Origin of the sequence: Vibrio metschnikovii CIP 69.14 (genome assembly GCF_000176155.1) — a bacterium.
GTDB lineage: Bacteria > Pseudomonadota > Gammaproteobacteria > Enterobacterales > Vibrionaceae > Vibrio > Vibrio metschnikovii.
On record NZ_ACZO01000005.1, the window covers coordinates 57,672 to 115,342 of the forward strand.

Annotated in this window: 50 protein-coding genes and 1 pseudogene (2 of these 51 cut by a window edge); 22 read left to right on the forward strand and 29 right to left on the reverse strand. The window is 45.9% G+C overall.

Translation table 11 applies throughout. The features are described from left to right. Nucleotides 1–272, forward strand: partial view of a potassium/proton antiporter gene (locus tag VIB_RS02465; RefSeq protein WP_004394412.1) — the final stretch only. 1,468 nt of this gene lie to the left of the window's left edge; the window shows 272 of its 1,740 coding nt (coding positions 1,469–1,740); its start codon lies off the left edge, out of view; its stop codon occupies nucleotides 270–272. A 62-nt stretch (nucleotides 273–334) separates the two neighbouring features. On the opposite strand, the gene VIB_RS02470 is transcribed toward VIB_RS02465, so the two are convergent. The 10 genes and pseudogenes from VIB_RS02470 to aspA form a co-directional block, all read right to left on the reverse strand. Next, nucleotides 335–964 (reverse strand): response regulator transcription factor, encoded by a 630-nt coding sequence (locus VIB_RS02470; RefSeq protein WP_004394413.1) that lies wholly within the window; start codon nucleotides 962–964, stop codon nucleotides 335–337. A 186-nt stretch (nucleotides 965–1,150) separates the two neighbouring features. Beyond that, complete coding sequence (pulA, locus tag VIB_RS02475) at nucleotides 1,151–4,711, reverse strand: pullulanase-type alpha-1,6-glucosidase (RefSeq protein WP_004394414.1); 3,561 nt, start codon at nucleotides 4,709–4,711, stop codon at nucleotides 1,151–1,153. A 414-nt stretch (nucleotides 4,712–5,125) separates the two neighbouring features. Continuing rightward, nucleotides 5,126–6,889, reverse strand: a complete 1,764-nt coding sequence (locus VIB_RS02480) for a protein-disulfide reductase DsbD (protein WP_374058332.1) — start codon at nucleotides 6,887–6,889, stop codon at nucleotides 5,126–5,128. Between the two features lie 76 nt (nucleotides 6,890–6,965). Beyond that, entirely contained in the window at nucleotides 6,966–7,445 is a 480-nt protein-coding gene (locus VIB_RS02485) for an arginine repressor (protein WP_004394416.1), read from the reverse strand. A gap of 210 nt (nucleotides 7,446–7,655) precedes the next feature. Then, complete coding sequence (locus VIB_RS02490; RefSeq protein WP_004394417.1) at nucleotides 7,656–8,666, reverse strand: ornithine carbamoyltransferase; 1,011 nt, start codon at nucleotides 8,664–8,666, stop codon at nucleotides 7,656–7,658. Between the two features lie 117 nt (nucleotides 8,667–8,783). Further along, nucleotides 8,784–9,698: a carbamate kinase gene (arcC, locus tag VIB_RS02495; protein ID WP_004394418.1), complete on the reverse strand. Its 915-nt coding sequence runs from the start codon at nucleotides 9,696–9,698 to the stop codon at nucleotides 8,784–8,786. 59 nt (nucleotides 9,699–9,757) lie between these two features. Further along, on the reverse strand, nucleotides 9,758–10,978 hold the full coding sequence (arcA, locus tag VIB_RS02500; RefSeq protein ID WP_004394419.1) for an arginine deiminase: 1,221 nt from the start codon (nucleotides 10,976–10,978) through the stop codon (nucleotides 9,758–9,760). 830 nt (nucleotides 10,979–11,808) lie between these two features. Beyond that, entirely contained in the window at nucleotides 11,809–13,254 is a 1,446-nt protein-coding gene (locus VIB_RS02505; protein ID WP_004394420.1) for a YfcC family protein, read from the reverse strand. 496 nt (nucleotides 13,255–13,750) lie between these two features. Beyond that, nucleotides 13,751–15,042, reverse strand: a pseudogene (locus tag VIB_RS02510) (anaerobic C4-dicarboxylate transporter family protein). A 219-nt stretch (nucleotides 15,043–15,261) separates the two neighbouring features. Further along, entirely contained in the window at nucleotides 15,262–16,710 is a 1,449-nt protein-coding gene (gene aspA, locus VIB_RS02515; RefSeq protein WP_004394423.1) for an aspartate ammonia-lyase, read from the reverse strand. 517 nt (nucleotides 16,711–17,227) lie between these two features. Here aspA and VIB_RS02520 point away from each other — a divergent pair. Next, entirely contained in the window at nucleotides 17,228–17,719 is a 492-nt protein-coding gene (locus VIB_RS02520; RefSeq protein WP_040903914.1) for an FxsA family protein, read from the forward strand. Between the two features lie 263 nt (nucleotides 17,720–17,982). After that, nucleotides 17,983–18,195 (forward strand): cold-shock protein, encoded by a 213-nt coding sequence (locus tag VIB_RS02525; protein WP_004394424.1) that lies wholly within the window; start codon nucleotides 17,983–17,985, stop codon nucleotides 18,193–18,195. A gap of 342 nt (nucleotides 18,196–18,537) precedes the next feature. Here the strand turns inward: VIB_RS02525 and VIB_RS02530 are convergent, their stop codons facing one another. From VIB_RS02530 to VIB_RS02540, 3 genes are all read right to left on the reverse strand, one after another. Then, entirely contained in the window at nucleotides 18,538–19,011 is a 474-nt protein-coding gene (locus VIB_RS02530; RefSeq protein WP_040903916.1) for a tRNA (cytidine(34)-2'-O)-methyltransferase, read from the reverse strand. 89 nt (nucleotides 19,012–19,100) lie between these two features. Then, complete coding sequence (cpxA, locus tag VIB_RS02535; RefSeq protein ID WP_004394426.1) at nucleotides 19,101–20,480, reverse strand: envelope stress sensor histidine kinase CpxA; 1,380 nt, start codon at nucleotides 20,478–20,480, stop codon at nucleotides 19,101–19,103. Continuing rightward, a complete protein-coding gene (locus VIB_RS02540) occupies nucleotides 20,480–21,166 on the reverse strand; it encodes a response regulator (RefSeq protein ID WP_004394427.1) in 687 nt (228 codons plus the stop codon). Before VIB_RS02540 ends, cpxA begins: the two co-directional genes overlap by 1 nt. Nucleotides 21,167–21,396: 230 nt before the next feature. On the opposite strand from VIB_RS02540, the gene VIB_RS02545 reads away from it, so the two are divergent. From VIB_RS02545 to pfkA, 3 genes are all read left to right on the forward strand, one after another. After that, the gene (locus VIB_RS02545; protein ID WP_004394428.1) at nucleotides 21,397–21,918 is read left to right on the forward strand and encodes a CpxP family protein; all 522 of its coding nucleotides are present in this window, start codon (nucleotides 21,397–21,399) and stop codon (nucleotides 21,916–21,918) included. Between the two features lie 172 nt (nucleotides 21,919–22,090). After that, the gene (gene fieF, locus VIB_RS02550) at nucleotides 22,091–22,999 is read left to right on the forward strand and encodes a CDF family cation-efflux transporter FieF (RefSeq protein WP_004394429.1); all 909 of its coding nucleotides are present in this window, start codon (nucleotides 22,091–22,093) and stop codon (nucleotides 22,997–22,999) included. 251 nt (nucleotides 23,000–23,250) lie between these two features. Beyond that, the gene (gene pfkA, locus VIB_RS02555; protein ID WP_004394430.1) at nucleotides 23,251–24,213 is read left to right on the forward strand and encodes a 6-phosphofructokinase; all 963 of its coding nucleotides are present in this window, start codon (nucleotides 23,251–23,253) and stop codon (nucleotides 24,211–24,213) included. A 100-nt stretch (nucleotides 24,214–24,313) separates the two neighbouring features. Here the strand turns inward: pfkA and glpX are convergent, their stop codons facing one another. Further along, nucleotides 24,314–25,321: a class II fructose-bisphosphatase gene (gene glpX / locus VIB_RS02560; protein ID WP_004394431.1), complete on the reverse strand. Its 1,008-nt coding sequence runs from the start codon at nucleotides 25,319–25,321 to the stop codon at nucleotides 24,314–24,316. A gap of 286 nt (nucleotides 25,322–25,607) precedes the next feature. Here glpX and zapB point away from each other — a divergent pair, with 286 nt between their 5' ends. Beyond that, a complete protein-coding gene (zapB, locus tag VIB_RS02565; protein ID WP_004394432.1) occupies nucleotides 25,608–25,850 on the forward strand; it encodes a cell division protein ZapB in 243 nt (80 codons plus the stop codon). A gap of 67 nt (nucleotides 25,851–25,917) precedes the next feature. Here the strand turns inward: zapB and metF are convergent, their stop codons facing one another. The 3 genes from metF to VIB_RS02580 all read right to left on the reverse strand — a co-directional run bounded on the left by metF (nucleotide 25,918) and on the right by VIB_RS02580 (nucleotide 30,641). Continuing rightward, a complete protein-coding gene (gene metF / locus VIB_RS02570; protein WP_004394433.1) occupies nucleotides 25,918–26,811 on the reverse strand; it encodes a methylenetetrahydrofolate reductase in 894 nt (297 codons plus the stop codon). Between the two features lie 258 nt (nucleotides 26,812–27,069). Beyond that, entirely contained in the window at nucleotides 27,070–29,475 is a 2,406-nt protein-coding gene (locus tag VIB_RS02575; protein WP_004394434.1) for a bifunctional aspartate kinase/homoserine dehydrogenase II, read from the reverse strand. Next, nucleotides 29,475–30,641 carry an O-succinylhomoserine (thiol)-lyase gene (locus tag VIB_RS02580; RefSeq protein ID WP_004394436.1) on the reverse strand — a complete coding sequence of 389 codons (1,167 nt, stop codon included), beginning with the start codon at nucleotides 30,639–30,641 and terminating at the stop codon, nucleotides 29,475–29,477. The genes VIB_RS02575 and VIB_RS02580 overlap by 1 nt, the downstream gene beginning before the upstream one ends. A 198-nt stretch (nucleotides 30,642–30,839) precedes the next feature. Here VIB_RS02580 and metJ point away from each other — a divergent pair, with 198 nt between their 5' ends. After that, entirely contained in the window at nucleotides 30,840–31,157 is a 318-nt protein-coding gene (metJ, locus tag VIB_RS02585) for a met regulon transcriptional regulator MetJ (protein ID WP_040903918.1), read from the forward strand. 67 nt (nucleotides 31,158–31,224) lie between these two features. On the opposite strand, the gene VIB_RS02590 is transcribed toward metJ, so the two are convergent. Both VIB_RS02590 and rpmE read right to left on the reverse strand, forming a co-directional pair. Then, the gene (locus VIB_RS02590) at nucleotides 31,225–32,511 is read right to left on the reverse strand and encodes a malic enzyme-like NAD(P)-binding protein (RefSeq protein WP_004394440.1); all 1,287 of its coding nucleotides are present in this window, start codon (nucleotides 32,509–32,511) and stop codon (nucleotides 31,225–31,227) included. A gap of 223 nt (nucleotides 32,512–32,734) precedes the next feature. Then, nucleotides 32,735–32,953: a 50S ribosomal protein L31 gene (rpmE, locus tag VIB_RS17225; RefSeq protein WP_004394441.1), complete on the reverse strand. Its 219-nt coding sequence runs from the start codon at nucleotides 32,951–32,953 to the stop codon at nucleotides 32,735–32,737. A 245-nt stretch (nucleotides 32,954–33,198) separates the two neighbouring features. On the opposite strand from rpmE, the gene priA reads away from it, so the two are divergent. From priA to rraA, 7 genes are all read left to right on the forward strand, one after another. Beyond that, on the forward strand, nucleotides 33,199–35,400 hold the full coding sequence (gene priA, locus VIB_RS02595; RefSeq protein ID WP_004394442.1) for a primosomal protein N': 2,202 nt from the start codon (nucleotides 33,199–33,201) through the stop codon (nucleotides 35,398–35,400). 312 nt (nucleotides 35,401–35,712) lie between these two features. After that, a complete protein-coding gene (gene cytR, locus VIB_RS02600; protein WP_004394443.1) occupies nucleotides 35,713–36,714 on the forward strand; it encodes a DNA-binding transcriptional regulator CytR in 1,002 nt (333 codons plus the stop codon). A gap of 120 nt (nucleotides 36,715–36,834) precedes the next feature. Then, the gene (locus tag VIB_RS02605) at nucleotides 36,835–37,377 is read left to right on the forward strand and encodes an SPOR domain-containing protein (RefSeq protein ID WP_040903920.1); all 543 of its coding nucleotides are present in this window, start codon (nucleotides 36,835–36,837) and stop codon (nucleotides 37,375–37,377) included. A gap of 188 nt (nucleotides 37,378–37,565) precedes the next feature. Then, on the forward strand, nucleotides 37,566–38,120 hold the full coding sequence (hslV, locus tag VIB_RS02610; RefSeq protein WP_004394445.1) for an ATP-dependent protease subunit HslV: 555 nt from the start codon (nucleotides 37,566–37,568) through the stop codon (nucleotides 38,118–38,120). A 38-nt stretch (nucleotides 38,121–38,158) separates the two neighbouring features. Beyond that, entirely contained in the window at nucleotides 38,159–39,490 is a 1,332-nt protein-coding gene (gene hslU, locus VIB_RS02615; protein ID WP_004394446.1) for an HslU--HslV peptidase ATPase subunit, read from the forward strand. A gap of 86 nt (nucleotides 39,491–39,576) precedes the next feature. Then, entirely contained in the window at nucleotides 39,577–40,494 is a 918-nt protein-coding gene (locus VIB_RS02620) for a 1,4-dihydroxy-2-naphthoate polyprenyltransferase (protein ID WP_040903922.1), read from the forward strand. A 75-nt stretch (nucleotides 40,495–40,569) separates the two neighbouring features. Then, a complete protein-coding gene (rraA, locus tag VIB_RS02625; protein ID WP_004394448.1) occupies nucleotides 40,570–41,088 on the forward strand; it encodes a ribonuclease E activity regulator RraA in 519 nt (172 codons plus the stop codon). 84 nt (nucleotides 41,089–41,172) lie between these two features. Here rraA and VIB_RS02630 read toward each other — a convergent pair whose 3' ends face one another. Next, nucleotides 41,173–42,516 carry an MATE family efflux transporter gene (locus tag VIB_RS02630; RefSeq protein WP_004394449.1) on the reverse strand — a complete coding sequence of 448 codons (1,344 nt, stop codon included), beginning with the start codon at nucleotides 42,514–42,516 and terminating at the stop codon, nucleotides 41,173–41,175. Between the two features lie 128 nt (nucleotides 42,517–42,644). Continuing rightward, nucleotides 42,645–43,418, reverse strand: a complete 774-nt coding sequence (gene tpiA, locus VIB_RS02635; RefSeq protein WP_004394450.1) for a triose-phosphate isomerase — start codon at nucleotides 43,416–43,418, stop codon at nucleotides 42,645–42,647. 213 nt (nucleotides 43,419–43,631) lie between these two features. Here tpiA and VIB_RS02640 point away from each other — a divergent pair, with 213 nt between their 5' ends. Both VIB_RS02640 and VIB_RS02645 read left to right on the forward strand, forming a co-directional pair. Further along, complete coding sequence (locus VIB_RS02640) at nucleotides 43,632–43,979, forward strand: 5-carboxymethyl-2-hydroxymuconate Delta-isomerase (protein ID WP_004394451.1); 348 nt, start codon at nucleotides 43,632–43,634, stop codon at nucleotides 43,977–43,979. Nucleotides 43,980–43,990: 11 nt separating this feature from the next. Beyond that, nucleotides 43,991–44,428 (forward strand): DUF805 domain-containing protein, encoded by a 438-nt coding sequence (locus VIB_RS02645; protein WP_040903926.1) that lies wholly within the window; start codon nucleotides 43,991–43,993, stop codon nucleotides 44,426–44,428. Here the strand turns inward: VIB_RS02645 and VIB_RS02650 are convergent. Next, complete coding sequence (locus tag VIB_RS02650; RefSeq protein WP_040903928.1) at nucleotides 44,425–44,766, reverse strand: DUF3135 domain-containing protein; 342 nt, start codon at nucleotides 44,764–44,766, stop codon at nucleotides 44,425–44,427. The two genes, VIB_RS02645 and VIB_RS02650, sit on opposite strands and share 4 nt — an antisense overlap. Before the next feature lie 237 nt (nucleotides 44,767–45,003). Beyond that, a complete protein-coding gene (locus VIB_RS02655) occupies nucleotides 45,004–45,633 on the reverse strand; it encodes a helix-turn-helix transcriptional regulator (protein ID WP_004394453.1) in 630 nt (209 codons plus the stop codon). 321 nt (nucleotides 45,634–45,954) lie between these two features. On the opposite strand from VIB_RS02655, the gene VIB_RS02660 reads away from it, so the two are divergent. From VIB_RS02660 to ltrA, 3 genes are all read left to right on the forward strand, one after another. Continuing rightward, entirely contained in the window at nucleotides 45,955–46,245 is a 291-nt protein-coding gene (locus VIB_RS02660; RefSeq protein ID WP_004394454.1) for a co-chaperone GroES, read from the forward strand. A 75-nt stretch (nucleotides 46,246–46,320) separates the two neighbouring features. After that, on the forward strand, nucleotides 46,321–47,958 hold the full coding sequence (gene groL, locus VIB_RS02665) for a chaperonin GroEL (RefSeq protein ID WP_004394455.1): 1,638 nt from the start codon (nucleotides 46,321–46,323) through the stop codon (nucleotides 47,956–47,958). 1,089 nt (nucleotides 47,959–49,047) lie between these two features. Further along, a complete protein-coding gene (gene ltrA, locus VIB_RS02670) occupies nucleotides 49,048–50,721 on the forward strand; it encodes a group II intron reverse transcriptase/maturase (RefSeq protein WP_004394456.1) in 1,674 nt (557 codons plus the stop codon). Nucleotides 50,722–50,937: 216 nt separating this feature from the next. Here the strand turns inward: ltrA and VIB_RS02675 are convergent, their stop codons facing one another. Then, the gene (locus VIB_RS02675; RefSeq protein ID WP_040903931.1) at nucleotides 50,938–51,408 is read right to left on the reverse strand and encodes an MgtC/SapB family protein; all 471 of its coding nucleotides are present in this window, start codon (nucleotides 51,406–51,408) and stop codon (nucleotides 50,938–50,940) included. A gap of 180 nt (nucleotides 51,409–51,588) precedes the next feature. After that, nucleotides 51,589–52,611 (reverse strand): EF-P beta-lysylation protein EpmB, encoded by a 1,023-nt coding sequence (gene epmB / locus VIB_RS02680; protein ID WP_004394458.1) that lies wholly within the window; start codon nucleotides 52,609–52,611, stop codon nucleotides 51,589–51,591. Nucleotides 52,612–52,643: 32 nt separating this feature from the next. Here epmB and efp point away from each other — a divergent pair, with 32 nt between their 5' ends. Next, a complete protein-coding gene (efp, locus tag VIB_RS02685; protein ID WP_004394459.1) occupies nucleotides 52,644–53,210 on the forward strand; it encodes an elongation factor P in 567 nt (188 codons plus the stop codon). Between the two features lie 247 nt (nucleotides 53,211–53,457). Here efp and frdD read toward each other — a convergent pair whose 3' ends face one another. The 4 genes from frdD to frdA are packed head-to-tail and all read right to left on the reverse strand — an operon-like array spanning nucleotide 53,458 to nucleotide 56,785. After that, complete coding sequence (gene frdD, locus VIB_RS02690; protein WP_004394460.1) at nucleotides 53,458–53,820, reverse strand: fumarate reductase subunit FrdD; 363 nt, start codon at nucleotides 53,818–53,820, stop codon at nucleotides 53,458–53,460. A gap of 10 nt (nucleotides 53,821–53,830) precedes the next feature. Next, nucleotides 53,831–54,214: a fumarate reductase subunit FrdC gene (gene frdC, locus VIB_RS02695; RefSeq protein ID WP_004394461.1), complete on the reverse strand. Its 384-nt coding sequence runs from the start codon at nucleotides 54,212–54,214 to the stop codon at nucleotides 53,831–53,833. A 1-nt stretch (nucleotide 54,215) separates the two neighbouring features. After that, nucleotides 54,216–54,974 carry a succinate dehydrogenase/fumarate reductase iron-sulfur subunit gene (locus VIB_RS02700; RefSeq protein WP_004394462.1) on the reverse strand — a complete coding sequence of 253 codons (759 nt, stop codon included), beginning with the start codon at nucleotides 54,972–54,974 and terminating at the stop codon, nucleotides 54,216–54,218. Then, nucleotides 54,974–56,785, reverse strand: a complete 1,812-nt coding sequence (gene frdA, locus VIB_RS02705) for a fumarate reductase (quinol) flavoprotein subunit (protein ID WP_004394465.1) — start codon at nucleotides 56,783–56,785, stop codon at nucleotides 54,974–54,976. The genes VIB_RS02700 and frdA overlap by 1 nt, the downstream gene beginning before the upstream one ends. A gap of 315 nt (nucleotides 56,786–57,100) precedes the next feature. On the opposite strand from frdA, the gene epmA reads away from it, so the two are divergent. Then, a protein-coding gene (gene epmA / locus VIB_RS02710; protein ID WP_004394466.1) for an elongation factor P--(R)-beta-lysine ligase crosses the window boundary here: on the forward strand, nucleotides 57,101–57,671 show its 5' portion. Its footprint extends 404 nt past the window's final position; only the first 571 of its 975 coding nucleotides appear in the window; its start codon is at nucleotides 57,101–57,103; its stop codon lies off the right edge, out of view.

Sequence of the window (57,671 nt, forward strand, 5' to 3'; positions counted from 1 at the left end):
AAGCCTCGTTGGCTCGCTTTTTTGGTGATTTTTTCTTGGACATTAATACCAAGTTGGTCGATGTCGCATTGTTGTACGGTTTAGATTTAGGTGATCAATCGGCAAATATGACGCTGAAAGAGTTGGTTGCTGAGCAGTTAGGTAACAGCCCTGTATTGGGGGACTATTTTGAATGGTACGGCTTGCAGTGGGTGGTAGCGGATGTGATCGATTGGCAAGTGACCAAAGTCGGTTTACGCTTACCTGCCGAAGAGGAAGAGTCGACAGAATAAGTCCTATAGTTAATTCAATGGACTGGCAGTGAGCGTGGGTGATGACGCACACAGCCAGTCAACTACCATTCGATTTGTTTGAGCAAAATCACCGCTTGAGTTCGGTTGGTGACATTGAGTTTGCGAAAAATTGCTGTCATATGTGCTTTAATGGTCGCTTCAGAGACATTTAATTCATAGGCGATTTGTTTATTCAGTAAACCGTCGGAGAGCATCCCTAACACTTTATATTGTTGGGGCGTGAGCGTAGCGATTTTCTCGGCTAAATCATTGCCTTGATTAGGCATGTCCGCTAATCCTGCGGGGAAATAAGGTTCGCCATTGAGTACCTGATTAAGGGCGCTGATCAAGCTGCGCATATCGCTCGATTTAGGAATAAAACCAAACGCACCATGATGTTTGACTTGAGAGACTATCGCTGATTCTTCACTGGCAGAAATAACCACGATGGGCAACTCAGGGTAAAGCGCGCGCAATTGAATCAAGCCCGACATGCCATTGGCTCCGGGCATTTTCAGGTCGAGCAGCAGTAGGTCAACATCCGCTTGCTGGCTTAATAAGCTCAATAAAGCGTCTAATGAATCTGCTTCAAGTAAATGAGCCCCGCTGATCGCCATATGCACGGATTGAAACAGCGCATTACGAAACAATGGGTGATCATCAGCGATAATAATGGTGTAGGTCGAATCCATGACGTTAATTACTTTTGAATATTTAGTTACAGAAATTATTGTCTTGTTTGTTGATAGTCACAATGGCGATGAACTAAAAGTCTGAACTGTATCGCCTTTTTATTGTGCTCAATGAAAAAAGCGTCAAATGGGTAAGCACTTGACGCTTAATAATAGGCTTCGTTTACGAGCTACTTTTTTAGCCTATTAGCTGGCCGGTTTCTCAAACACCGCCACAGACCAAGCCGGAACCGATAACTTACCGTTATTGACACTGGCTCCTGCACCAATCGAGTTCGCGCCAGCATCTTGCTGAATGCTATGCTGCTGATAGCCAGTAGCGTCAAAGTTGGCAAAGTTTGCTAAAGGTTCTGGTGAGGCGTTAATTACCACTACCAAACCTTGGCGCTCGGCATCAATCGCACCGTCAAAACGCTCACCGCTATTATCCATGCTCATGACAATCACACCAGCAATTTGCTCGCTGCCTGTGTTGTGGAATTGAACTCTATCGATAATGGTTTGCCCTTTACCTAGAGTAAACAGACCGGATGAAGTACGCAATTGAACCAGCTCATGGAAGTAATTCAACATGGCTTCTTTCTGCGCTTTATCTGGCTGAGCGTTAGTGCCTGCTCCGGTTATCACGTCTTCAATTATCTTCCAGTTTTCGCCATCTTTATCTTCACGAGGTAAACCGATATTCCAGTTGTGAGTGTCCATGGTGAAGTCGACGCGGTTATACCAATCACCAGAGTCGTAAGAGTCACGCTGCATCGATTTAGAGCGCAAGATCTCGCTACCCATATGAATAAACGGTACCCCTTGACCTAATATCGCCGTGGATAAACTCACCGCCTGCATGCGCACGCGATCGGCGGTGGTAACACCATAGGCAATCTTGAACTGGTTATTGTCCCATAAGGTTTGGTTGTCATGTTTGGAAACGTAGTTCTGTATTTCCCAGGCATCTTGCGCATAGCCTGTGGGCTGGCCGTTGTAATCGAGTTCAGAGCCCTTGATTAATTGGTCTTTGCTATCAGTAAATTTAAAATCTTTTAAGTTACCAGCCATACCAACTCGCACAATATCCGTCCAATGTAGCGCGGTGGCACGGTTATTGTCTGTAGCTAGATCATTAGGCAGAACATAGCTCCCACTACCAAAGCCTTGGTTACTACGTAGGGAATCTTGACTATCAAAGGGGCCGCCGCCACGCACAGCATCCCGTAGACGATCCGAGAATGAACCGATCCCCGTACCGGCTAAGTTAAGCTGTGTCGCTTGCTTGAATTGACGATCATTGGCCACTTCACCAAAGTTCCAACCTTCACCATAGAAGTAGACCTCAGGATTGGCCTGTTGCGCTACTTTGAAAGTGCCTAGAATTTGCTCAAGTGGGTGATGGCCCATTAAATCCCAACGGAAAGCATCAATTTTGTATGCTTTAGTCCAAGTATAAATGGAGTCGTCAATGAGCTTCGCAAACATCCGATTTTCTGGCGCGGTATTCGAGCAGCAGGTGGAGGTTTCCACTTGACCAGAAAACTCGTTCAAGCGTTGGTAATACCAAGGGACAATTTTATCGAGTACCGACTTATCTGAGACGCCAGCTTCATTGGTGTGGTTATAGGCAACGTCGATCACCATGTTCATGCCAATCTCTTGCTTCACCGCCATCACCATCTGACGAAACTCTTTAATGCGCGTTGTGCCATCAGGGTTGGTTGAGTAAGAGCCTTCGGGAACGGTAAAGTGGAAAGGATCGTAACCCCAGTTAAAGCTATCGACATCGCGCACAAAGCTATTTAGGCGCTGCACCACTGGGTTTTGTTTAGTGTCATTGCCTTTTAGCTGATGGAATACCGCTGAAATGGTCATGCTATCGCTACAATAATGGCCAAAATCATCGTCGTTTTTCACCGCGGGCTGTAATTGACACAGTTTACTGAATGGCTGATCAATATCGGCCACTTTGGTTGGGTCTTCATTAATGGTAGCAATATCAAACACCGGCAGTAGGTGTAGGTGAGTAACGCCTGAGTCTACTAACGCCTTTAAATGCTTAACCGGTACGGTGTCTGGCTGAGCAAAGGCCGTATATTTACCACGGTGGACTTTCGGTGTGCTGTCATCTAAAGCGGAGAAATCGCGCACATGGGCTTCATAAAGCACAAACTGAGCAGGGTTGGTTTGCGAATGAGGCGCTTTTAAGTCATCCCAACCGGCAGGTTTAAGGTCAGGATGATAGAGATCCACCACTTGGCTATATTCTGAGTTCATCGCCAAGCTAAGTGAATACGGGTCCGTGACTTCATAGCTTTCCACTTTATCCGTGGCTGGATGATAAACCGTTACTTGATAGCGATAAAAATCGCCATGCTTGAGGTTGGTGTCTTCTACTGACCAACTGCCGGATTTGGCATCAAATTCCATTTTTATAGGCGTTTGGGCTTTTTTATCAGTACCATAAGGGATCAGCTTGACGGATTGAGCGGTTGGCGCCCAGAGACGGAAAGTGGTTGTATTACCATTTGTTAGCGCGCCGTATGGCAACTTGACAGCTTCATCGGCATAGAGAGCATCTAAGGCTCTGGCGGGTTGCACTTCTGTGACTTGAATTACTCCTTGATTATCACTAGCAACTAACCAGAGCTGACCTTTGACTAATTGTTTCAATTGCTCTTCGCTATAGTCAAAACTAAAACCAACAAAGTCATCTTTGAGATGTGGTTTATCTGATGTCCAATCATCGGCGGCTCTAAGCTTAGAGGTGAACTGGCTATCAAAACCAGTTACCGATTTATTGGCGGAATCAAAACTAAGCTCACCTTGCGCTGAGTGATAGAGTGTTACTGAGGTTGCCTCTTTATTGCCGACTAACAAAGTCTTAGCGTCAGCAAATATAGCACTGGCACCGATGACATCCACTTGGCCTTGTGGCAAGCGTGCTAATGGTTGATAAAAGACTTTATTGGTGCCTTTAAATAGCATCCCAATCGCTCCAATCACCCCTTGTTGAGCAAACTCAAACTTTAAGTTATCGGTTTGATAATCGCCATTGCCGTTAGTATTGGCGATAAGGTTTATACAATCACCATTGTTGTTTATGGGTAAGTCCCAATAAGCGCCATAGGTTGGACTGAATCCAGAAGGGCGGAGTCCCGGCCAGATTGTGTCTCCGGCATCGTAACTGCTGCATTCGCCGGCGTTCCAAACATGTAGTGTAAAATCGCTTTCGTCACCATCTTGACTATTAAGATAAATACGTAATGTATCTTGTTTTAAGTGACTTCTAGCAATTAACTCAGGGTAAACGGCAGCTACTCCTTGTTGAGTATAGACGCTGGCATTTTCCCCTAGTTGGGTTAAGTCAATTTTCGTATCAAGTTCACCCAGTGGTTTATCGTTACCAAAGTGAGGGATCATATTGATGCACTGTGAAGCATCTTGCCTGTAGGGTAGGTGCCAGTAAGCTCCGAAGGTGGCATCAATCCCATTAGGAACGAGACTATTGTTCCACTCGGTATTGCTTCCTGCATAGGCACGACAATGGTTATCGTTCCATACGTGGAGAGTGAGCCCTTGATAAAGTTCGTTATCGCTAGTTTGACTACGTAATGTGGGGTCAGCTTTATAAAAAACGGTGACCGTTTGTGTTTCTGCGGCGATATTGTCATCCGATGACGAGTTACAACCGACCAGTAAACCGCCTGCCAAAATGGGCAGCATGGCTTTACTTAATGTCGAAAAGTTAGGTTTGTTCACGTTCTAAGTCCCTAGTTTTCTATCTAATCTATAAAAAGTTAATTAAAAATTTCATAGAATTAGTGAGGTTATGAGTTCACTGGATATGCTAGGGATAAGTGACCTATACAAAATGTGAGCCACCGCGGTAAAGATTTTTTAGAGCGATAAAAATTACAATCTACGAACCATTATCACGTTTGGTAGGTTGAATGGCGTTCGGTAAGCGCACACTTTGCAGGATGAGCAAGGGGGATGAGTTGAAGAAAATGTACAGCAATAGCCTTATTGGCCAAGTAAATGCTTAGCTGCTGAAGCCTGGCCTCTGGTTATGATTATCGTAAACGGCGTGTGGTATCACAAAAAAGAGAGAGATATTTAACAAGGGAAATAAAGATGGCAGATAAATCGATGGGGATTTATCTGCCAAGCCGATTAGCGTTGAAATTTTTCTAGATGAGCAAGAAAAGGATGTTCGGCCATAAAGCCGGTAATACGTGCTTGAGGTCGTCGGTTTCCTTGTCCATCCCAGAAATCGATGGTCGGTAAACCAAGTACTTGCAGATGTTGTAAGAGTTCAAAATCTTCCGGCTCACTACGGGTGACATCCACTTGCAGTAATACAAAGTTTTTTAGCTGCGCTTCAACGGCGGGCTGGTGAAAGGTATAACGCTCAAATTCTTTACACGCGACACACCAGTCAGCGTAAAAATCGAGCATCACCGGTTTTCCGGCTGCTTTAGCGTCGAGCAAAGCTTGATTAAGCTGCTCGACGGTTTTAATCGGTTGAAACTGAATGTTAGCTTGCTCAGCGCTGTAATGATTGGGATTCAGCCAATAACTCAGCAGTGGTTGAGCAGAGAATAATAAGCCGAGGATAGCGATGATCCCTATCAGGCTTTGTTTCCAGCCTGCAAAAGGTAAGCTGTTTTTTGCATGATAGAGCCAACCGAATGCGCTTAATCCTAACGCCGACCATAATATCGTGCTCCATAAGCTAGGGATAATTCTCTCCAGTAGGAAAATGGGTGCGGCGAGCAGAACAAAACCAAACAAGATCTTGATGCGATTCATCCAATCCCCTGCTTTAGGCAATAACTGGTTACCGAATACGGCGACAGCGATTAAGGGAATTCCCATGCCTAAGGCCAATGCGTAGAGCGCCACGCCCCCCGTGACCAAATCACCACTTTGTGCCACGTAGAGCAAGGCTCCCGATAAAGGAGCTGTGGTGCAAGGAGAGCAGACTAAACCCGAAATTGCGCCCATCATAAACACGCCGCCAAGCCGTCCACCTTGTTGGCGCTGACTTAAGCTACTTAGCCAAGTTTGCACGCTACTTGGCAGTTGCAAACTGTATAAACCAAACATCGATAACGCTAAGGCGACAAATAAGACACTCAATGTCATCAGGACATAAGGGTGCTGCAAAGCGGCTTGAAATTGTAAACCCGCAGAAGCTACCACTAAACCCAATAAGGTGTAGGTCAACGCCATCCCTTGCACATAGACCACACTTAGCAGCAATGCGCGGCGTTGTGAGATAGCTCCGCCACCAAGTACGATACTGGTTAAAATTGGGTACATGGGTAATACGCATGGGGTAAAAGCCAAGCCAATACCGAGTAATAAAAACAGCAGCGGAGTCCAAGCACTGTGCGCTAATCGATTCGCTAAAGAATCTTGTTGTGAAGTGGCAAGGTTGGTTTCGTTAACGGTCGTGCTAGAGATAGATTCGCTGGATGCTTGGGCGATGACGGGTTCCAGATCAATAACCCGAGTTTCAGGTGGGTAACAAAAACCTGCGGCGGCGCAGCCTTGATAGCGCACGGTCAATGTAGCACCAGATTGGGCATTGTTCAGTGATACGTTTATCGACAGTGGCGTATCATAAATCATCACATCGCCAAAAAATTCATCATGATACGGCTGTGCTTGCGGCAACACGTAATCGGCCAACTGGGCGTTTTTAGCCTCAATGGTTAGGCTACTTTGATATAAATAGTACCCTGGCTTGATCTGCCAATCTAAAAATAGTTGATCAGCTTGTTGGAAAAAAGACAGCGGAAAGGCTTGATCGACCGGAGCAAAGCGCGATGCTCCGTTTAACTCAAATGAGGGATTAACGGTCAATGTGGCCAATGCCGGCGTACTGATTGCCGTACTCAGCAGCAGTAAAAGAGAAATAAATAGACGCATCATCACTAGAATATCCAAAACACGATTGGCTTTACTATATAGACAACGGGTTGGAAGATACAGTGCAGCGCTGGGCTTAAGCCACCCCTAAGCGACTTTTGACAATCCGCTCACAGGCTTCGACACGATTGGCGTCGCGCGGAATCACGAGTACGGTATCATTACCGCCCACGGTACCAATGATTTCGCTGTGCGGATCGATATCAACCAAACGAGCAACTAACTGAGCGCTGCCCGGATGGGTCTTGACCACCACGACGGATTGGTTGTGAGTAATAAATTCAATTTGCGAAGCAATCGAAGATTCAACGCGTACTGGTGCGGTTTCTACCGTGATGCAATAAACTTTTTTACCACAAGCATTACGGATTTTGACCACGCCGAGCTGAGAAAGTAAGCGTGATACGGTTGATTGGCTTACGCCTTCAAAACCCAGTTCAACTAAGCGCTCGCGTAATTCATGTTGATTGGCGAAGCTTTGCTGTTGTAGCAGCCTCTTGCAGGCCGCGGTTAATGAGCGTTCATCAGCATCAATGTCAGGGATGGTTCGGTTCACGGTCGTGCCCTCGTTTAACGATTAAGCAAACATCATTCTGGAGTTGAGCATATCACTTATTGATTTACGGCTTATTGCGGCAGATCACCAAATAAAAAACTGCATTATGATGATTAGTTAGTTGTTTAAATGGATGAACAACGAGGTAGGGAAAATCACGAGCCGGACTTCGGCTCGTGATGTAGTGAGAGGAAGATAAAGGGTTATCGATCAGTCACCGAGGGTGGCTACCATCACCGCTTTAATGGTGTGCATCCGGTTTTCTGCTTCGTCAAACACAATCGAATGTTCTGATTCGATCACTTCATTAGTGACTTCAACCCCTTGTTTTAGCTCTGGGTAAGCTTGGGCCAACTCTTTGCCGACGGTGGTATCTTCACCGTGGAATGCCGGTAAACAGTGCATGAATTTGACATGCGGATTACCTGTGGCTTTAAGCATGTCCATATTGACTTGATAAGGCAGCATTAACTGGATGCGCTCGGCCCACGCTTCTTTGGCTTCACCCATCGAGACCCAAACATCGGTGTAGAGGAAATCACAACCCATGACGCCTTCTTGCACATCTTCAGTTAGGGTGATTTTTGCTCCCGTTTCTTCAGCAATTGCGCGGCAAGTGGCAACCAGTGATTCTGTTGGCCAGAATGCTTTTGGCGCGACGAGGCGAATGTCCATGCCCATTTTCGCAGCGCCGACCATTAACGAGTTACCCATGTTATTGCGCGCATCGCCTAAATAAGCAAATTTGATTTGATGCAGTGCTTTACCACGGCCGTGTTCGAGCATGGTCATAAAGTCAGCAAGAATTTGCGTTGGGTGGAACTCATCGGTTAGGCCATTCCATACCGGAACGCCAGCGTATTGGCCGAGTTCTTCGACAATCTCTTGGCCAAAACCACGGTACTCAATCCCATCATACATCCGACCTAGTACGCGAGCGGTGTCTTTCATCGATTCTTTGTGGCCGATCTGTGAGCCAGAAGGGCCAAGGTAGGAGACTTGCGCGCCTTGATCAAAAGCCGCGACTTCAAAGGCGCAGCGAGTGCGGGTCGAGGTTTTTTCGAAAATTAAGGCAATATTTTTGCCTTTCAGGCGAGGCTGTTCATAGCCATTGTATTTGGCTTTTTTCAGCTCAATCGATAAATCTAATAGATGCTGGATCTCTCTTGGTGTGAAATCAAGCAGTTTTAGGAAGTTACGGTTACGTAAATTAAAAGCCATGATGTTATCCTCGTTTTAGGCGCTAGCATGATGTGCGCGAGCGCTGAGTATTTCGCTGATTGACGTGGTGACAACCTAGATTGGTGGGAGGTTGTCATCCAGCCTGAAACCTAGTATTTAATGGTCACGAATGATATTGGTCCCCGCTTGACCTTCTAAAATGGCTACCGCGTCTTCCAGAGCTCCAATGCCTACCAGACGGCCACCTTGTTTAATAAATTCACAGGAAGCTTGAATTTTCGGTCCCATAGACCCTTCGTCAAATTGATAAGCCGCTAATTCACTTGGCGTTGCTTGACGCAAAGCATGTTGAGTTGGGGTTCCCCAGTCGAGATAAACCGCATCGGCATCGGTTAAAATAAGCAATGCATCGGCGCCAATTTGTTTGGCGAGAAAGGCGGCTGACATGTCTTTATCGATCACCGCTTCAACGCCCACTAGTTTGCCTTGCTGGTACTTAACTGGAATGCCGCCACCGCCAGTACAAATCACTAAATGGCCATCGGCAATCAAGGTATTGATGGCTTGATGTTCAACAATCCCCGTTGGTAGTGGGCTTGGCACCACACGGCGGAAATACTGGCCATCAGGTTTTACTGTCCAATGGTATTTTTCTGCCAAAGCTCGCGCTTCTTCGGCTTGATAAACCGGGCCAATCGGTTTGGTTGGATTGGCAAACGCAGGGTCATTGGCATCAACGGTCATTTGAGTCAACATACAAGTCACGTTGCGTTCTGGAAGTAGGTTTTTAAACTCTTGCATTAGCATATAACCAATCATGCCTTGAGTTTCACTGCCCAATACGTCAAGTGGATATGGGTTAACTTTTTTGTACTCTAGCCCTTGTAGTGCTAATAATCCGACTTGTGGGCCATTACCGTGCACCAGTACCACATTGTATTGCTCGGCCACTTTCGCGATGGCTTGCGCGGCAATCTGAATATTGTGGCGTTGAACATCCGCTTCTAATGGCTCGCCGCGACGAAGTAAGGCATTGCCTCCTAAGGCGACGACAACAGTTTGTTTTGTCATGGTCATTCTCTCGTTGATGGATGGAAGGAGAACTCTCCTTCCATATCACTCGCCCTAACTTAGATATCATCACGTTCAATGGGGCAGCTCATGCAGCGAGCGCCACCACGGCCACGGCCTAATTCATCACCTGGGATAGGCAGCACGGTGATGCCTGCTTTATCGTATTTCTCATTGGTGTAAGTATTGCGCTCATAACCAATAACGACGCCTGGGCGAACCGTTAGGACGTTGTTGGCATCGTTCCACTGCTCGCGTTCTGCTTCGAAGCTATCGCCGCCGGTGGTGATCATCTGTAGCTTATCAACACCCAGTGCGCGCTCTATGGTATGAATGTAAGAGGCTTGTTGAGTGGCTTTAACTTTGCCAGAAGCATCGCCGGTTAAGCTCCAACATTTCACATCATCTGGAATCACATTTGGATAGACAGAGAAGGTATCTTCACGCATGTGAGTCATGACGGTATCGAGATGCATACAAGAGCGTTCTTGAGGCAGCTCAAGGGCAATCACTTGTTTGGCTTGACCATGTTTAAAGAGCGCCGAGGCCAGTTGTTCCACCCCTTGTGGCGTAGTGCGCTCTGACATACCGATTAACACCGCGCCGCGTCCGATGACTAAAACATCACCACCTTCGATGGTAGACTTATCGTAGTTGCGTTGTTCATCACCGAAATATTTGATGAAGTCTTGGCCAGCGAAGGTTGGGTGCCAGCGATAGATTGCTCTGAGATGGTTAGTTTCACGCTGACGAGCGACTTTCGCCATCGGGTTAATGGAGACGCCACCGTATACCCAGCACGAGGTATCGCGAGTAAATAAATGGTTAGGTAGTGGTTTAATAATGAAATCATCGGCTTTATGCATCGATTGTAAGATAGACGATGATTGCATCGGGAACTGGCCGTAAGACAAGCCACCGGTTAGGATTTTAGCTAATTCAATATGCGGTAAATCATTAAGGAAGCAGCGAACATCGTTGGCAAAGGTTGGTCCAAAACGATTATCTGAGATTTGCGTATGTAACAACCACTCTTTGGCTTCACTGACATCGAGGGTTTCGGCAAGCAAATTCGTTAGCAGCAAAACCTCAACACCTTGATCGCGGAGGGTTTGTGCAAAAATATCGTGCTCTTTACCTGCACGTTCAATATCTAACACATCATCAAATAATAAGTCGTGACAGTTAGAGGGGGTTAAATGAGTTAATGCACGTCGTGGACGATGAATTAAAACGCGGCGTAATTGACCTACTTCAGAACCTACGTATAACTTACTCATAATCGTGTCTCTCTTATTTTGTATACCTTGATTAACTAAAGGTATAATTATTTTGTAGGGTGTATGAGGGAGATTGAAATTTATATTTAAATTCATCTCTTTGTTCTGTGTTTTATATTACCTTGTGTGGATGTTCTTTCTTGGATGTGGCTCACAGTTTACTTTTTATATTAATTTGCCATTTTAGATGAGTTATTAACAAATATTATTCATTTGATAACGTTTAAATCGGCGGTTTTTTAATGGTTTTTTATGGAATAAAATGCTTTTTATTATTGTTCATCAGCCAGTTTTCAGTCTGATAGCATTTGATTTGGAAATATTATGCAAACCATAAAAATGTTGGGTGGTATTAGAGTGGCGAATTTATTCACTATTCGGGATTAGGTAACGGTTTTTATGGTTTTATTTCCCCTAATGTTAAAAAAATAAGCGAGGAAAGATTGATCTAGAACAATTATAAATCGCTGGTGATTTATGGGAGTCTAGAATTAATGGATTAATTTAATTCATGGTTTGATAAATAAAACTATACCCAAACGACTTGAAATTGCAGGTAGGCGGCAAGTGAGTGAATCCCCATAAGCATAGGCAAACTATGTGATTGGGGTAAACGGACGTAGCCAACACCGCTGCAGCTTCAAATAGGAAGGGTATAATTAATCGCAAGTCAGATCGTTGTTGGTAACATGACGATAGGGGATAGTAGGAAAGCAAAAAGCCGCACCAGATAGCGTGCGGCTTTACAGAATAAGAATATGATCAAGCAATGATTTTATTGTTTTGTTATGGCTAGGATGACGTTGATTAAGCGACGTTCACGTGAACCTTTAAAGTAACACACCAATACTGAGCATAATCATAATCAATACACACAAAATTCCCAGTAATGGCGCGACCCATTTTATCCAGCGTACATAAGGGACGCGGGCAATGGCTAAGCCGCCCATCACCACTGCAGACGTTGGTGTGACGAGGTTAACTATCCCAGATGCAGATTGGTATGCCGTCACTACCAGATCGCGACTGACGCCGGCAAAATCGGCCAGTGGCGCCATGATTGGCATGGTTAACACGGCTAGACCAGAAGACGATGGCACTAAGAACGACAATAAAATCTCTAGCCAGTACATCACGTTAATAAACATCACTGACGATAATCCAGTCACGATATGCTCAGCTGAATTGAGTATCGTATCAGTGATCATGCCTCGGTCCATCACCACGACAATACCACGCGCAATCCCGATGATTAACGCGACGCCAAGCAAATCACGTGCACCATCAATAAAGCTAGTGGTGAATTCTTCTTCGCTCATTCTGGCTACAAGACCAATCAGAATCGTTGAACCCAAGAACATCGCCGATATTTCGGCCATCCACCAGCCGGCGACGGATACACCGTAAATCATCACGGCAAAGGAGAGGGCAAAAATGGCTAAAATAATTTTGCGAGTGGTAGTAAAAACTAAGCTTTCTCCGTTACGGTTACCTAAAAAGTGTGCTTGGTTTTCTTCATATTTATCGTAAACAATCGACTTACTTTGATCGGCACGAACCATTTTCGCATAGCGCATCACGTACATGACACAGATGATCCAGCCGACTAATAAAATTGCAAGACGCAGGAAAATACCGTCGGTAAAAGGAATCCCCGCTGCGTTGGCGGCAATCACGGTCGCGAAGGGGTTAATGGTGGAACCTAAAGTACCAATGCCAGCCCCTAGTAATACGGTTGCCGCTGCGACTACTGGGTCAAAACGAGCTGCCATCATCACTGGCACTAATAGGGTATAGAAGGGGAGTGACTCTTCTGCCATGCCGTAGATGGTGCCTCCCGCGGCAAAGAGTGCCATCAGGATGGGGATCATTAATTCCTCTCGCCCTTGTAAGCGCGAGGTGACTCGTTCAATACCCGCGTCAATCGCTCCCGTTTTGGTGACTAAGCCAAGAAAACCGCCGATGATGAGGATAAATAACGAAACATCAATTGCCGCCGCTTCGTAAGTCGTATGATCATAAAAACCATCAATGGGAGCGAGAAGTACATCAATCACACCCTGTGGATTACCTTCGGTTGGAGCATAAGTACCCGCAATCGGCACTTCTTTACCGAGCTCGGCATTCATGGTTCGTTCATATTGACCAGCAGGGACTATCCACGTGAGTAATGCCACAAAGGCAATCAGTAAAAATAAAATGGTATAGGCAGAGGGAAACTTTAAGTTAGCAAAAAAGCCTTTCTTATGGTCCGTTGGTAAAGTTTGGCTTGTCATAGCGTTCTCCTTACATTTAGATAATCTGGCCTAAATGTGCTTGGTGGCTAATATTCACTTTTTAATCAAACAGCATGGATTTTATTAATCAGTGAATTAAATGAAATATATGATATTAAAATGTTGAGTGAGGTTTTTAGACGGATGCTTTAATGGGTTTTATTTTAAAGATAGTAAGTTTTATTATCTTGGCTTTGCTTCACATAATATTCTTAGATATAAAAGGCGAGAGAATGTTGATTATTTGTTTTAGGGTATTTGTTTATGAATAATGAAATAATATTCTCAAAGACTACTCTCTTTTTAGACTCATCTTGGTCAGTTGTGCCTAAACAGTAAGCTTGCGCTACAGGATTGATTATTTAGAACGTTCAGGAAGAAATATTATGCACTTTTGATAGTGGGTATGAACAGTTGAATTAATCGAAGTTTGTTTGATTTATATCAAAAATAATAAGGGAGCCTGAGCTCCCTTTGATGATGGTTAGTATGAAAATTAGAGGAAAATATTCGCTAAGACTAAACCAAAACCGATACTGAAGATCATGCTCAATAAACCCGGCAGCATAAAGCTGTGGTTAAAGATGTACTTACCGATCCGCGTTGTCCCTGTGCGGTCAAAGTCAATCGACGCAATGATCGGGCCGTAGTTCGGAATAAAGAAATATCCGTTAACTGCGACAAACACCGCAATGATGATTGCAGGTGGTAAGCCTAAGGTAATCGCAACCGGTACCAATACTGCTGTGGTGGCTCCTTGGCTATTGACCATCACCGATAGTCCAAATAGGGCAAAAGCAAAGGTCCATGGCGCAACTTCAACCAGACCAGATACCGCTTCTTTCACCATATCGCCGTGACCCGCGATGAAGGTGTCACCTAGCCAAGCGATACCGAAAATGGCCACGATTGCGCGCATCCCGGCATGGAATACAGAGCCTTGAGTAATGGTATTGCCGTCCGGTTTACAAATCAGGATGATCAGGGCTGCAATGGATAGCATCACGATTTCAATCGTATGTGCCATGCCCATTGGTGAGCCATCAAAGTGCGGACGCAAGCTAGGAATCGCGCCCATAAAGACCACGATAATCGCACCAAATAGGAACAGAGAAACCGATGTTTTGGCCTGTGGCGTGATTTGAATATCTTCCACTTTCATCTCTTGTTCCATTTCTGCACGGAACTCAGGGTCTTGTAGACGACGTTGATATTCTGGATCGTCTTTCAGCTCTTTACCGATTTTATTGACAAAAATACAAGCACAGGCAAGGCCAAGGAAAGTACTTGGAATGGTGACGATCAATACGTTACCCAAGGTGATCCCTTGCGGTTCTAAGAAGGCCACTAATGCCACGACGGCGGCCGCGATAGGGCTAGCCACAATCGCAAACTGTGATGCGATGACTGCCATACCAAGCGGACGCTCTGGGCGAATACCACTACGACGACTGACTTCTGCGATCACGGGTAATACCGAGTAGGCTACGTGTCCAGTTCCAGCCATCATGGTAAAAAAGTAAGTGACTAATGGGGCGATGAAAGTGATATGACGAGGATTTTTGCGCAAGATGTTACTGGCGATTTTGATTAAGTAATCTAAGCCGCCGCTGCCACCACCGCCATGATCATCAGCATCACATCAATCGGTGGACTGGTTGGACGCATACCAAACACAAAACTGAGAATGGCAAGACCAATCCCCCCCATGACACCCAGTCCGATACCACCAATCCTTGCCCCGATTAGGATACATCCTAATACGATAAGGAACTCAATTATGAACATCTTATACTCCTAAAAGATTATGGGAAAATCCGCTTTACCGCCCAGTGTTAAGCTAACGCAAGGCTGTGAATTCATAGGTTTATCTTATTTTTTAGTCTCAATGGAAGGTAGCCAACGCTTTTAATTAATTACCATGATTTAGAATAAGTTTTGGCGACTTTCCATCTGGCAAAAACCAAGAAGGCTCTGAATCAGAGCCTTCTTGTAGAGTAAATCGAATTACTCGTAACGTTTTGCCTTGTATTTAGGGTACATCAAGTTGTCGACTGAGAAAATATCGTCCAACTCTTCTTCAGTGAGCAAGCCACGCTCCAGTACGACCTCACGGACGCTTTTGCCCGTTTCGGCACAGATTTTACCAACGATGTCACCTTCATGGTGGCCGATGTAAGGGTTAAGGTAAGTGACGATGCCGATCGAGTTAAACACATAGCCTTCACAAACCTCTTTGTTGACCGTAATGCCATCGACACACTTATCACGCAGGTTAACGCACGCGTTAGAAAGCAAGGAGATAGACTCAAACATCGCTTGAGCAATCACTGGCTCCATTACGTTAAGCTGTAATTGACCCGCTTCAGCGGCATAAGTAATGGTGTTGTCATTACCGAAGACTTTAAAGCACACTTGGTTAACCACTTCAGGGATAACCGGGTTAACTTTGGCCGGCATGATCGATGAACCCGCTTGTAATTCAGGTAAGTTCAGTTCATTGAAACCCGCACGAGGGCCAGAGGAGAGCAAGCGCAAATCGTTACAGATTTTCGAAAGCTTCATTGCTAAGCGTTTCAGCGCGCCATGAGTCATTACGTAAGCACCGCAGTCGGACGTTGCTTCAATTAAGTCTTCAGCAGGTACCACTTCTAGGCCAGTGACTTCGCCTAAATATTTTATTGCTAATGCTTGATAGCCTGGAGCGGTGTTTAAACCGGTGCCGATGGCCGTCGCACCAAGGTTAACTTCTAATAATAACTTAGAGGTGTATTGCAGAGCACGGATCTCTTCGTTCAGCGTCACGGCCCACGCATGGAACTCTTGACCAACGGTCATCGGTACGGCGTCTTGGAGCTGAGTACGCCCCATTTTGAGAATCTGTTTAAACTCAACGGCTTTAAGTTCAAAAGCGCCTTTGATGTACTCAATCGATTCAATCAGTTTGAGAATGCTGTTGTAAACGGCGATTCGGAATCCGGTTGGATACGCACAGTTGGTGGATTGACTTTTATTAACGTGATCATTGGGGTTAATAAATTGGTATTGACCTTTTTCTTTACCCATCAGTTCAAGGGCTACGTTAGCAATCACTTCATTGGTGTTCATATTGACTGAAGTGCCTGCACCACCTTGGAAAACGTCGGAAGGGAATTGATCCATACACTTGCCGGTTTCCAAAATCAGATCACACGCTTGAATAATATAGTTAGCGACATCTTTAGGGATCACGCCTTGCTCTTTATTAGCGAGCGTGGCCGCTTTTTTGGTCATGACCATGCCACGAACAAATTCAGGGACATCTGAGATCGTAACATTAGAAATATTGAAGTTTTCTATCGCCCGCAGGGTATGGATACCATAATAAGCATCAGCAGGAACATGGCGTTCGCCGAGCAGGTCTTCTTCGATGCGGGTTGCTTGGTTGGTAATAGGGGTTTCAGATAGGGTAGCCATCACAGGATCCTTAAGATAATTGTTCTGATTAGTCACACTTAGCCATCTCTGTCTTAAGAATCCGTTCACCAGAATGGTTGGCTGGGAAAATCTGTCCTGACTTCTTCGCTAATCATACTTGACCAGTAGATAAAAAATAGGAACTGGATCACCTTTCCGGTGCATAACTCCGGAGAGGTTTAGGATCTTTAGCTAAGATCTCACGGTTTGAGTGAATTGGTTTAATAGAAAGTTAAGATATTGAAAATAAGAATTATTTTATGGAATGTTTGTTGGCCTAATCGAGAGTGGTGTTGGGTGAACCTCGTAATCGTATGATTCATCAATCATAGATGGTTAGAATAGTCTGATGGGTGATGAGAAATGACCGGCTGATGACCTAACAAGGTTGCAGTTCCGTGGCCATCACGTTAATTTGAAAAACGTTCAGTGGTGAACGAGGATTCCCATTGGCTCATCAACAAACGGCTGAGCAGTGCAGTCAGGTAAAGTCGGGCTCAGTTAAGGAGAAGCTAGGTTGCTTATTTTATTATGTTTATTTATTGCTTTGCCAATCATTGAAATTGCGGTGCTGATTCAGCTCGGTGGTTTGTTAGGCTTATGGCCAACGCTTGCTTTAATTCTATTTACAGCTTTGGTTGGGGCGATACTGGTGCGTAGTCAAGGTGTCTTGACGTTTCTGTCCGTCCAGCAGCGCCTTCAACGGGGTGAAGTGCCAGCACAGCAAATCATCGAAGGTATGTTGTTAGCTGTCGCCGGTGTTTTATTACTGACGCCTGGATTTATTACAGATGGAATAGGCATGCTCGTTTTGCTGCCTATTCCAAGGGCGCGTTTGGCTCATTACTTAATGGGCTATCTGGTTGTGAATACCATGAGTGGTCCTGACTCGTTTTCCCATCAATCATCACAATCTCGACCGAACGCCGAGGGGGAGACGTTTGATGGTGAGTATGAGTATAAAGAACAAAAGGATCATCCGCGGGACGACTCGAATCGACTCAATTGATTGATCTGTCTGGAGATTCGAGTTTATTTGGTTATTTTTGAATAAAACGTTTGCTTAATGAGAAGGAAACCCTTATAGTTATCTGGCTCTATAGTTAAGAGTTATTAATGAAAATCAAAAGTAAAAGTAAATTCTTAGAATCCCATCGTAAAAGTTGTTATCCTAATATTTCCCTTACATGATTAGCTACATTAAATAATTCATGCTTCAGCACCTTGCGCATTTGCGCAGTAATCCAATGAATTCTATATAAGGGACAAATTATGTCTAACAAAGCAACTGGTACAGTAAAGTGGTTCAACGAAACTAAAGGTTTTGGTTTCCTATCTCAAGACAACGGCGGCGCGGATGTGTTTGTACACTTCAACGCAATCGCTTCTGAGGGTTTCAAAACTCTTATCGAAGGTCAAAAAGTATCATTCGTCGTTGAAAACGGCCAAAAAGGTTTACAAGCTGCTCAAGTTGTAACTCTATAATTTACTGATACTCATCAGAATATTTAAAGGTCGCCTAGGCGGCCTTTTTGCTGTCTGTCATTTTTTAATGGCTGTCATTGATCTTTTCATGGCTTGGTCGTGATTGCTCTCTCCTACGTCAGTGTCTATTGTCGATCCAGTCTATGTCTAAAGCTATCTGCTCTACTCTGCTCTTCGTATCGCTTGTTTGCAAAAGTGTCGGTTTGTAGTTTCTGGCTGTCGGAATCGTGAGCATACCTCACCTTTAGTATCACTTAAGGTTGAGGCGGATTGATCATCTCAGATTACGCATGGAAAACGCGTTAATATCGATCGCCTCTCCTTAAATACTCGGTGGGTAGCTTATTGAGCTCCCGAAAAACCCAATTGACGCCAAGCTTCAAAGGCAATGATGGCTACCGCATTGGATAAGTTTAGACTGCGAGCATTGGGCATCATTGGAATACGAATGCGTTGATTCATCGGTAAGCTATGGATCAGGTCGGCGGGTAAGCCGCGCGTTTCTGGGCCAAACAGTAATACGTCCCCAACTTGAAACTGTGCATCAACATGATGTCCAGTGGTTTTTGTGGTGCAGGCAAAGAGTCGAAATTCACCACGAGCCGTTAAGTAGTCGAGAAAGGCTTGATAATTTTGATGGCGAGTGACTCGGGTGAGGTCATGATAATCTAAACCGGCTCTGCGCAGTTTTTTCTCCTCAAAATCAAACCCTAAAGGTTCTATTAAATGTAAGTTCGCGCCGCAATTAGCGGATAAGCGAATAATATTCCCCGTATTAGGGGCGATTTCAGGTTCATAGAGGGCGATGTCAAACATGGTTGAACGGTTCCTTATCAATAGAGCGCATCAGTATACTGCACAGAAGCTTAGATGTTTATCTTATCGAATGGGTTTACCGTCATCGCTCATTGATCCCGTTGAATCGGTAGGGTGATTTGCACTTTTAAGCCGCCAAGATCACTTCGGCTCGCGCTAACCTGACCACTATGCTGACGAATGGCACTTTCCGTGATTGCTAACCCGAGCCCCGTTCCTCCGCTGTCTCTGTCTCTTGCGGTTGATACTCGGTAAAATGGTCGAAATATTTCATTCAGCTCGCTGTCCGGAACGCCAGGTCCGTCATCTTCAACGGTGATGATGATTTGTTGTGCCACACAACGAAAGCTAACTTGAATCCGATCCTGACTATAGTTAATTGCATTGCGGACGACATTTTCTAACGCACTCATCAATAATTGGGGATTACCAGAAATGTATTGATCAGGAATTGGGTCGAGGAGCAGTTGTTTTTGCATTTGCTCGGCCTCAAACTGTGCATCATCGAGCAATGCTTCCCATAAGCTAGACAATGGCTGTATTTCGCGACTTAAATGACTATTGGTCTGCATGCGAGACAGTTCAAGTAGCTCACCGATCATTCGTTCTAAACGTTGGGCTTCGGTATCGATTCTTTCTAATTCTTTACTCTCTCCTTGCTTACGGCTGGCTAAGGCATTGGCCATTCTTAGGCGAGTCAGCGGTGAGCGTAATTCATGGGAGATGTCTGATAATAAGCGCTGTTGGCCGGAGATCATCTGGTTAACCGCCTGTACCATGCGATTAAAACTACGTCCGGCTTGACGAAATTCTGTAGTGCCTTTTTCCAGTTCAGGGTCGACGATAAACTCGCCCCGAGCAACACGTTGAGCGGCGAGCGCGAGCCGCTGAGCGGGTTGACTCAATGCCCAAGCGAGCCATAACAACAAAGGAGTGCTGACTAACATAACCGACAACAGTAGATGCAGCGGTTTATCAAATAATCTCAGTAGAAATGGTGGCGGCTGATCCCAACGCATGCCCATGAATAGTAATAGATCCTGATCAGCCAATCGAATTGAGACTGGGCCAGAAATCATATAACGACCATACAAACGTTGTTGCGGTTTATCAACCGACTCAATACTGGTGGTAAAGTTCTTTAATGCCTTTAATTGAAAATTTTCATGCCGTTTCGTGGTGAGGATATTGCCCTCTTGATCGGTAACAAAAAAACGCGGCCGCGAACTATGATTACTGCCTGATTCTAGTTCGGTAATGATCCGCGAAAGGTTATTTTGTTGGATGAAACGTTTTTCCAAAAGTTGCTGATAGTCGAGCATTCTTTGCAAGCTTTCAGATGGAAGATCGCGTGATTTACGCGGATCGAGATGTGGTAAAGATAGCACCGCAATCACCACCAGTAGCATGGTTAGCCAGAAAATGGCAAAGATACGGCCATACAGGCTATTGAATTTAGGTAAGCGCATTACTCTTCCGCCACCATTAAGTAGCCACGGCCACGTAAGGTTTTAATTCGAGGCTTGCCATCGACCCGTTCGGGTAATTTTTTGCGTAAATTCGAGACATGCATATCAATGGCTCGATCGAAAGCGGCCAGCCGTTTACCTAATACATCGAGGCTGAGCATCTCTTTGGTGAGGGTTTCCCCTGGATTTTGGGCAAAATGGCCTAATAGAGCAAACTCGGTAGTGGTTAGGTCGAGGAGTTGCCCTTGGCAATAGGCTTCTTGTTTGCCTGGGTAAACTTGTATGTCTTGACACTCAATCACATCCGACGGTTTATGTACGGATTGATGCTGTGTGCGGCGTAAAATCGCTCGAATTCTGGCGAGTAATTCACGATCACTAAATGGTTTGGGAAGGTAATCATCGGCCCCTAATTCGAGACCAATTACGCGATCAATCTCTTCGCCTTTTGCGGTTAGCATCAGTACTGGGGTTGTCCAGTTTTCACGCAGTCTCTTCAAGGTTTCCATGCCATTGAGTTTAGGCATCATGACATCCAATAGAATCAGATCAATCTCATCGTTAAGCGCCGCCAACCCCGATTGACCGTCATTGGCTTCAGAGACGTCAAACCCCTCATAACTGAGGACTTCTTTAAGTAGATTGGTGAGTTCGGTGTCATCGTCAATCAGAAGAATATGTGCCATTGGTGCCTCGTTACCGATATTACTTTCCTAGTCAATGAGCATAGTTTACTGCGAAATCGGCTTGGATAATGGGCTATTAGTGACTATTTACGATTCTTTACGCTCTCTACACGCCACTTTACTCGTCAACTTGTATTGTTTGATTAAGCGCTGCTTGTGCAGCTCTCCCATCGTAACAAGCTTGGAAGGCTAAAGCTTATCAACGATAACTATTGAGAGAGGAAATAATGATGAATATGACCAAGACAATGATTCTCGCTGCAGTCGCCTTACCTTTGGCTATCGGTAGTGCCAGTGTACTGGCTTATGGAAAGGGTAAGCACACGGAGCATCAACAGCAACGATGTGGTTTACACGGTGAAAGAGGTATCGTCAGTCAACTGAACTTAACCACAGAACAGCAGAGCCAGCTAAAAGCCTTGCGCGAAGAACATCGCCAAGCCATGCAAGATCAGCGTGGTCGTGGCTCGCGTGATGAAATGAATACCTTGCGTGAACAAGAGCGAGCGTTAGTGCTCTCTGCTGATTTTGATCGCGCCGCGGCTAACGATCTGGCTAAACAGATGGTGGATAAACAGGTTGAACGCCGAATAAACATGCTCGAAAAACGTCATCAAATGATGAGTATTTTAACCGATGAGCAAAAGACCCAGCTACAAACTTTACAGCAAGAGTGTATGGAAAAGCATCATCGAGAGGGTGGTGAGCCACGTGGGCATAAACACGGAAGTAAAGACAAAGGCCGTGGATAACTAAAGTCAACAGCGGGTGTTACTTTACTGACTTGATGCAATTGAGATGCTGGTGTAGGGTGGTTAATTTCACTCCTTGTGTTACAAAATAACGAAGCAAGGGTAGGCCATTTTATCGCTCAGCACCAAGCTATATCCTGTGCATGGGTCTATTACGTTATGGTTAAAAGTAATGAAGAAAGAGTACGCTCGCTTAGTGACACTGGCTGCCTGGACCGCCACCATTGTGGCCAGTGGTCTATTAATCGTTAAAATAGCCGCATGGTGGGTGACGGGGTCCGTCAGTCTGCTTGCCTCTGTGGTGGATTCTTTACTCGATATTGCCGCCTCTGTGGTCAATTTAATTGTGATACGTTATGCCTTGCAACCTGCCGATCGAGAACATACCTTTGGTCATGGTAAGGCCGAATCTTTAGCGGCCTTAGCGCAAGCGATGTTTATCTCCGGTTCAGCCTGTTTCTTACTCCTCAATGGGGTTGAACGTTTTTTCCGTCCTCATGAACTTCAATCGCCAGAATATGGAATTTATGTCAGCGTGTTTGCCTTATTGGTGACCTTTGGCTTAGTCTCGTTTCAGCGTTACGTGGTCAAAAAAACCAACAGCCAAGCGATTGCCGCCGACTCTTTACATTACCAAACCGATTTATACATGAATGCGGCGATTATTCTGGCCCTCGGTTTGAGTTGGTTAGGTTTCAAACAGGCTGATGCCATTTTTGCCATTGGGATAGGCTTGTACATTTTATACAGTGCGATTGGCATGGCCTATCAGGCCGTGCAAACGCTGCTGGATAGAAAGCTCCCTGATGACGAGCTGGCACAGATTCGGGCCGCCTGTTTGTCGGTTAATGGTGTGTTAGGGGTTCATCAATTGCGAACTCGCATGGCGGGGCCGGTAAGATTCATTCAATTGCATCTCGAATTAGATGATCATATTCCGTTGATTGAAGCCCATCGCATTTCTGATCAAGTTGAAGACAAATTACGCAACCTATTTCCCGGTGCGGATGTAATTATTCACCAAGATCCTTACTCCGTAGTGTTTAATGTGGAACGTAAACAAAAATTATCGACGTGGTAAGGCAAAGTGCGCTCAACTTGACTATATTTCAGTCAGTTTAATTAAAAAACAGTATCCTGATATGAATCAACGAAGCGATAGAATAAAGCTGTAATACTCTTACATAAGTAATAAAGTTACAAAAAAACGCTCAAATAACAGTAGTATTCCTTATCGGGCGAGGTAACATAACGCACAATTTTGTTGCTTGTTTTATTTGAATGAGCACAACCAAAAATGAGTTTTGAATTCTCAAAAAATCGAGGGTGAGCATGATTAAAAATATCGGTGTTTTGACAAGTGGTGGTGATGCGCCCGGCATGAACGCAGCGATTCGTGGCGTTGTTCGTACTGCATTAGGTGAAGGTTTAGGTGTCTATGGTATCTATGATGGTTATCTTGGACTCTATGAAGGGAACATTAAGCAACTGGATCGCTACAGCGTCTCCGATGTGATCAACAAAGGCGGTACCTTTTTAGGTTCAGCGCGTTTCCCTGAGTTTCGTAATGAAGAAGTGCGTTTAAAAGCGATTGAGAATTTAAAGCAGCACAATATTGATGCTTTAGTTGTGATCGGTGGTGATGGTTCTTACATGGGCGCGAAAAAGCTCACCGAAATGGGCTTCCCTTGCATTGGTTTACCAGGCACGATCGATAACGATATTGCGGGTACTGATTACACCATCGGTTATTTATCGGCGATTAATACCGTTATCGATGCGATTGACCGTCTGCGTGATACTTCTTCGTCACATCAACGTATTTCAATTGTTGAGATCATGGGCCGTCACTGTGGTGATTTAACTCTGATGTCAGCGATTGCTGGTGGCTGTGAGTACATCATTACGCCGGAAACGGGGCTGGATATGCAGCAACTGATTTCTAATATCCAAGACGGGATCAAAAAAGGCAAAAAACACGCGATCATTGCCTTAACGGAACTGATGACCGACGCCAACCAATTGGCAAAAGAGATTGAGAAATCAACCGGTCGTGAAACTCGTGCGACGGTACTGGGGCATATTCAACGTGGTGGTCGACCAACCGCATTTGACCGTATTTTAGCCTCACGCATGGGTAACTATGCGGTGCATATGTTGCTAGAAGGGCACGGTGGTCGTTGCGTTGGCATTCAAAAAGAAGAACTGGTGCATCATGATATCATCGAAGCGATTGAAACCATGAAACGCCCGGTACGCCAAGATTTGTATAAAGTTGCTGAAGAGTTATTTTAAGAACGTGGGTTATTCAACCTGAGTGAAGAAAACAATCACCAATCAAAAAAGACCGCATCGCGGTCTTTTTTCTTCGTAACGTTGAATCGAGTACCATGCCTTAAAGGATCATCGGTAACACATCGCTATCTTTACGCTCTAAGTAATGGATGGATTTAATCCGTCGGATGGTTCGGCAGCGGCCACGGATCAACAGCGTTTCGGTCGTCGCGATATTACCTTGTCGGCTAATGCCTTCCAATAAATCGCCTTTGGTGATCCCCGTCGCCGAGAAAATGACATTATCACTGCGTGCCATATCATGGAGTGCCAGTACTTGGTTAGCTTGTACGCCCATTTGGGCACAGCGAGCCAACTCTTTGGCTCCCCAAATACGGTTATCTTCACTATCGCCTTTGACTTGATGGCGAGCTAATAAGCGACCTTGCATATCGCCATCCAAGGCCCGAATCGCCGCCGCAGAAATCACCCCTTCAGGAGCGCCACCAATACAGTACATGGCATCGACTTCGCTATCTGGCATGCAAGTAAGAATCGATGCGGCCACATCGCCATCCGGCACTGCAAAGACCCGTACACCCAGTTGCTGCATTTCGCGTATCACGGCATCGTGACGTGGTTTTGCCAGAGTCACCACCGTCAGTTGGTGTAACGCTTTATCCAGTGCAGTGGCGATGGCCTGTAAGTTATCGGCTAATGGCTTATTTAAATCGATGCAGCCTTTGGTTCCAGGACCGACGACGAGTTTTTCCATGTACATGTCCGGTGCTTTGAGAAAGCTGCCTTTTTCTCCCGCTGCCAATACCGCTAATGCATTGGATTGCCCCATCGCGGTCATTCGTGTCCCTTCAATCGGGTCGACGGCGATATCGACATCGTCACCACCTAAGCCGACCTGTTCCCCGATATAGAGCATCGGAGCTTGATCGATCTCTCCTTCACCAATAACAATTTCGCCATTGATTTCTGTCTTATTCAATAAAATCCGCATTACTTCTACGGCTGCGCCGTCAGCCGCGTTTTTATCACCTCGGCCAAGCCATTGGTAACCTGCCAGTGCAGCACCTTCGGTTACCCGAGAAAAAGCCATTGCTAAATCGCGTTTCATGCTTACTCCAACCACAAATTAAAGAGGATAAAAAAGTTGCGCGGATTCTAGCACATTCATAAGTAAACGTTTGCTATTTAGCGTTGCAAGCCTTGTAGTGGATCAAAAATTTGTCTTTTAAGGGCGTTTTAAGCGAGAGAAGTAAAGATAGCGTCAATTGCGTTGTTTTTTTGACCGAATAGCGAACAAGATCGAATATAGTAAGTGTTTCTCTGCGCATGGCTGAGTAGAATGGTTAAATAGAGTGAATTGAATTCACATCACGGAATAAACAAGGGTAAGTCACATGTCTTTTGAAGTACTAGAACAACTCGAAGCAAAAATTCAAACTGCGGTTGATACCATCGCCTTACTGCAAATGGAAGTGGAAGAGCTGAAAGAAGAAAAACAACAGCTCATGCAAGAAGCGGATGAATTAAAAGCCAGCCGTGCAGAGCTTGAGCAAAAAGCGCAAGAAATGGAGCAAGAGCATACAGCATGGCAAACGCGTATTCGTAGCCTGCTAGGTAAGATGGAAGAGGTTGAGTAATCTCTACCTACGCTGATTGCTAATAACGCCGAACTTTGTTCGGCGTTATTGTTATATACGTTGGTTATTAAGTCACTGCAATCGGGCGTACACCAAGGGTATGACAAAGCGCGTAGGTCATTTCGGCGCGGTTCAAAGTGTAGAAGTGAAAATCTTTTACCCCCTCACGGCTCAGGACTCTAATCATATCAATAGCCTGACTCGCCCCAACTAATTGTCGAGTGACGGGATCATCATCTAATCCTGCAAACTGTTTAGCCATCCACTGCGGCACTTTAACGTGGTTTTGCGCGGCAAAGCGTGCGGCTTGTTTAAAGTTTGAAACGGGTAAAATACCGGGAATGATTTCGGCATCGATTCCGGCGGCAACGCAGCGATCTCGAAAGCGTAGATAGCTCTCAATATCAAAAAAGAACTGAGTGATGGCTCGGTTGGCTCCCGCTTCGACTTTACGTTTTAAATTGAGCAGATCGGCTTGGGCACTTTTCGCTTCTGGATGCACTTCGGGAAACGCGGCCACGGAAATATCAAAATCGTGGCGAGATTTGAGTAGAGCAACTAAGTCAGCGGCGTACATCTCCGGCTTGCCACCACCCGGTGGAATATCCCCACGTAGGGCGACAATACTTTCAATGCCGTTGTGCCAGTAGTCATCGGCGATAGTGATTAACGCTTCGCGGCTGGCATCAATACAGGTCAGATGCGGTGCCGCGATCAATCCGGTTTGATCTTTGATGGCTTTGATGATCGAGTGGGTTCTATCACGCTCACCAGAGTTTGCTCCGTAGGTCACGGAAACAAATTTGGGTTTGAGTTCTTTTAAGCGATGCACCGAGCTCCACAAGGTTTCTTCCATTTGAGGGGTACTCGGTGGAAAAAACTCAAACGAGACATTGATATCTGAAACTTCAGCGATGCTTTGATTTAAAGCGTCGATATGACTGGCGTGCGTGTATCCCATTTTTCTCTCCCTGTGCTAACGACCACAACGCAAACACAACATTCTTTACGTATAGACGTCCATATGTCTACAGAATGTAATGAATCGATTTTAATGTCAACATTACTAGTATGAAGGTTTTTCATGTTGATGCTGAGTAAAATTCACAGATTTAACTGAAGAGAAATTGAGCGAGGCCGAAGCGTCTCTCCCTGTTGTAAAGGAGAGACGTGTTGAATGAGGAGCAGGCAAGCAGAGGTAAGGTGTGTTAATGCTCGCTCATAACAGGCTGGCGAGTCGGTTCAGATCCGATTGAATGGCGCCAGCGGTAACTTCACGTCCAGCACCTGGACCGCGAATGACCAGAGGGTTATCTCGGTACCATTTGCTTTCAATGGCAAAAATATTATCGCAAGGGCGCAAGTTAGCCAGTGGGTGGTCGAGTTCTACGGCCTCTACGCCAACCGAGGCTTGGCCATTTTTCTCTAAGCGAGCGACATAACGGATCACCTTATGTTCTTTTTGGGCGCGAGCTAAGCGCTCAGCAAGACTTTGATTGAGCAAGTGGCTTTGCTCAAGAAAATCATCCAAAGATAAGTGACGCAGTGCCTCTGGCACCAAAGACTCGACCTTGACGTGTTGAGGTTCAATGTTCAGACCAGATTCCCTTGCCAGAATAACCAGTTTACGCATCACATCGGAACCATCGAGATCATGGCGTGGATCCGGTTCCGTCAGTCCTTGTTGCCAAGCTAATTCAACCAGTTCGCTAAATGGAATCGAGCCGTCGTATTGTTGAAATAGCCACGACAGTGTACCCGAGAAAATCCCAGATAAAGCGGTGATATCATCGCCACTTTCACGCAGATCACGCACAGTATGATTGATGGGTAGGCCCGCTCCAACCGTAGCATTGTATAGCCAATGACGGCCAATTTTACTGAAAGCGTGTTTGACTTGATGATAGTACTCACCCTCTGCCGATCCTGCGACTTTATTGGCACTGATCAAATGCAAACCATGCTGCGCCATGGCTAAATATTGCTGCGCTAGATGTTCGCTGGCCGTCACGTCTAAGACAATGGCCTCATCATAGTTACGCAGTTCACCGAGCTGTTGCAGCCAGCGCTGACCATCATTGGGTTGTGCTTCATCTTGATATCGAGCCGCAACTTGGCTTGGATTGATGCCAGCCTCATCAAACCAAAAGGTTTGGCTATCGATAATCGCGACTAATGAAAATTGCATGCCGTAGCGTTTTTCTAATTCGGTTTGCTGCTCTGTAAACAGCTTTAACCAACTGCTACCAATGTTACCTTTACCACAGAGCGCTAAGGCCACGCGTTTTTGGGCTTGAAACAGCTGCTTATGTAAGTCAATGACCCTTTCGGTTAACGTATTTTGTCTTAACACTGCTACTAAGCTGAGCTCGGATTCCGCTGTGCAGATAAACTCAACTGGGCAGGTTTTCAGTTGCTGGTAAAAACCGTGATTATGCTGCGCGTTACGAGTGACGCCTGCACCTACGGCGGCTAATAGTGAATAACCTTCTTTGAGTTTACTCTCTGTGGCGAGTGCCGAATCCTGTAAATAACTGAATACATCACTGGCCATCTCTCGGGTGTAGGCAAGACGAAGTTGATGCTGATCGGCTTGTACTTCAAATGCCAATGGCTCAAGTTGGGCCCGTTTGAGGTGTGCTAATACCGTGTGTTGTAGGCGTTGGAAATCTTGTCCGGCGGCTAACGTCAATTCAATCAGCAGTACATCCTCCAAAGAGGTGATGATTTTTGCTCCTCGCCCAGAAGCGAGAATACGCTCAATGCGTGTCGAGCCCGATTCTGGCTGATGACTAGAGCGTAAATGCAGTTCCATCGTGCTGTGTACGACCGGCTGTAAAGTGCGGCTATGCAGCACGGGAGCTGCCAATCGAGCCAGTTCATTGGCTTCATCTAAGCGCAGCAGTGGCAATAAACAAGCGTCATCCACCACTCTTGGATCCGCACTATATACACCCGCGACATCACTCCAAATGGTGACTCGTTCAACGTCCGCTAAAGCGCCAATCATGGTTGCAGAATAATCGGAGCCATTACGCCCAAGCAGAACGGTTTCCATTGCGCTATTTTGTGCAATGAAGCCAGTAATGATGACGCGCTGCTGCGGGTGCTGAGCAAGAATCTCTTTGAGTAAAGGCGCGGAACGAGTGCGATCAACCTCAGGTTGTGGCCCAGTTTCGGCACGTAAGAAAGCACGTGCATCTTGCGCAATAGCGGGTAATTGTTGCTGATTGAGTAGTGCTGCCAATAAGCGCGCTGACCATACTTCACCATGCGCCAGCACCGCGGATTGTTGGGCATAGTTCAGTGGCGGGGTGAGTGCGGCCAGTTGAGAGCACTCCTGATTGAGTTGACTCATAAGATGGTCGGCGATATCGCCGTTCAGTAATTCCTCAATCAGTTGAGTTTGATACTGACGGATAGCTTGCAGTTGTTGATGTGCCGTTAGACTATCTTTTTCAAGGTGACCGACAAAATCAATCAATTGATTGGTGGTTTTGCCAGCGGCAGAGACCACCACCAGATCGTGCTGCTGCGAATACTGCTGTAAAATATCGACCACATTTCGGTAGCAATCACCATCGGCTAGGCTACTACCGCCAAATTTATGTAACTGCTGCTTCATTAATTTTTTTCCTGTGCTTGATGAAAGGCTTGTTCAAGGTCAGCAATCAGATCGCAAGCCGCTTCCAATCCGACAGAGAGGCGCAGCAGTTGTTGGCCGACGCCAGCTTCGGCAAGGGCAATCTCCCCCATGGCTCGATGAGTCATTGAGGCTGGGTGGCAAATTAAGCTTTCGACGCCACCTAACGATTCCGCTAGCGAAAACAGACCTAATGCACCGACAAAGTATTTGAGTTGTTCAAAGGTGCCTGCAAATTCAAAACTGAGCATGGCACCAAAGCCACTTTGCTGTTGTTTCGCAATCTCATGGCCGGGATGGCTGACTAAGCTAGGGTGATAAATTTGCCCAACCAGTGGTTGAGTTTGTAGGTAAGCGAGTACTTGTTGTGCACTCTCTTCGTGAACGCGCATCCGGGCCGATAAAGTTCGTAAGCCGCGCAAAGTCATATAACTATCAAACGGTGTGCCGGTTGAACCAAGGCAATTTCCCCACCACGCTAATAGTTCGCCATGCTCGGCTATTCGGCTGATGATGACGCCACCAATCACATCAGAATGCCCATTGAGATACTTGGTGGTGGAGTGAATGACAAAATCCGCCCCTAAGGCGATAGGTTGCTGATAAATAGGAGTTAAAAACGTATTGTCTACAGCAACCAATGTATTAGCTGCTTTGGCTTGTTGGCAGAGCTGCTGAATATCGACCACTCGTACTAAAGGGTTAGAAGGGGTTTCGATCAGCAGCAGTTTGGGCTTGAGCGTTAACGCCTCACTCACCGCAGTCGGATCCGATTGATCAATAAACAAGACTTTGAAATCACCTTTTTTCGCTCGTGAGTTGAGCAGTCGATAGGTACCGCCATAACAGTCATGAGGAGCGACAATCCACTCTTGAGGAGACAAAAAGGTCGAAATCCACAGATTGATAGCCGAGGTTCCACAGTTGGTGACAATCGCCGCTTGCCCCCCTTCGAGATCCGCTAGGGTTTGTTCAAGTAAGCTACGGTTTGGGTTACCAGAGCGGGTGTAATCATAGGTAGGCACTTCACCGAAGGCAGGAAAGCCAAAGTTAGTCGATAGATAGATCGGTGGTACCACCGCATGATATTGGCTGTCCGATTCTATTCCTGTGCGAACCGCAATGGTGGCGGGTTGGCGAGTGGTCATAGTGGCTTCCTTTCTGAATCTACAATAAATGGGCTAACGGCAGAGGGGATCTCATCGTCAATAGAGTCACACTTTACTGATCAAAAAAGAAGACGTCAACACATCTAGATGTCTATATGTCTTTGCTTATGGCGGTAAATCCCGCTAAAATTAGGGACTTTGATTAGTAGACTCAAATTCACACAACGAAGGTGCGCAATGGCAGACTGGAATGGCGATTATATTAGCCCCTACGCGGAGCATGGTAAAAAGAGTGAGCAGGTAAAAAAAATCACGGTATCCATTCCGTTGAAGGTACTCAAAGTGCTTACTGATGAAAGAACTCGCCGACAAATCAACAATTTACGTCACGCTACCAACAGTGAATTATTGTGTGAAGCTTTTCTGCATGCGTATACCGGTCAACCTTTACCGACCGATGAGGATTTACGTAAAGACAGGCCAGATGATATTCCAAGTGAAGCGAAAGCCTTGATGACCGCAATGGGTATTGAGTTTGAAGCGTACGATGACTGAATGATGCCCATAAAAAAACCTAGCTATGCTAGGTTTTTTTAGATCAAGGGTCGCGATAAGGTCACCATTAACGACTATTTTCTGCCATATAATTTTCTGGCATGTCGATACGCGCAACACCTGACTCGACGGCGGCTTGAGCAACCGCTTTGGCGACACGTGGTAGTAAGCGCGGGTCCATTGGTTTTGGAATAATATAATCAGTACCATAGCTAAGTTTTTCAACCCCAGCGGCTTTGAGTACCTCACTTGGAATCGGTTCTTTGGCTAATTGACGAATCGCATCGACGGCGGCAAGTTTCATTGCATCATTGATTTCGCTGGCGCGAACGTCCAATGCACCACGGAAAATAAATGGGAAACACAGCACATTATTCACTTGGTTGGGGTAATCGCTGCGCCCAGTACCGAGGATTAAATCGTTTCTCACCTGATGAGCTAACTCAGGTTTGATTTCTGGATCGGGGTTGGAGCAAGCAAAAACAACGGGTTTATCGGCCATTAATGCTAGGGCTTCTGGTGGTAATAAATTCGGGCCAGAAACCCCAAGGAATAAATCGGCACCGGCAATCACATCTTCCAAAGTGCGCTTATCAGTATTGTTGGCAAACAATTGTTTGTATTCGTTTAAGTCATCACGACGGGTATGAATGACGCCTTGGCGATCCAGCATGTAAATTTTTTCACGCATCGCCCCGCATTTAATCAACAGTTCCATACAAGCGACCGCTGCGGCGCCCGCACCCAGACAAACAATAATACATTCATTGAGTTGTTTGCCTTGCAGTTCAATCGCGTTGAGCATTCCAGCGGCCGTCACAATCGCGGTGCCGTGTTGATCATCATGGAAGACAGGGATATCACAGCGCTCGATGAGGCGGCGTTCAATTTCAAAGCAATCTGGCGCTTTAATATCTTCTAAATTGATCCCGCCAAAGGTGTCGGCGATGTTGGCAACGGTATCGACAAACTCATCGATAGTGCGATGTTTGACTTCGATGTCGATCGAATCAAGACCAGCAAAGCGTTTAAAGAGTAGCGCTTTACCTTCCATTACCGGCTTTGATGCCATCGGACCAAGATTACCTAAACCAAGAATTGCGGTGCCATTCGAAATGACGGCAACCGTATTGCCTTTGGCGGTGTACTTGTACACGTTATCAGGTTGTTGGGCGATTTCACGTACCGGTTCTGCCACGCCTGGGCTATAGGCAAGCGCAAGGTCACTGGCTGAATCGGCCGGCTTGGTTAAGGCAATGCCAATTTTACCTGGAGTCGGTAGTGCATGGTAATCAAGAGCGCGTTGGCGAAATGCTTCTTGTGGCGAGAGGTCTTGGCGATGATCATCAGACATAGGGGGAGCTTCTCTTATAATGTTATCAACGAAACTATGATTCTAAAGGATGTCGATTGAGCTGCCTAGGTGGGATTGCGATCACAAACCATCAAATCGGTAAGATGAAGACTGATAAGACCAGATGAGCGTCAAATAAGATAAAGCAGAGAGCAATAACATGACCACATAAAAAAAGAACGCCGGAGCGTTCTCTTTTAATAATCTTCGCGTGAAGTAAGGATTACTTCTTGCTGGATAGAGCACCGAAACGCTTGTTGAAGCGGTCAACGCGGCCACCGGTATCAACGATACGTTGCTTACCAGTGTAGAATGGGTGGCATTTGTCACATACGTCAAGGTAGATGCTTTCTTTAGCAAGCGTTGACTTAAATGTGAAAGCATTGCCGCAAGAGCAAGTTGCGCTGACTTCTTTGTATTCTGGGTGGATACCAGCTTTCATGGGATAACCTCAAATGTAGGCCGCGTCGCTATCCGGATCAATGCCGGACACCACACGTAATGTTAATGATAATATGCAGATGCTAAACCGATTTGCCAAGCATCTTTAAGGCGCGATATATTAATGAATCCACGCCATGGGATCAACTGCTTTCGGCGCTATTTTCACCACTTTTGTTGGTCGAATTTCTGGTTGTCATCCAGTAGACTGTGTTTTCTGCCCCTTTTTATTGCTAACGGATGGTTATGCGCCCCACTATTGCTCGTGTTGCTTTACCGGTTCCTCTTGATAAATCCTTCGATTATTTGATTGCTGACGGTGTGTGTCCTGTGGTTGGCGGACGGGTTTCGGTTCCGTTTGGTCGCCAAACCTTAGTGGGGATTGTCATTGCTCTCGTGTCTGAATCCGATTTTCCTTTGCATCAATTGAAATCGCTGCATGCGGTATTAGATACACAGCCGTTATGGCCAGAAACACTCTATGGGTTATTGCAGTGGTGCAGTCAATATTACCATTACCCTCTGGGAGAAACCCTAGCTAACGCGATGCCAAGTGCGTTGCGTAAAGGCAAAGCGGCGCAATTTGCGGTGACTAAGGAGTGGCGACTGACTGAGCAAGGGCGCAATCAACTACTCCAAGGCTTTGGTCGTGCCATCAAGCAGGCCAAGGTTATGCAGTTATTGCAAGCGGGGCCCGTTTCTCATCAGACCATGTTGGATGAAGCGGTATCAAGTAGCACGCTAAATACTCTGCTTGATAAGCAATGGATAGAGGTGCTTGAGCAAGCTCCGCAGATCGTACCTTGGCCTTCTGATGTTGAAGCTCGGGTTGATAAACCGAAATTAAACCCAGAGCAGGCGATTGCGATTGCGACGGTGAACAGTCAGCCGGGCTTTGGATGCTACTTGTTGCAAGGCGTCACGGGGTCAGGTAAGACCGAAGTGTACTTAAATTTGATCAAGCCTGTTTTGGAACAAGGCAAACAAGCCTTAGTGTTAGTGCCAGAAATTGGCTTGACGCCACAAACGATTCAACGTTTTCGTCAACGTTTTACCGTGCCCGTGGTCGTGATTCACTCGGGATTAAATGACACGGAGCGTCTTAATGCTTGGTTAGCAGCACGGGATAAAGCGGCGGGGATTATTATTGGTACTCGTTCAGCTTTATTGACCCCTTTTGCTGATCTCGGGATTATTATTGTTGATGAAGAACATGATACTTCTTATAAGCAGCAAGATAGCTTGCGTTATCACGCGCGCGATGTTGCGGTCATGCGAGCCAATCTTGAGCAAGTGGCGATTGTCCTCGGCTCGGCAACTCCGGCTTTAGAAACGCTGCATAATGCGTTGAGCAGAAAATATTATCATTTGCAACTCACCGAGCGAGCCGGGCACGCCGTACCCACGAAAAATCGAGTGCTGGATATTAAAGGTGAGTATTTAGAGAGCGGACTCTCTGCGCCGTTGATAGCCGAAATGCGTCGTCATTTACAGCAAGGCAATCAAGTCTTGTTGTTTCTTAATCGACGTGGTTTTTCTCCCGCCTTGATGTGCCATGAATGTGGTTGGATTGCCGATTGTCAGCGCTGTGATGCTTATTACACCTATCATCAACACAGTAACGAGGTCCGTTGTCATCATTGTGGCTCGCAACGTCCGGTGATTCAGCACTGTCAAAGTTGTGGCTCACATCAATTAGTGACCGTTGGCGTTGGGACTGAGCAACTTGAGCAGCAGCTTGCTCAGTTATTTTCTGATTATCGCACCATTCGTATTGATCGAGACAGCACTAGGCGTAAAGGCAGTTTAGAAGCTGCGCTGACCGCCATCCACAATAATCAGTATCAAATTTTGATTGGTACGCAAATGTTGGCCAAAGGGCACCATTTTCCCAATGTAACCTTAGTCGCGCTGTTGGATGTGGATGGTTCTTTGTACAGCAGTGATTTTCGTGCCCCAGAGCGCTTGGCACAGTTATTCATTCAAGTTGCTGGCCGCGCGGGAAGGGCAAGTAAGCCAGGGGAAGTGGTTTTGCAAACTCATCATCCTGAGCACAGCTTATTACAAGCGCTACTGCATAAGGGATACGATCATTTTGCTCGAACCGCTCTGGCTGAGCGGCACGTCGCTCAACTTCCGCCCTACACCTATTTAACGCTGTTTCGCGCTGAAGCGAATCAATCATCGGTGGTGGAAACCTTCTTAAGGCAAGTTCGGCAAACCTTACAAGTTCATCCGTTGTTTGATCAAGCCTGCGTGGTACTTGGGCCAACGCCAGCACCATTGGCTAAGCGAGCGGGTAAGCACCGTTGGCAACTGTTACTACAAACCCCTTCACGTAGCACGATGCAGGCGATATTAACCAGTTCAAAAACGGCTATTCAGTTGTTGCCTTTAGCCAATAAAGTGCGTTGGTCTTTGGATATTGAGCCGCAAGATTTGAGTTAAATCTCTCCCCTCACTCGCTTGATGCTTATTGAAAGTAGGGCTGACTGAGCGCTGTTTTTTAGGGGTTCTAAATAGCAGTGAGTTTTATTTGCGCAACTAAAATCACTTGCTGTGATCGATGTCATATTTGTAATGCAAAAAATGTTACTTAAGCCGTAACTTTCTCTATGGAAAGAAATAAACTAGGGGCACTATACGTTCAGTGAATCGTTTTCGTCGACCATGTTATGACTTTACGACGAAGGGAGTCGTTTTACCGACAACGTTTATTCGGCTTAGGTATTGAGAGAAAATAGAGAGGGTTAAAAATTTATGGCGACAATGAAGGACGTTGCCCAGTTGGCAGGTGTCTCTACCGCGACGGTATCTCGTGCGTTGATGAATCCTGAGAAAGTATCGACCACCACTCGTAAACGAGTGGAAGAAGCGGTACTTGAAGCTGGCTACTCCCCCAACTCTTTAGCGCGAAATCTGCGCCGTAATGAATCAAAAACCATTGTGGTGATCGTGCCCGATATTTGTGACCCTTATTACACCGAGATCATTCGTGGTATCGAAGATGTGGCGATGGAGCATGGGTATTTGGTGCTGCTGGGTGACAGTGGTCAACAAAAGAAGCGTGAAAGCTCGTTTGTGAACCTAGTCTTCACCAAGCAAGCCGACGGTATGTTATTGCTTGGTGCTGATCTGCCGTTTGATGTCAGTAAAGCGGAACAAAAAAATCTGCCACCGATGGTGATGGCCTGTGAATATGCTCCAGAGTTAGAACTGCCGACGGTACATATTGATAACCTTACCTCAGCATTTGAGGCGGTGAATTACCTCACTCAGATGGGACATAAAAAAATTGCTCAAATCAGCGGGCCAGTAGGTGCTGTGTTGTGTGAATTTCGTCAGCAAGGTTACCAGCAAGCACTGCGTAGAGCTGGATTGGTGAAAAACCCAACCTATACCGTTGTTGGTGACTTCTCTTTTGAATCCGGTGCTAAAGCGGTACGACAGTTATTAGCACTATCTGAGCCACCAAGTGCGATTTTTTGTCATAATGACGCGATGGCGATTGGGGCAATGCAAGAGGCGAAACGCTTAGGTTTACGAGTTCCGCAAGATTTATCCGTTGTGGGGTTTGATGATATTCAGTTTGCTCAGTATTGCGATCCACCGTTAACGACGATTTGCCAGCCACGCTATGAAATTGGCCGACAAACGATGTTGATGATGCTTGAATTACTGCGAGGTCGAGATGTTCAGGCCGGATCACGGTTGTTAGAAACTCATCTGGTAGTGAGATCCAGCGCCGCGCCGCCAAGGTAAATATTGCCCTGACTGAGCGGGTTTGCAGAAGATAACCAGCGTTGCTTACATATTGACGCTGTTATCCGACGGCAAACTCCTTTACCATGGAGCTACAATTGTCAGCGTTTGAATTGAATCGTGGCTAATAAAGATTATGTAAGAAGGGGTCGTAGTCCAAAGAAGCCGACCGCAAAAACAACAACGCGCCGAAAACCTTGGCGCAGTGGATTGATCGCGTTAATCCTCCTCAGTGGGTTTGTTTATGGATTGTATTGGCTCAACCAGAAACCTGAGCCGCCTGCACCACCAGTCAAAACCGTTTCTCCGGTTAAACCTGCGACGCCACCTGCGCGAGTGATCCCGCCACCACCGACGGAAAAGTGGGACTATGTGCAGAGTCTGCCTCAGCGTGAAATTGAAGTCACCGCTAAAGAGCAGCAACTGTCGGAGATCCCGTACATCATGCAGTGTGGGGCATTTAAAACCTTGCAACAAGCGGAAGCGCGTAAGGTCGAGATTGCTTTTCAAGGGCTGAAGAGCAACATCCGCAAAACTGAAAATAGCAGTTGGTTTCGAGTGGTGTTAGGACCATATCCATTAAAACGAGATGCTGAGCGAGATCGCCACCGTTTACAACGCGCTAAAATTGAGCCTTGTGCGATATGGAAAGAATCACAATAAACAGAATTTAGGCGATTCAACCTTTCAAGATGGCTAACGAGTCACTTTCTCTCGCTCTTCTTCGTAAGAGGAGAGAAAACGGCCGCGTTGGCCTTTTTTCTGCATTCCGTTTCTCCTTACCTTGAAATCGTTTTTCCGCATCCTCATATACCTTAAACACCCTAGTGAAATAATAAAGAGGTCCTCACGTGACTACCATTGTATCTGTACGTCGTGATAATAAAGTTGTGATTGCCGGAGACGGCCAAGTCTCGCTTGGCAATACCGTAATGAAGGGTAATGCGCGCAAGGTTCGTCGTTTATACAACAATAAAGTTCTGGCCGGATTCGCTGGTGGTACCGCAGATGCCTTCACGCTATTCGAGCGTTTTGAAAGTAAGTTGCAAATGCACCAAGGTCATTTGACCAAAGCAGCGGTTGAGCTTGCGAAAGATTGGCGTAGTGATCGTGCTTTGCGTCGTTTGGAAGCGATTTTAGCGGTTGCTGATGAAACCACATCGTTGATCATTACTGGTAATGGCGATGTGGTGCAGCCAGAACACGATCTGATTGCGATTGGTTCTGGTGGTAATTATGCTCAAGCCGCAGCACTCGCGTTGTTGGAAAACACTCAATTAGACGCGCGTGAAATTGCTGAAAAAGCGTTAAATATTGCTGGCAATATTTGTGTATTTACCAACCACCATCACACCATTGAAGAACTAGAAATACCAGCCGCATTATTGCCTGAAAAGAACGCATAATCTGGTGTGAACTCTGTACTGAATGTAAGGAATTGATGATGTCTGAAATGACGCCTCGTGAAATTGTTCACGAACTAAACCGCCATATTATCGGTCAAGAGAAAGCCAAACGTGCTGTAGCGATTGCATTACGTAACCGCTGGCGCCGTATGCAACTTGAAGAAAGTTTACGGGTCGAAGTGACACCGAAAAACATTCTGATGATCGGCCCAACAGGGGTGGGTAAAACAGAAATTGCTCGCCGCTTAGCTAAGCTAGCCAATGCACCGTTTATCAAAGTAGAAGCGACGAAATTTACCGAAGTGGGTTATGTCGGTAAAGAAGTCGAAAGTATTATCCGTGATTTGACCGATGTTGCGGTTAAATTAACCCATCAACAGGCGATGGAAAAGGTTAAGTTTCGCGCTGAAGAATTGGCCGAAGAAAGGGTACTTGACGCCCTTTTGCCTCCTGCGCGCGATGCGTGGGGAGAGTCAGAAAAAACCGAGCAGTCATCGACCACTCGCCAAGTGTTTCGTAAAAAACTTCGTGAAGGCCAGTTAGACGACAAAGAGATTGAAATTAACGTTGCCGTACCACAAATGGGCGTTGAAATTATGGCTCCTCCAGGTATGGAAGAGATGACCAATCAACTGCAAGGGTTGTTTCAAAATCTCGCAGGTGATACCAAGAAAAAGCGTAAACTGAAAATCAAAGAGGCGTTAAAAGCCTTGGTTGAAGAAGAAGCAGCGAAACTGGTTAACCAAGAAGAGTTAAAAGAGCAAGCTATTTACAACGTTGAGAACAACGGCATCGTGTTTATCGATGAAATTGATAAAATTTGTAAGCGCGGTGAAAGCTCTGGCCCTGATGTGTCTCGTGAAGGGGTACAGCGTGATTTATTACCACTGATTGAAGGAAGTACCGTTTCAACTAAGCACGGTATGGTAAGAACCGATCATATTCTGTTTATCGCTTCGGGTGCCTTCCAAGTGGCTAAACCTTCGGATTTAATTCCAGAGCTGCAAGGTCGTTTACCGATTCGTGTTGAGTTAGAAGCGTTATCGAGTCATGATTTCAAACGTATTCTTACCGAACCGAAAGCGTCTTTAACTGAGCAATATATCGCATTGATGAAGACTGAACAGGTCGATATCAGCTTTACTGAAGATGGCATTAAACAAATTGCCGAAGCCGCGTGGCAAGTCAATGAAAGCACAGAAAATATTGGTGCACGACGTTTGCATACGGTGATGGAGCGTTTGATGGATGAGATCTCTTATGAAGCGACAGAGCGTCCGGGTAGTCAAATGGTGATTGATGGTGACTACGTGCATGACCGCCTTAGTGAATTGGTGGAAGACGAGGATCTTAGCCGCTTTATCTTATAAATTACTAGCCCACCGCACTGGTGGGCTTTTTTATCGCTCTCGTTTGCGCGTATACTCAGCGCACGGTTTTGTCATTGCTATTTATTATGAATAACTCTTTATGTATTTGGGTTGATGCGGCGCGGCCGAAAACTCTTCCTCTCGCTTTGGTCTCTATTCTTACGGGTAGTGTACTGGCGTTTTCTGTCGGTTCGTGGTCTTGGCCTGTTACCGGTTTAGCGTTACTGACCGCAACCTTATTGCAAATTCTCTCCAATTTAGCCAATGACTACGGTGATGCGCTAAAAGGAACGGATAACGAACAGCGTCTTGGACCGATGCGGGCGATTCAATCTGGCGCGGTTTCATTAGCCGATATGAAGCAGGCGATGATCATCAACGTGCTATTAACGATCGTCTCTGGATTAGCCTTGGTTTTTTATGCGTTAGACAGTGCCCAAAGTATCGCTGCCTTTTTAGCTCTGGGTGTATTAGCCATTTTAGCCGCGATTGCTTACACCGTTGGTAATAAACCTTATGGCTACGTCGGTTTAGGGGATGTATCCGTTTTCATCTTTTTTGGTTTACTCGGTGTCTCCGGCAGTTATTTTTTACATACGGGGCAGATCGAATGGCGGTTGTTATTGCCCTCTGTTGGTTGTGGGTTATTAGCGGTATCGGTGCTCAATATTAATAATATGCGAGATATTGAAAACGATGCCTTATGTGGTAAACGTACGGTAGTGGTACGTTTAGGGCAGCAGCGTGCCAAGGTGTATCATCTGTTGTTATTAGCCGGAGCCCTATGCGCCTTTGCCAGCTACTTATTGATTCAAGACCGCTCAGCTTGGCTTAGTGCTCCTTTTTTGTTCAGCCTGATGGTATTGATTAATCATGGGCGAGCCGTGTATCGAACTTCGCAACCGGTACAGATGGCGCCTTTGTTACCCAATGCAGTCAAATGCGCTTTAGTTACCAATGTATTGTTTATTTCGGTCGTCATCGCTCAAACAATCCTACGTTAATTTGCGTTCTGTCATTGCATTGACTTACTGACACTATATACTCGTGGGATAATGGTTCGTTAAGAGAGTAAAGCTATGGAATACAACACCTCTGCGCTGTGCGATATCTATCTCGAGCAAGTCGATGTACTAGAACCGATGTTCAGTAACTTTGGAGGCCGTGCATCCTTTGCTGGTCAAGTGACGACCATTAAATGTTTCGAAGATAATGGGTTGATTCGCGAAGTTCTTGAGCAAGACGGAGTTGGCCGTGTGCTGTTGATCGATGGTGGTGGTTCGTTACGTCGCGCATTGATTGATGCCGAGCTCGCTGCGATTGCTGAAGAAAACGAGTGGGAAGGCATTGTCGTTTATGGCTGCGTTCGAGAAGTCGATGAACTGGAAGAGATGAGCGTGGGTATTCAAGCGCTGGCTTCTATTCCTGTTGGCGCAGTGTCACTGGGTATCGGTGAAATTGATGTTGCGGTGAACTTTGGTGGGGTGACCTTCCTACCTGAAGATTATCTCTACGCCGATAACACAGGGGTGATTTTATCACCTGAGCCGTTAAACGTCGATTTAGACGTTGAAGACGACGAGCCCGAAGAGATCTAATCTTCGCGCGCGATTAGATAATCTTAAGCAGAACCGAAGTCGAAAAGCTTCGGTTTTTTGTTGCCATAAAACTTGTCTTAATATCTAGTTTGTCATCGACAGTATTCGTTGACGTAGCCGTAACGCATATAGGTAGCCAAGCAAACCGCCCATAATATTGCCTAAAGCGATGCCGATAAATAATCCGATCACACCATACCAATACGCCCCAAGCCAAGCCGCAGGTAAAGTAAAGATGAAAAGACGCATTACGCTCCATTGAAATGCTTTTAGCGGTTGATGAAGGGCGTTCAACGCCGAAACCAACATCATCACGATACCTTGAAAGCCATAACTGATAGGGACAATCAGTAAGTAGTACCACAGTAAGTCACGCACGCTTTGCTCTTGTGAAAACAACGCCGCCAGAGGAATGCTCAGTGGCACCATCATGATAAAAATCAAGAACTGAAAAACCACGGCAAAACGTAGGCCAACAAATAACCCTTCAAAGCTGCGCTGTGGATTATCGGCCCCTAAGTTTTGTGCCATGAATGGCGTTAAGGCAGAAGTGAGCGACATTAATACCAAGATTAAAATCGATTCAATACGCTGCGCGGCACCATAAGCCGCGACGGCTGCGGTGCCATGTTGGGAAAGCATGATCATTAACACGGCACCACATAATGGATTCATCGCACTCGATAGTGCAGCCGGGGTGCCAATGGTTAAAATTTGTCGCCAGTCACTATTAAGCATTTTCAAATTAGCTCGAGCAAGCAGTTTGTCACGTCGAGCCAAAATATACAGTGAGCCGATTAGCGCACCGAGCCAAGAGCAGGCGCTGGCAATCGCTGCTCCTTGTATGCCTAATTCTGGAAACGGACCATAACCAAAAATCAGTAGTGGATCGAGTACGCCGTTGATGATCCCTGCCAGTAACATGATTTTAGCTGGGGTCTTGGTATCTCCTGTGGCACGAATCGCGCTATTGCCTGCCATGGGGATCACCAGTAGAGGAATGGTCAGATACCAAATTTGCATATACTGGTTAATCAGGGGGAGGAGTTCAGCTTGTGCGCCGAGTAAACGAAATAGTGGGTCGATAGTAAGAACACCAATGAAGGAGGCGCACAGTACCAGGACCACGGCCAATAACAAACCATGGCTAGTCAGGCGCGCCGCTTGCTTGGTTTCTCCTTGACCTAATAAGCGGCCAATACAGGTAGAGAGTCCAACGCCAATACCCATGGTGATGCAGTTGACGGCGAAGGTGACCGGAAAGGTGTAGCTGATGGCGGCTAGCGCTTGGGTGCCGAGCAACGAAATAAAAAACGTATCCACTAAGTTAAACAGTAAGATAGCGATCATCCCTACCGTCATCGGCAGTGTCATTTGGCGCAGTACTTGGGGGATCGGTGCGGACAACAGGCCGTGTTTATCGTGCATGGTGAATCAGCGAATAGAAAGTGCAAGATGGGCTAGGATACTCTATATCAGGATCAGGTACTAGCGATGAACTTGGCGATAAAAATAAGGCCAGCATGGCTGGCCTTTAGCTAACCTATTGATAATGATTAAGCATTTTTCATTTTAGCGGCTGCTTTCGCGATTGCAGCAAAGCTCTTCGCATCCAGTGCAGCACCGCCAACTAAAGCGCCATCAATGTCTGGTTGTGAGAAGTAAGCTTCTGCATTTTCTGCTTTCACTGAGCCACCGTATTGAATGATCACTTGCTCGGCAACGGCAGGGCTTTTCGCGGCGATGTGAGCACGAATAGAAGCATGGATACGCTGTGCGTCATCCGCTGTTGCTGCTTTACCAGTACCGATTGCCCAGATGGGCTCATAAGCGATGATCGCATCGTTTAGTGCTTCTACGCCGTAAGCATTGATCACGGCATCAATTTGGCGCGCACAAACCGCTTCGGTTTCGCCCGCTTCATTTTGTGCTTCTGATTCACCGATACAGAACACTGGTGTTAGACCGTTCTCTTTTAAGAATGCAAATTTCTTAGCGACAAATTCGTCAGATTCATGATGGTATTGACGACGCTCAGAGTGACCAATGATGATGTGGGTTGCGCCGAAGTCTTTTAACATCGCTGGAGACATATCACCGGTAAAAGCACCACTGTTATTCAGGTCGGTATTTTGTGCACCAAGAATGATTTTGTTGCCACCTTGTTTGATTAAACGCTCAGCAAGATCGAGGTATAGCGCTGGTGGAGCGACAGCAACGTCGACACCGTTTACACCTTCTAGCTCAGCATTCAGGCCATTCAGTAGCTCAGTCACCATAGTTTTGCTACCGTTAAGTTTCCAGTTACCCATCACAACAGGACGACGCATAGGAATATCTCCAATTTAATTGATAAAAAAAGAACGACTGGCAAAGAATATAACAGATAAAAGCGCGTAGATCATGATTAGGGTCATGACTTTCTTGGATCCTCTTTTCTGTCTTGCCCATAGTGCGTTAAGCTGACGAGAGTCGATATTAAGGGTAATGATTTTTGCTATCGTGGCAAATGAGTCATCGAGAGTGATAAACAGGGAGTTTTCATGCCAAATTTAGTCTTAGAGTATTCAAATTCTGTTGAAGAACGAGTCAACATCCAAGGATTACTGGAAGATTTACATCAAGTAGCGATAGACAGTGGGTTATTTGAAACCGCCTCGATCAAATCTCGCACTTTACGCTGCCATCATTGGTTGATTGGTGAACAGGGCGATAGTGTCGACTTTATCCATCTCAGTTTTGAATTACTCGATGGACGCAGTGGCCAACAAAAACGTGAGCTTTCTCGTCAGTTAATGACCGTGCTCGCAGAGCAAGCAAGTCAGGTTCATTCATTAACGATCAATGTGCGTGATATGGACAAAGACAGCTTTCAGAAAATTATTTATTGAGTGAGCAAGTGATGCCATTAACCCAATTGTTGTTCTCTTTCCATGGCCGGATTGGTCGCCAAACCTATTGGTTATGGAATCTCGGTTATTATTTGACCATTATTGTTTTCATGTTAACAGTGAGTCGCTGGTTGCCGAGCTTTGCGGCTTACCTTTGGCCTTTGCTACTGCTTGGACTTTTATTACCAGACTTAGCGGTAACGGCTAAGCGCTGGCATGATCGCGATAAGTCGAGTTGGTGGTTACTATTGAATTTACCATTGTTACTAGGGCGAATGGGTATGCCTGTTGGGGAGACGGCGATGGCGACCACTCCCAATTGGTGGGAAACCGCCCTTGCGTTACTTGCATTAGGCTGCGGAAGTTGGATTTTAGTCGAATGTGGCTTTCTTGCGGGTAAAGTGACCGATAATCGTTTTGGAAAATCCCCCCATGCAACGAATTCCTAGCGCCAATCATCGTGGCGAGCTTGAAAAGGGATAATTTGTGCCGAGGTGGTTGGTTTGCTATCACCTTCTAAAGCACCTCGAAACTTTATCATTTGTACACTCAGTTCCTGCATCAGTTTTACATTTGCATGGTGAGGATTTTTACAACGGCTCAGTATGCGATCAATATGGTTTTGCTGAGCGCGTAATCGCTCCTGCATGATAGCGGAAGCAGAATCAATCAATTCATCACAGAGCGATTGTTTCAATGAGCTAAACGCTTCAGGATTTTGCTCCGCTAGCAATACTAACTCATCAAAAGAGGGGAGAACTTGGATAGGACTGGGTGATCGAGACATTGAGTGCACCTTATCTTCTATGAGTACCATGCCATAAGGTAAATCATGGCGGATGAAGAGATGACCCGAAAGCAAATAGCGTTGCTGAACTTGTTGGTTGGTTGAAGCTCACCACGTGTTTACTTGTTACAGGCCATGCCTCCTAATGACTTAATGATCAGTATAGATAACAGATCAAAATAATGAGAAGAGAATCACGCTATTCTCATTATTGAAACAGAAAATAGGCTACGGCGCTCAAGGATGTGCTGAGAAAGGTTGGATACGGTAAGCGCAGCGGTGCTGGCCTTCAATAATGTGCTCGCTACGTTCGATATGGCACTCTGGGCCAAGTAGCTGCTTAAACACATTGAGTTCGGAGACGCAGAGTGCGGGGCAACGTTTGGCTGCTCGACAGATTGGGCAGTGATTTTCAATCAATAAATAGCCCCATTCTGTACGTTCTAGTTCAGCCATATAGCCTTCTTGCTCACGCAATTTGACTAAGGTATGTAATTTAGTTGCTAAATCATTGCAGGCGATTAATGCTTGTCGGTAATGTTGCAGTGTATGCGCTTCTCGTTCAGCAGTGACTTTGGCTAAGCCATCTTGACCAAATAGATGTTCAACCGCGTCGATCATTTGAATCGTTAGCTCACCATGTCGGTCCGCAAACTGATCATGTCCTTTTTTGGTTAGCGACCAATGACGAGTCGGGCGACCGACTTTGACTTTGACATCATAGAAAATCAGGATCCCCTCATCTTCTAAGCTTTGTAAATGCTGTCGAGCCCCCATGGTGGTAATGTGCAGATCATTTGCCACTTGTTTTGCTGTGACAGCACCTTCTCGTTTGATGGTGTGTAAAATCCGCTCGATGGTCTTCATGGTTTTCCTCTTTAATTACTCTGTCTATTATGGATAAGCCTCTTAATAAAGCAAAGGATTTACAATCGCCTGAGAATAGAATCCTCTCTGAACGTCGCGCTGAATGACCGTTGAGTCTGCAATTCTTGATCCTATGGATCGTTGTCGATCGATCGTTTCCTTGGGCGCTGAATCTTTTCTCGATAAATTTGTTAACTAAATCACGTTTTTTTTATTGTTCCCCCTTGGGATTGTTGGCTTTCTCCCCCACATAACAGTCACAAGCTGAGTAATCAGCCTTTTCATTAACCTCATAGAAAATAAAATCAGGAGAGACGACCGATGAACATTCGTCCATTACACGACCGAGTTATCGTTGAACGCCAAGAAGTTGAATCTAAGTCTGCTGGTGGCATTGTTCTAACGGGCTCAGCGGCAGAAAAATCCACTCGTGGCAAAGTATTAGCTGTCGGTAAAGGCCGTATCCTTGAGAATGGTTCGGTTCAAGCGCTGGATGTAAAAGTGGGTGATACTGTTATCTTCTCTGAAGGTTACGGTACCAAAACAGAAAAGATCGATGGCAAAGAAGTGTTGATTCTATCTGAAAACGACATCATGGCGATTGTCGAGTAAGAGTAAGCATTGAGTAATTTTTGCTCTGATTCAAAAACGATTGATTAAAACAGAATTAAGAAAAGGAAATGAAACATGGCTGCTAAAGACGTTAAATTTGGTAACGATGCACGCATTAAAATGCTAGAAGGCGTTAATGTTCTCGCTGACGCGGTAAAAGTGACTCTTGGCCCTAAAGGTCGTAACGTAGTATTAGACAAATCGTTTGGTGCTCCAGTTATCACTAAAGATGGTGTATCTGTTGCGCGTGAAATTGAACTGGAAGACAAATTCCAGAACATGGGCGCACAAATGCTAAAAGAAGTGGCTTCACAAGCCAATGATGCTTCTGGTGACGGTACGACAACGGCAACCGTATTAGCGCAAGCGATTATCACTGAAGGCTTGAAAGCCGTCGCTGCGGGTATGAATCCAATGGATTTGAAACGCGGTATTGATAAAGCCGTGGTTGCTGCCGTTGAAGCGTTGAAAGACCTATCAGCACCATGTGCAGACACCAAAGCCATCGCTCAAGTGGGTACCATCTCTGCAAACTCTGATTCAAGCGTAGGTAATATCATTGCTGAAGCAATGGAAAAAGTTGGCCGTGATGGCGTTATTACGGTTGAAGAAGGTCAAGGTCTACAAGATGAGCTTGATGTTGTGGAAGGTATGCAATTTGATCGCGGTTACCTATCTCCTTACTTCATTAACAACCAAGAAGCGGGTAGCGTTGACTTAGACAACCCATTCATTCTGTTGGTTGATAAGAAAATTTCTAACATTCGTGAATTACTGCCTGCTCTTGAAGGTGTCGCTAAAGCGTCTCGTCCATTACTGATTGTTGCGGAAGATGTCGAAGGCGAAGCGTTAGCGACTTTAGTGGTTAACAACATGCGCGGTATTGTTAAAGTTGCTGCGGTTAAAGCGCCTGGTTTTGGTGACCGTCGTAAATCAATGCTACAAGACATTGCTATTCTCACTGGCGGTACCGTTATCTCTGAAGAGATTGGTCTTGAACTTGAAAAAGTGACGCTGGAAGATCTTGGCCAAGCAAAACGTATTTCTATCACCAAAGAAAACACCACCATTATTGATGGTGCTGGTGAAGAAGGGGCGATCAAAGGCCGCGTAGCTCAAATTCGCCAACAAATTGAAGATGCAACATCAGATTACGACAAAGAGAAACTGCAAGAGCGCGTTGCTAAATTGGCTGGCGGTGTAGCAGTAATCAAAGTCGGTGCAACCACTGAAGTTGAAATGAAAGAGAAGAAAGACCGCGTAGAAGATGCGCTACACGCGACTCGCGCTGCGGTTGAAGAAGGTGTTGTTGCGGGTGGTGGTGTTGCACTTATCCGTGCTGCCGCTAAAGTAGCCGGCCTTGAAGGTGACAACGAAGATCAAACCGTGGGTATCCGCCTTGCCCTTCGTGCAATGGAAGCCCCTATTCGTCAAATCGTTAAAAACGCTGGCGAAGAAGATTCGGTGGTTGCCAATAATGTTCGTGCTGGTGAAGGTAACTACGGTTACAACGCAGCAACGGGTGAATATGGCGATATGATCGAGATGGGTATTTTGGATCCAACTAAAGTCACTCGTAGTGCACTACAATTCGCTGCTTCAGTTGCCGGTCTTATGATCACTACGGAAGCGATGGTGACTGAGCTACCAAAGAAAGATGGCCCAGCAATGCCTGATATGGGCGGCATGGGTGGCATGGGCGGCATGATGTGATGCGACAAGGGTCGCATTTGACCGTTCCTTGGTGTTAATCACTAAGGTGGACAGAAATATCAGAAGATATAACTGTCCTAGCTGTCACCCGAGGATGTAAAGATAGCGCTCTCCCAAGAGTTCCTCACCATTAAACCACCCGCTGGAAACAGCAATAAGGAAACAAGTGTTGAGGCAGCACCGCTGCCTCACATTTTCACTATGATCACGTACCTTCTAAAGGTGTACAACGTGAGCGGGAAACCGCAATTTAGGAAAATAAAACTTGGGACCGACATATCGGGTAATGCCCGACATGCCCTTCATTTGAAAGCGCTGGCTTCTTAACAGAACTCGGTAATTTACTGTGCTTCATCACAAGAAGATGCGCTTCGCGGTCAATACGACTGAAGCTTGTGTGTTGTATTGTCTTACTTTCAGCAGCAGCCTGAATTGATAAGACCAACTTTGTAGCAAGTTGTAGCCTAGGGATAGTGCGAATCTAGTAATGGATTGGTGCGAAGCTTCCTGACAATGTACCCCCTGAAAAGGTGCAATTTCTGTGTGAACAGAATTGTAGATATCACTAATGACAAGTGGTTGAGGGGCTAGGCTTGGTTATAGGGTTAACGTACGTGAACTGTTGATAAACAACGTCAGCCGCGTTGAGCGAAATGTCTTTGTTACGCTCTGACCAAAAGGTATGTGGACAGGTTCTTTCCTTTACATCTGGGAAGACGCTACTGTTGTGCCACTGTTGGATAGACAGAACCTAAGTAACTATTTGTACAAACACAGGAACTTGGTAAGCCCAATTATCCGCCCAAGTGGCAGGTGACTCGTAAGAGAAGCTGTTGGGTAAGTGGGTATGGGAACGATGGAAAAAGCGAATGCTTGGCTGTAATGGTCATGATAGAGGTTCAGACTTTGCCTCGACTCGAAAGAGTGCAGACTTCCACAGGGTCTTTAATCGTAAGATGGCTTGTAAAGCTGAAGGCGGGTTAATGTTATTGCGTTAACCTGAAACAATCCCCCCTAGGGTGAATGACATTTCACCCTCAGGGGGGATCTGTCTTCATTTCCCATGGGGATAACCATGAGGAAAGCAAGATGAGTAGCACACAGTGTTTACCTGCATTCTCACACCAAAACGATGGCTGGCATACCCTAGATTGGAAACTATGCCATCGGACAGTGAAGAAGCTACAAGTGCGGATTGCGAAAGCAACGCAAAGGAAAAATTGGCGACAAGTAAAGCAACTGCAACGAATGCTTGTGAAGTCTTTTTCTGCCAGAGCATTAGCGGTTCGAAAGGTTACTGAGAACCGTGGCAAGAAAACACCCGGTGTCGACGGAGCAATCTGGAATACACCACAATTGAAATGGGAAGCTATACACAATCTCAGTCGTAAAGGTTATAAACCGATGCCACTAAGACGTGTTCACATTCCTAAAGCTAACGGAAAAACCCGACCATTGGGGATACCGATCATGCGGGACAGAGCGATGCAGGCCTTGTACCTGCTAGCTTTAGAGCCCGTATCGGAAACCACAGCGGACAGGAATAGCTATGGCTTTCGTCCTCATCGTGCTTGCGCTGATGCTATCGAACAATGTTTCGTGAATCTCAGCCGTAAGTCGAGTGCCCAATGGGTACTAGAGGGCGATATCAAAGGGTGTTTCGACCATATCAGTCATGAATGGCTTATTGCCCACGTCCCTATGGATAAAGCGATATTAAAGAAATGGCTGAAAGCCGGATTTATGGAATCCGGAAGTTGGAATCCTACTGTGGCAGGCACACCACAAGGGGGAATTATCTCTCCTGTGTTGGCCAACATGGCTTTAGATGGACTTGACGAGGTATTGGAATCTCATTTTGGGAGGAAGAATACTAAGGCGAGTTATAAAACTAAGGTCAACTATGTACGTTATGCGGATGACTTCATCATCACTGGGATCTCGCAAGAGCTGCTGGAAAATGAGGTGTTACCTTTAGTCGAAGCCTTTATGGCAGAGCGTGGGCTGGCACTATCGAAGGAAAAGACGTTGATTACACATATAGAGCGAGGGTTCGATTTCCTTGGGCAAAATGTACGAAAATACAACGGTAAGATGTTAATCAAACCGTCGAAGAAAAACGTACAGACATTGCTGAACAACATACGGGATTATCTCAATAGCAATAAAATGGCTCCAGCTCAGGCGATCATTGCCAAGCTGAATCCGATGATTCGGGGATGGTGTAACTACCATCGTTGGATTTGTGCTAGTGAGACATTTAAGTATGTGGATTACCGGATCTGGAAAATGCTTTGGAAATGGTGCCGACGCATTCATTCTAATCGCCGTAAACGCTGGATTAAGAACAAGTATTTTAAGACGGTGGGTGAAAGAAATTGGGTGTTTAGCGCACCAAAACAAAAAGGGGAAGAAGGCTACTATCGTCTGTTTTACGCAGCGCGAGTGAAGATCGACAAGCATGTGAAAATTCGGGCAACAGCCAATTGTTACCTACCCGAAGACGAGCAGTATTTTGAACGTCTGAAGATGCAAAGATTGAAGAAATCTTTGGCAGGTAACATGAAGTTGTGGAAGATTGTTGAAAGACAAAATTTTCAATGTGCGGTCTGCCAACAGACGTTCAACTCAGAAGATGAATGGGATATTCACCATATCATCCGACGGGTTGATGGGGGCAGCGACGACAGTTCGAATTTAATGATGTTGCATGTGAATTGTCATCGACAAATTCATGTATCTCAGTTGCCAATGCCTCTTTGAAAACATCTTGGTAAAAGTTAGTTGCTGGTTTCATCCATAATGGAACTTATAAAGGCTTGAGCCGTATGCGGGGAAACTCGCACGTACGGTTCTTAGGGGGCGGTGGCGCAGTAATGCGCTGCTGCTACCCGACATGCTAGCCTAATGCGCTAATCAATAAAAAACCGGAGTGAAAACTCCGGTTTTTTTATGTTTATCGAGAGTGAAATGATGCAATTAACGGCCACGAAATCGTTGATGAACACCACGGCGTAAGCTTTGAAAAGTATTTTCCACTTTATCAACACCATAGAGAACTAACAAAACCAGCAGGGTAATCACCACCGATTGTACCCAATACCCTAAGCCGATCATTAAACCGAGTGCTGCGAGTACCCAAATCACGGCGGCAGAGGTTACACCATGAATTTTACCATCTTGAGTCATCATTACTCCGGCGCCTAAAAAACCGACCCCAGTAATAATTTGTCCTAGTACGCGCGCTTGATCTAAGGTATTTGGCGATAAAGACACCGCCATCGCCATAAAAAAATAGGTTCCGGAGATAATCAAAATCGAGGTTCTAATCCCAACGGGTTTGCCACGAGTTTGTCGCTCAATACCGACCAACAACCCATTAACCGCACAACAAAACAGTGCATACCAGTTGAACGGCCCTAGATCAAGTAGGGTGTCTAAAGTGAACATGTTGTCTCCAAAAGTGAGCGCGCGACAAAGGCGTCAGTATGCGTGATCTTGTTTGATTAGTTAAATCATAGACTTTATTGGTTTTGATAAAAAATGTTTATACTCTTTTTATCATCATCGACCAAAATCACCGCAGTGATGACTTTTGACGGTTGTATGGTGACCGATAGAGCTAGTGAATCATTCGAGGTGGAGATCTAATGGCGTTTTGCTCGGTCGCCCACCAATTTCTCTGGTTAGCTTGGGAACTAAGTAACCAGACACTTGCTCGATCAGCCCTGCGATAATAGTTCTGGCTTGCTCATCACTGACATAAAAATGGGCTGCGCCTTGCACTTTATCTAACACATGCAAGTAATAGGGCAGGATCCCAGCATCAAATAATGCTTCACTTAATGCGACTTGTGCCGGTACTGAATCGTTGACGCCTTTTAATAGCACACTTTGATTGAGTAGCGTTACTTTTTCGGCCCTTAAGCGAGCCAGTTGTTGGCTCAGTTCAGCATTAATTTCATTAGCGTGATTAATATGGGTTACGAGGATCACCTGCAAACGAGTTTCGGCGCATAAGCTTACGAGTTCATCGGTAATGCGAGCGGGGATCACCACGGGTAAGCGAGAATGAATCCGTAATCGCTTAATGTGTGGGATAGCGGCAATCTGTTCGATGAGCCAGCCCAGCTCATGATCTTTTGCCATGAGTGGATCGCCACCGGAAAGGATTACTTCATTGAGCTGTCGATGTTGGGCGATGTAGTCGAGGCTTTGCTGCCACACCAATTTATTGCCTTTATTGTCTTGATAAGGGAAATGGCGTCGAAAACAGTAGCGACAATTGATCGCGCAGCCACCTTTGACGATCAGTAAGCAGCGATTACGGTATTTATGCAATAACCCCGGCGTCGAGTTATTTTGTTCTTCGAGTGGATCCGTCGAGTAGCCAGGGTGAATAATAAATTCGTCACTCAATGGTAGCACTTGGCGCAAAAGGGGATCGTGAGGATTACCTTTTTCCATCCGCTCAACAAAACTCTGGGGTACTCGCTGCGCAAAAAGCGCTCTGGCTTTAAAGCCAGATTGCCAAGGCGATGGATCGATGGCTAACTGTGTGAGTAACTGCTCGGGATCGGAGATCCCATTCGCTAGCTGTTGCAGCCAGTTTTGCTCAACAGATTGGTGTTTTCGGGTTATTATATTTGGCATTGAATTTAACTCGAAGAAGGTAAGAGGAAAAAATGGCTACTGTTAGCACGAACGAATTTAAAGGCGGTCTGAAAATTATGCTTGATAATGAGCCTTGTGTCATTCTCGAAAACGAGTATGTGAAGCCAGGTAAAGGTCAAGCATTTAACCGTGTACGTATCCGTAAATTGCTTTCTGGTAAAGTGTTAGAGAAAACCTTCAAGTCAGGTGATTCTGCCGAAGTGGCTGATGTGATCGACATCGATCTGGATTATTTGTACAGCGATGGTGAATTCTATCATTTTATGAACAACGAAACGTTTGAGCAAATTGCCGCGGATGTAAAATCAGTCGGTGATAGCGCGAAATGGTTGGTTGAAAACACCAGTTGCACTTTGACATTATGGAATGGTAACCCAATCTCGGTTACGCCACCAAACTTCGTTGAATTAGAAGTCACCGAAACCGATCCTGGCCTAAAAGGCGATACGCAAGGTACTGGTGGCAAACCTGCGACTTTAGCTACTGGCGCTGTAGTTCGCGTACCTTTATTTATCGCTATTGGTGAAGTGATTAAAGTCGATACCCGCAGTGGCGAGTATGTTGGACGCGTGAAATAAGCTTCTATCCCCTTCCTACTTGAAGCTGCTGCGGTATTGGCTACGTTTGTTCACCTCAATCACATAGTTTGCCTATGCTCATGAGGATTTACTCACTTGCCGCCTACCTGCATCTTCAACTCGTTTGGGCATATCTCATCAAATAGAGATAAAAGAGCCAGCGCAATGCGCTGGCTCTTACGTTTAGTGTCCTTCCATCAGGGGTGAGCATCGATGGAAGGTTGAATGGTTAAATCAGCTTGCGTAACTAGATCAGAAAAATAAACACAACGGCTAACACAGAAATCAGCGCCGCAAATGCGTAACAAGCAATTTTTCCCGCCAAGCCAGTGTGAAATTTCAGATCGTGCATACCATGATGTAGACGGTGCATGGCATGCCACATCGGCAAAGCAAGGGTGCCTATAATAAATAAAGCACCAATAATGCTGGTCGCGAAAGCACTGACTCGCTCATAACTCATGGCTTGCGCATCAATCATACCCAGTGGAACCATGATCCCAAGCACGAGTACCGTGACTGGAGTAATCATCGCAAACCAAGTACCACCAGCACCAAATAGGCTCCACCAGATGGGTTCGTCTGAACGTTTTGGATTGGTATTCACCACAATAAGCTCCTTACACCACAATGAGAACGATCAGTGAAATGACAGCCACTGCCGCCCACTGAGTTAAGACAATGATCTTTTTATCCAGCAACTTACCTTTAATGCGAATCGGCATGACTTGCGGCATCATGCCAAAAAAGGTGTGTGCATGAAATAAGCTCCCCGCTAGAGCAACGATGTTAATCGCTACAACCAGTGGATTCGCCATAAACGCTAACCAACTCTGCCAAGCCTCGGGACCTTTGACTAAAGATCCCAGCCCGATAGTCAAAAATAGCGTGAATAGAATGAGTGGCAGTACGGTTGCTTCGCGTACCATATAAAGACGATAGAAAGGATCATCCTTCCACCACGTACGGGTCATTTCACGAACGTAAGGTTTACGATTACTCATTCTATGCCTCCACTTTTTTAGGTGAACCGTCAGGTTTCAACATGGCAATCACGAAATCCATGGAAGACTCGATTTTGCCTTGGTTAACGGCTGCAGCCGGATCAACATGTTTTGGGCAGACTTCTGAGCAGTAGCCAACGAAAGTACAGCCCCAAGCGCCGTTATCACCGTTGATCAGTTTCATGCGCTCGGCTTTACCGTTATCTCGGCTATCCAAATTATAACGGTGCGCCAAGGTCAGTGCTGCCGGGCCGATAAACTCAGAGTTAAGTCCAAATTGAGGGCAAGCGGCATAACACAGACCACAGTTGATGCAGCCTGCAAACTGCTTATAGCGAGCCATCTGCTCTGGCGTTTGTAAGTTCGCACCATCTTCAGGGGTGCGATCATTGCCAATGATGTACGGTTTAATCGCTTCTAGTCGTTCGATAAACGGCGTCATATCGACGATTAAATCTTTCTCAATCGCGAAGTTAGCGAGCGGTTCAATCTTGACACCATTTGGATAGTCGCGCAGGAAGCTTTTACAGGCTAACTTGGGCACACCATTGACCATGATGCCGCAAGAGCCACAAATCGCCATCCGACAAGACCAGCGATAGGCGAGATCTTTATCGACATTATCTTTGATGTAACCGAGGGCATCGAGGACCGACATCGTGTCATCAAACGGTATCTCAAACGCCTGTAAATGAGGCTTTGCATCTTGCTCTGGGTCGTAACGTAAAATATCGACTTTTTGAATACGGTCTGCGGCCATTATTTTTGCTCCTCTGCGCGTTGCTCGGCGGCTTTTTCTGCGGCTGCGGCTTGATCAGCGGCTTCACCGTAGAGGCGCGCTTTAGGTTGAGACTTAGTGATTTTCACATCGCTGTAATCAATCTTTGGTGCGCTATCCGGTTGATAAAAGGCCAATGAGTGTTTCAGGAAGTTGATATCATCACGCTCAGTGCAGCCTTCATCAAGACGCTGGTGAGCACCACGCGATTCTTTACGTAGCATCGCTGAGTGTGCCATGGCTTGCGCCACCTCTAAGCCATAACCGACTTCAATCGCATACAGTAGATCGGTATTAAAGACTTTACCTTTATCTTTGATGCTGATGCGCTTATAACGCTCTTTCAGTTCAGCTAACTTATCGATGGTGGTTTGCATCAGATCTTCTTGGCGATAGATTCCACAACCCGCTTCCATGGTATGACCCATTTCGGTACGGATCGTCGCCCAGTTTTCATCGCCCTCTTGATTCATCAATGCTTGAATCCGTGCTTCAACGGCCTTGACTTGCTCGTTAATCGCCGAGTCGTTCCAGCCTTTAAAGCTTTCCGCCCGTTGCACGGCATGTTCACCAGCGACGCGGCCAAAGACAACAAATTCAGCTAATGAGTTAGAGCCTAAACGGTTGGCCCCGTGTAGACCAACGGAGGCACATTCACCCACCGCAAATAAGCCTTTAATGCGAGTTTCACACTGGCCATTGGTTTCGATACCACCCATGGTGTAATGGACCGTTGGACGAATAGGAATAGGCTCTTTCGCTGGGTCAACGTTAACGTAGGCTTTTGATAGTTCGCAAATAAACGGTAAACGTTCTTGCAGATATTCTTCACCAAGATGACGCAAATCAAGTAGGACAACATCACCTAATGGATGTTTAATGGTGTTGCCTTTTTGCTGTTCGTGCCAGAAGGCTTGTGACACTTTGTCACGTGGTCCAAGTTCCATGTATTTATTTTTCGGCTGACCGACAGGCGTTTCTGGCCCCATGCCGTAATCTTGTAAATAACGGTAACCATGTTTATTGACGATGATACCGCCTTCACCACGGCAGCCTTCGGTCATTAAAATACCGGTACCTGGTAGTCCGGTTGGGTGATACTGGACAAATTCCATATCACGCAGTGGCACACCATGACGATACGCCATCGCCATGCCATCACCCGTTACAATACCGCCGTTGGTATTGCAATGGTAGACACGCCCAGCACCGCCAGTAGCGAGCACTACCGATTTTGCTTTAATAATGACCAGTTCACCTTCTGCCATATGAATGGCAATCAGGCCTTGCACTTCACCATCAACGACTAATAAATCGACCACAAAGTATTCGTCAAAACGCTTGATTTGTGGGTATTTAATTGAAGTTTGGAAGAGAGTATGCAGCATATGAAAGCCGGTTTTGTCGGCGGCAAACCAAGTCCGTTCGACTTTCATGCCTCCAAAACGACGAACGTTGACTTCCCCATTGTCTTTACGACTCCAAGGACAACCCCATTGCTCCATTTGGATCATTTCACGGGTTGCATTAGCAACGAAATATTCGACAACATCCTGTTCACACAGCCAATCACCACCACCAACGGTATCGTTAAAGTGATTGTCTAGGCTGTCTTCTTCCTTGATAACTGCTGCGGAGCCACCTTCAGCGGCAACGGTATGGGAACGCATAGGGTAAACTTTAGAAATTAGTGCAACTTCTAAATTTGGGTTAGCTTCAGCCGCTGCAATAGCAGTACGAAGACCAGCGCCACCAGCGCCGATGACTGCGATATCTGTGGTAATCGTTTGCACAGTTATCCTCCAGTGTAGTGTATTGTGAGGCTTGGTTATCGCCTCTGATTATTATGTGGCGCGTGATGCGGCTAGAAAGATTCTTGATCCGCTCTCGCTACTCAACACTTGAACTCAAGTGCTGGCTCTAGTGTAGAAGAGCAGAGCGAAGAAAAAATTGATTCTGTTGGGTTTTTGCTTCGGTAGTGCAAGTACAAGCATACTTAATGTGCTTTGTGTGATAACGATCACGTACAGAGTGTGTGCTGTGGTTTATTTGGTTTTTTGGTTTCTCAGAGTAAAATGATGCTCTTTGTTCAATAACAGATATTTTTTATGAGTCAGCCACAGTGGATGCCGAGTGCATCAATTGCCCAATTACAGCAGCGTGCCCGTTTATTACAGAATATCCGCCAATTTTTTGCTGAGCGTGAGGTACTAGAGGTAGATACTCCAGCCATGAGTCAGGCGACGGTAACTGACATCCATCTGCAAACCTTTCAAACTCAATTTGTTGGGCCGGATTATGCCGCAGGAAAAACCTTGTATCTGATGACCAGTCCTGAATTTCATATGAAACGCTTACTGGCGGCAGGTAGTGGCTCTATTTATCAAATCAACAAAGCATTTCGTAATGAAGAAAATGGTCGTTATCATAATCCCGAGTTCACCTTACTCGAATGGTATCGAGTCGGTTTTGATCATCATGATTTGATGGATGAGGTGGATGCTTTACTGCAGATGATACTTTCTACCGATACCGCGGAGAGAATCACTTATCAAGATGCTTTTTTGCAGGTATTAAACGTTTGTCCGCTTGAGGCTAGCCTCGTCGAGCTTAAGCAGGTGGCTGCTCAATTAGGTCTCAGTGATATCGCTGAGCCTGAGCAAGATCGTGATACTTTGT

Coding starts and splice junctions, on each gene's coding strand:
- VIB_RS02545 (WP_004394428.1), top strand. CDS start 21,397: ATGAATATGACCAAGACAATGATTCTCGCTGCAGTCGCCTTACCTTTG.
- pfkA (WP_004394430.1), top strand. CDS start 23,251: ATGATTAAAAATATCGGTGTTTTGACAAGTGGTGGTGATGCGCCCGGC.
- glpX (WP_004394431.1), bottom strand. CDS start 25,321: ATGAAACGCGATTTAGCAATGGCTTTTTCTCGGGTAACCGAAGGTGCT.
- zapB (WP_004394432.1), top strand. CDS start 25,608: ATGTCTTTTGAAGTACTAGAACAACTCGAAGCAAAAATTCAAACTGCG.
- groL (WP_004394455.1), top strand. CDS start 46,321: ATGGCTGCTAAAGACGTTAAATTTGGTAACGATGCACGCATTAAAATG.
- VIB_RS02490 (WP_004394417.1), bottom strand. CDS start 8,666: ATGGCTTTTAATTTACGTAACCGTAACTTCCTAAAACTGCTTGATTTC.
- cpxA (WP_004394426.1), bottom strand. CDS start 20,480: ATGCGCTTACCTAAATTCAATAGCCTGTATGGCCGTATCTTTGCCATT.
- rpmE (WP_004394441.1), bottom strand. CDS start 32,953: ATGAAAGCTGGTATCCACCCAGAATACAAAGAAGTCAGCGCAACTTGC.
- fieF (WP_004394429.1), top strand. CDS start 22,091: ATGAAGAAAGAGTACGCTCGCTTAGTGACACTGGCTGCCTGGACCGCC.
- VIB_RS02640 (WP_004394451.1), top strand. CDS start 43,632: ATGCCAAATTTAGTCTTAGAGTATTCAAATTCTGTTGAAGAACGAGTC.
- VIB_RS02580 (WP_004394436.1), bottom strand. CDS start 30,641: ATGACCACTCGCCAACCCGCCACCATTGCGGTTCGCACAGGAATAGAA.
- VIB_RS02470 (WP_004394413.1), bottom strand. CDS start 964: ATGGATTCGACCTACACCATTATTATCGCTGATGATCACCCATTGTTT.
- VIB_RS02540 (WP_004394427.1), bottom strand. CDS start 21,166: ATGGCACATATTCTTCTGATTGACGATGACACCGAACTCACCAATCTA.
- VIB_RS02700 (WP_004394462.1), bottom strand. CDS start 54,974: ATGGCCGCAGACCGTATTCAAAAAGTCGATATTTTACGTTACGACCCA.
- VIB_RS02505 (WP_004394420.1), bottom strand. CDS start 13,254: ATGACAAGCCAAACTTTACCAACGGACCATAAGAAAGGCTTTTTTGCT.
- frdC (WP_004394461.1), bottom strand. CDS start 54,214: ATGAGTAATCGTAAACCTTACGTTCGTGAAATGACCCGTACGTGGTGG.
- VIB_RS02675 (WP_040903931.1), bottom strand. CDS start 51,408: ATGTTCACTTTAGACACCCTACTTGATCTAGGGCCGTTCAACTGGTAT.
- VIB_RS02575 (WP_004394434.1), bottom strand. CDS start 29,475: ATGAAGCAGCAGTTACATAAATTTGGCGGTAGTAGCCTAGCCGATGGT.
- VIB_RS02620 (WP_040903922.1), top strand. CDS start 39,577: ATGAATAACTCTTTATGTATTTGGGTTGATGCGGCGCGGCCGAAAACT.
- VIB_RS02630 (WP_004394449.1), bottom strand. CDS start 42,516: ATGCACGATAAACACGGCCTGTTGTCCGCACCGATCCCCCAAGTACTG.
- metJ (WP_040903918.1), top strand. CDS start 30,840: ATGGCAGACTGGAATGGCGATTATATTAGCCCCTACGCGGAGCATGGT.
- arcC (WP_004394418.1), bottom strand. CDS start 9,698: ATGACAAAACAAACTGTTGTCGTCGCCTTAGGAGGCAATGCCTTACTT.
- VIB_RS02645 (WP_040903926.1), top strand. CDS start 43,991: ATGCCATTAACCCAATTGTTGTTCTCTTTCCATGGCCGGATTGGTCGC.
- VIB_RS02655 (WP_004394453.1), bottom strand. CDS start 45,633: ATGAAGACCATCGAGCGGATTTTACACACCATCAAACGAGAAGGTGCT.
- efp (WP_004394459.1), top strand. CDS start 52,644: ATGGCTACTGTTAGCACGAACGAATTTAAAGGCGGTCTGAAAATTATG.
- cytR (WP_004394443.1), top strand. CDS start 35,713: ATGGCGACAATGAAGGACGTTGCCCAGTTGGCAGGTGTCTCTACCGCG.
- arcA (WP_004394419.1), bottom strand. CDS start 10,978: ATGAGTAAGTTATACGTAGGTTCTGAAGTAGGTCAATTACGCCGCGTT.
- VIB_RS02660 (WP_004394454.1), top strand. CDS start 45,955: ATGAACATTCGTCCATTACACGACCGAGTTATCGTTGAACGCCAAGAA.
- ltrA (WP_004394456.1), top strand. CDS start 49,048: ATGAGTAGCACACAGTGTTTACCTGCATTCTCACACCAAAACGATGGC.
- metF (WP_004394433.1), bottom strand. CDS start 26,811: ATGGGATACACGCACGCCAGTCATATCGACGCTTTAAATCAAAGCATC.
- VIB_RS02650 (WP_040903928.1), bottom strand. CDS start 44,766: ATGTCTCGATCACCCAGTCCTATCCAAGTTCTCCCCTCTTTTGATGAG.
- tpiA (WP_004394450.1), bottom strand. CDS start 43,418: ATGCGTCGTCCTGTTGTGATGGGTAACTGGAAACTTAACGGTAGCAAA.
- VIB_RS02590 (WP_004394440.1), bottom strand. CDS start 32,511: ATGTCTGATGATCATCGCCAAGACCTCTCGCCACAAGAAGCATTTCGC.
- rraA (WP_004394448.1), top strand. CDS start 40,570: ATGGAATACAACACCTCTGCGCTGTGCGATATCTATCTCGAGCAAGTC.
- aspA (WP_004394423.1), bottom strand. CDS start 16,710: ATGGCTACCCTATCTGAAACCCCTATTACCAACCAAGCAACCCGCATC.
- VIB_RS02530 (WP_040903916.1), bottom strand. CDS start 19,011: ATGTTTGACATCGCCCTCTATGAACCTGAAATCGCCCCTAATACGGGG.
- VIB_RS02525 (WP_004394424.1), top strand. CDS start 17,983: ATGTCTAACAAAGCAACTGGTACAGTAAAGTGGTTCAACGAAACTAAA.
- hslU (WP_004394446.1), top strand. CDS start 38,159: ATGTCTGAAATGACGCCTCGTGAAATTGTTCACGAACTAAACCGCCAT.
- epmB (WP_004394458.1), bottom strand. CDS start 52,611: ATGCCAAATATAATAACCCGAAAACACCAATCTGTTGAGCAAAACTGG.
- priA (WP_004394442.1), top strand. CDS start 33,199: ATGCGCCCCACTATTGCTCGTGTTGCTTTACCGGTTCCTCTTGATAAA.
- VIB_RS02480 (WP_374058332.1), bottom strand. CDS start 6,889: ATGCGTCTATTTATTTCTCTTTTACTGCTGCTGAGTACGGCAATCAGT.